Source organism: Bacteroides sp. An269 (genome assembly GCF_002159755.1).
Taxonomy (GTDB): Bacteria; Bacteroidota; Bacteroidia; order Bacteroidales; family Bacteroidaceae; genus Phocaeicola; species Phocaeicola intestinalis.
On record NZ_NFJG01000002.1, the window covers coordinates 1 to 57671 of the forward strand.

46 protein-coding genes, 3 tRNA genes and 3 pseudogenes are annotated in these 57671 nt (G+C 44.8%); 19 read left to right on the forward strand and 33 right to left on the reverse strand.

What is annotated here, in order from left to right; genetic code table 11:
• Positions 1 to 214: pseudogene (locus tag B5F71_RS01040) on the forward strand (hypothetical protein); the annotation flags it as partial.
• 4 nt (positions 215 to 218) lie between these two features.
• Here B5F71_RS01040 and B5F71_RS01045 read toward each other — a convergent pair.
• The 8 genes from B5F71_RS01045 to B5F71_RS01080 form a co-directional block, all read right to left on the reverse strand.
• Positions 219 to 845, reverse strand: a complete 627-nt coding sequence (locus B5F71_RS01045) for a DsbA family protein (RefSeq protein WP_087207166.1) — start codon at positions 843 to 845, stop codon at positions 219 to 221.
• A gap of 1007 nt (positions 846 to 1852) precedes the next feature.
• Positions 1853 to 2050 (reverse strand): hypothetical protein, encoded by a 198-nt coding sequence (locus B5F71_RS01050; protein WP_022041244.1) that lies wholly within the window; start codon positions 2048 to 2050, stop codon positions 1853 to 1855.
• A 9-nt stretch (positions 2051 to 2059) separates the two neighbouring features.
• The gene (locus B5F71_RS01055; protein WP_087207168.1) at positions 2060 to 3436 is read right to left on the reverse strand and encodes an ATP-binding protein; all 1377 of its coding nucleotides are present in this window, start codon (positions 3434 to 3436) and stop codon (positions 2060 to 2062) included.
• A 9-nt stretch (positions 3437 to 3445) separates the two neighbouring features.
• Entirely contained in the window at positions 3446 to 4237 is a 792-nt protein-coding gene (locus tag B5F71_RS01060) for a hypothetical protein (RefSeq protein ID WP_087207170.1), read from the reverse strand.
• On the reverse strand, positions 4234 to 5220 hold the full coding sequence (locus B5F71_RS01065; protein ID WP_087207171.1) for a hypothetical protein: 987 nt from the start codon (positions 5218 to 5220) through the stop codon (positions 4234 to 4236). The genes B5F71_RS01060 and B5F71_RS01065 overlap by 4 nt, the downstream gene beginning before the upstream one ends.
• Positions 5221 to 5229: 9 nt before the next feature.
• The gene (locus B5F71_RS01070; protein WP_087207173.1) at positions 5230 to 6339 is read right to left on the reverse strand and encodes a DUF262 domain-containing protein; all 1110 of its coding nucleotides are present in this window, start codon (positions 6337 to 6339) and stop codon (positions 5230 to 5232) included.
• A 5-nt stretch (positions 6340 to 6344) separates the two neighbouring features.
• Positions 6345 to 7394 carry an adenine-specific methyltransferase EcoRI family protein gene (locus tag B5F71_RS01075; RefSeq protein WP_087207175.1) on the reverse strand — a complete coding sequence of 350 codons (1050 nt, stop codon included), beginning with the start codon at positions 7392 to 7394 and terminating at the stop codon, positions 6345 to 6347.
• A gap of 5 nt (positions 7395 to 7399) precedes the next feature.
• Complete coding sequence (locus B5F71_RS01080) at positions 7400 to 7612, reverse strand: helix-turn-helix transcriptional regulator (RefSeq protein WP_022041250.1); 213 nt, start codon at positions 7610 to 7612, stop codon at positions 7400 to 7402.
• A 395-nt stretch (positions 7613 to 8007) separates the two neighbouring features.
• Between B5F71_RS01080 and B5F71_RS01085 the strand changes: the two genes are divergently transcribed.
• Positions 8008 to 9102, forward strand: coding sequence for a DUF1848 domain-containing protein (locus B5F71_RS01085; protein WP_241148526.1), 1095 nt, complete (start codon positions 8008 to 8010; stop codon positions 9100 to 9102).
• Between the two features lie 153 nt (positions 9103 to 9255).
• Here B5F71_RS01085 and B5F71_RS01090 read toward each other — a convergent pair whose 3' ends face one another.
• Positions 9256 to 11379, reverse strand: a complete 2124-nt coding sequence (locus B5F71_RS01090) for a DNA topoisomerase 3 (protein WP_087207177.1) — start codon at positions 11377 to 11379, stop codon at positions 9256 to 9258.
• Positions 11380 to 11531: 152 nt separating this feature from the next.
• Between B5F71_RS01090 and B5F71_RS01095 the strand changes: the two genes are divergently transcribed.
• Complete coding sequence (locus B5F71_RS01095; RefSeq protein WP_087207263.1) at positions 11532 to 13790, forward strand: cation:proton antiporter; 2259 nt, start codon at positions 11532 to 11534, stop codon at positions 13788 to 13790.
• A gap of 37 nt (positions 13791 to 13827) precedes the next feature.
• On the forward strand, positions 13828 to 14253 hold the full coding sequence (locus tag B5F71_RS01100) for an HIT family protein (RefSeq protein WP_087207179.1): 426 nt from the start codon (positions 13828 to 13830) through the stop codon (positions 14251 to 14253).
• 61 nt (positions 14254 to 14314) lie between these two features.
• Here the strand turns inward: B5F71_RS01100 and B5F71_RS01105 are convergent, their stop codons facing one another.
• From B5F71_RS01105 to B5F71_RS01120, 4 genes are all read right to left on the reverse strand, one after another.
• Complete coding sequence (locus B5F71_RS01105; RefSeq protein ID WP_022041255.1) at positions 14315 to 14746, reverse strand: RNA-binding S4 domain-containing protein; 432 nt, start codon at positions 14744 to 14746, stop codon at positions 14315 to 14317.
• A gap of 79 nt (positions 14747 to 14825) precedes the next feature.
• The gene (gene pth / locus B5F71_RS01110) at positions 14826 to 15389 is read right to left on the reverse strand and encodes an aminoacyl-tRNA hydrolase (RefSeq protein ID WP_022041256.1); all 564 of its coding nucleotides are present in this window, start codon (positions 15387 to 15389) and stop codon (positions 14826 to 14828) included.
• A gap of 35 nt (positions 15390 to 15424) precedes the next feature.
• The gene (locus tag B5F71_RS01115; RefSeq protein ID WP_022041257.1) at positions 15425 to 16021 is read right to left on the reverse strand and encodes a 50S ribosomal protein L25/general stress protein Ctc; all 597 of its coding nucleotides are present in this window, start codon (positions 16019 to 16021) and stop codon (positions 15425 to 15427) included.
• A 286-nt stretch (positions 16022 to 16307) separates the two neighbouring features.
• Positions 16308 to 16697 (reverse strand): DUF3276 family protein, encoded by a 390-nt coding sequence (locus tag B5F71_RS01120; protein WP_087207181.1) that lies wholly within the window; start codon positions 16695 to 16697, stop codon positions 16308 to 16310.
• Positions 16698 to 16879: 182 nt separating this feature from the next.
• Here B5F71_RS01120 and nusB point away from each other — a divergent pair, with 182 nt between their 5' ends.
• The 5 genes from nusB to B5F71_RS01145 all read left to right on the forward strand — a co-directional run bounded on the left by nusB (position 16880) and on the right by B5F71_RS01145 (position 20293).
• Positions 16880 to 17806, forward strand: a complete 927-nt coding sequence (gene nusB, locus B5F71_RS01125) for a transcription antitermination factor NusB (RefSeq protein WP_022041259.1) — start codon at positions 16880 to 16882, stop codon at positions 17804 to 17806.
• A gap of 43 nt (positions 17807 to 17849) precedes the next feature.
• Entirely contained in the window at positions 17850 to 18158 is a 309-nt protein-coding gene (yajC, locus tag B5F71_RS01130) for a preprotein translocase subunit YajC (protein ID WP_022041260.1), read from the forward strand.
• 11 nt (positions 18159 to 18169) lie between these two features.
• A complete protein-coding gene (locus B5F71_RS01135; RefSeq protein WP_022041261.1) occupies positions 18170 to 19189 on the forward strand; it encodes a YbbR-like domain-containing protein in 1020 nt (339 codons plus the stop codon).
• Positions 19183 to 19788, forward strand: a complete 606-nt coding sequence (gene coaE, locus B5F71_RS01140) for a dephospho-CoA kinase (protein WP_087207184.1) — start codon at positions 19183 to 19185, stop codon at positions 19786 to 19788. Before B5F71_RS01135 ends, coaE begins: the two co-directional genes overlap by 7 nt.
• A 73-nt stretch (positions 19789 to 19861) precedes the next feature.
• Positions 19862 to 20293 carry a DUF5606 domain-containing protein gene (locus B5F71_RS01145; protein WP_022041263.1) on the forward strand — a complete coding sequence of 144 codons (432 nt, stop codon included), beginning with the start codon at positions 19862 to 19864 and terminating at the stop codon, positions 20291 to 20293.
• A 306-nt stretch (positions 20294 to 20599) separates the two neighbouring features.
• Here B5F71_RS01145 and B5F71_RS01150 read toward each other — a convergent pair whose 3' ends face one another.
• The 4 genes from B5F71_RS01150 to B5F71_RS01170 all read right to left on the reverse strand — a co-directional run bounded on the left by B5F71_RS01150 (position 20600) and on the right by B5F71_RS01170 (position 27223).
• Positions 20600 to 23668 (reverse strand): BACON domain-containing carbohydrate-binding protein, encoded by a 3069-nt coding sequence (locus tag B5F71_RS01150; RefSeq protein WP_158098016.1) that lies wholly within the window; start codon positions 23666 to 23668, stop codon positions 20600 to 20602.
• A gap of 857 nt (positions 23669 to 24525) precedes the next feature.
• Positions 24526 to 25254: a hypothetical protein gene (locus B5F71_RS01160; protein ID WP_087207189.1), complete on the reverse strand. Its 729-nt coding sequence runs from the start codon at positions 25252 to 25254 to the stop codon at positions 24526 to 24528.
• Between the two features lie 13 nt (positions 25255 to 25267).
• Complete coding sequence (locus tag B5F71_RS01165) at positions 25268 to 26125, reverse strand: hypothetical protein (RefSeq protein WP_241148527.1); 858 nt, start codon at positions 26123 to 26125, stop codon at positions 25268 to 25270.
• Positions 26126 to 26161: 36 nt separating this feature from the next.
• Positions 26162 to 27223: a hypothetical protein gene (locus B5F71_RS01170; protein ID WP_140400124.1), complete on the reverse strand. Its 1062-nt coding sequence runs from the start codon at positions 27221 to 27223 to the stop codon at positions 26162 to 26164.
• 509 nt (positions 27224 to 27732) lie between these two features.
• On the opposite strand from B5F71_RS01170, the gene B5F71_RS01175 reads away from it, so the two are divergent.
• Both B5F71_RS01175 and B5F71_RS01180 read left to right on the forward strand, forming a co-directional pair.
• Positions 27733 to 29634, forward strand: coding sequence for an ATP-binding protein (locus tag B5F71_RS01175; RefSeq protein ID WP_087207193.1), 1902 nt, complete (start codon positions 27733 to 27735; stop codon positions 29632 to 29634).
• Positions 29615 to 30256, forward strand: coding sequence for a response regulator transcription factor (locus B5F71_RS01180; RefSeq protein WP_087207195.1), 642 nt, complete (start codon positions 29615 to 29617; stop codon positions 30254 to 30256). Before B5F71_RS01175 ends, B5F71_RS01180 begins: the two co-directional genes overlap by 20 nt.
• 164 nt (positions 30257 to 30420) lie before the next feature.
• On the opposite strand, the gene B5F71_RS01185 is transcribed toward B5F71_RS01180, so the two are convergent.
• Positions 30421 to 30657 (reverse strand): nucleotidyltransferase domain-containing protein, encoded by a 237-nt coding sequence (locus tag B5F71_RS01185; protein WP_087207197.1) that lies wholly within the window; start codon positions 30655 to 30657, stop codon positions 30421 to 30423.
• A 115-nt stretch (positions 30658 to 30772) separates the two neighbouring features.
• Positions 30773 to 30845 (reverse strand) — tRNA-Phe (locus B5F71_RS01190).
• A gap of 194 nt (positions 30846 to 31039) precedes the next feature.
• On the opposite strand from B5F71_RS01190, the gene B5F71_RS01195 reads away from it, so the two are divergent.
• Complete coding sequence (locus B5F71_RS01195; RefSeq protein WP_087207199.1) at positions 31040 to 32557, forward strand: DUF3843 family protein; 1518 nt, start codon at positions 31040 to 31042, stop codon at positions 32555 to 32557.
• 107 nt (positions 32558 to 32664) lie between these two features.
• Here B5F71_RS01195 and thiL read toward each other — a convergent pair whose 3' ends face one another.
• The 5 genes from thiL to sppA all read right to left on the reverse strand — a co-directional run bounded on the left by thiL (position 32665) and on the right by sppA (position 37733).
• The gene (gene thiL / locus B5F71_RS01200; RefSeq protein WP_087207201.1) at positions 32665 to 33699 is read right to left on the reverse strand and encodes a thiamine-phosphate kinase; all 1035 of its coding nucleotides are present in this window, start codon (positions 33697 to 33699) and stop codon (positions 32665 to 32667) included.
• A gap of 3 nt (positions 33700 to 33702) precedes the next feature.
• Positions 33703 to 34512: a purine-nucleoside phosphorylase gene (locus tag B5F71_RS01205; protein WP_087207203.1), complete on the reverse strand. Its 810-nt coding sequence runs from the start codon at positions 34510 to 34512 to the stop codon at positions 33703 to 33705.
• Positions 34469 to 35584, reverse strand: coding sequence for a tetraacyldisaccharide 4'-kinase (lpxK, locus tag B5F71_RS01210; RefSeq protein ID WP_087207204.1), 1116 nt, complete (start codon positions 35582 to 35584; stop codon positions 34469 to 34471). Before lpxK ends, B5F71_RS01205 begins: the two co-directional genes overlap by 44 nt.
• A 22-nt stretch (positions 35585 to 35606) precedes the next feature.
• Positions 35607 to 35783 carry a hypothetical protein gene (locus tag B5F71_RS20070; protein ID WP_158098017.1) on the reverse strand — a complete coding sequence of 59 codons (177 nt, stop codon included), beginning with the start codon at positions 35781 to 35783 and terminating at the stop codon, positions 35607 to 35609.
• A 186-nt stretch (positions 35784 to 35969) separates the two neighbouring features.
• A complete protein-coding gene (sppA, locus tag B5F71_RS01215; protein ID WP_087207206.1) occupies positions 35970 to 37733 on the reverse strand; it encodes a signal peptide peptidase SppA in 1764 nt (587 codons plus the stop codon).
• Between the two features lie 845 nt (positions 37734 to 38578).
• Between sppA and B5F71_RS01225 the strand changes: the two genes are divergently transcribed.
• Both B5F71_RS01225 and B5F71_RS01230 read left to right on the forward strand, forming a co-directional pair.
• Positions 38579 to 39565 carry a DUF3592 domain-containing protein gene (locus tag B5F71_RS01225; RefSeq protein ID WP_087207208.1) on the forward strand — a complete coding sequence of 329 codons (987 nt, stop codon included), beginning with the start codon at positions 38579 to 38581 and terminating at the stop codon, positions 39563 to 39565.
• A 37-nt stretch (positions 39566 to 39602) separates the two neighbouring features.
• The gene (locus B5F71_RS01230; RefSeq protein WP_087207210.1) at positions 39603 to 40316 is read left to right on the forward strand and encodes a DUF3592 domain-containing protein; all 714 of its coding nucleotides are present in this window, start codon (positions 39603 to 39605) and stop codon (positions 40314 to 40316) included.
• Here B5F71_RS01230 and B5F71_RS01235 read toward each other — a convergent pair.
• Positions 40317 to 40592: pseudogene (locus tag B5F71_RS01235) on the reverse strand (tyrosine-type recombinase/integrase); the annotation flags it as partial.
• Here B5F71_RS01235 and B5F71_RS21200 point away from each other — a divergent pair.
• A pseudogene (locus B5F71_RS21200) lies at positions 40587 to 40997 on the forward strand (aldo/keto reductase); the annotation flags it as partial. The pseudogenes B5F71_RS01235 and B5F71_RS21200 sit on opposite strands and share 6 nt — an antisense overlap.
• Positions 40977 to 41441, forward strand: a complete 465-nt coding sequence (locus B5F71_RS21205) for a DUF2271 domain-containing protein (RefSeq protein WP_204502723.1) — start codon at positions 40977 to 40979, stop codon at positions 41439 to 41441. The pseudogene B5F71_RS21200 and the gene B5F71_RS21205, both read left to right, overlap by 21 nt.
• Before the next feature lie 343 nt (positions 41442 to 41784).
• Here B5F71_RS21205 and B5F71_RS01245 read toward each other — a convergent pair whose 3' ends face one another.
• The 6 genes from B5F71_RS01245 to B5F71_RS01270 form a co-directional block, all read right to left on the reverse strand.
• The gene (locus B5F71_RS01245; RefSeq protein ID WP_087207214.1) at positions 41785 to 44130 is read right to left on the reverse strand and encodes an ABC transporter permease; all 2346 of its coding nucleotides are present in this window, start codon (positions 44128 to 44130) and stop codon (positions 41785 to 41787) included.
• Between the two features lie 118 nt (positions 44131 to 44248).
• The gene (locus tag B5F71_RS01250; protein WP_087207216.1) at positions 44249 to 46606 is read right to left on the reverse strand and encodes an FtsX-like permease family protein; all 2358 of its coding nucleotides are present in this window, start codon (positions 46604 to 46606) and stop codon (positions 44249 to 44251) included.
• 143 nt (positions 46607 to 46749) lie between these two features.
• Positions 46750 to 49107, reverse strand: coding sequence for an FtsX-like permease family protein (locus tag B5F71_RS01255; protein WP_087207219.1), 2358 nt, complete (start codon positions 49105 to 49107; stop codon positions 46750 to 46752).
• 138 nt (positions 49108 to 49245) lie between these two features.
• The gene (locus B5F71_RS01260; RefSeq protein WP_087207222.1) at positions 49246 to 49854 is read right to left on the reverse strand and encodes a DUF2807 domain-containing protein; all 609 of its coding nucleotides are present in this window, start codon (positions 49852 to 49854) and stop codon (positions 49246 to 49248) included.
• 147 nt (positions 49855 to 50001) lie between these two features.
• Complete coding sequence (locus B5F71_RS01265; protein WP_087207224.1) at positions 50002 to 51252, reverse strand: efflux RND transporter periplasmic adaptor subunit; 1251 nt, start codon at positions 51250 to 51252, stop codon at positions 50002 to 50004.
• A 138-nt stretch (positions 51253 to 51390) separates the two neighbouring features.
• Entirely contained in the window at positions 51391 to 52785 is a 1395-nt protein-coding gene (locus B5F71_RS01270; RefSeq protein ID WP_241148529.1) for a TolC family protein, read from the reverse strand.
• 276 nt (positions 52786 to 53061) lie between these two features.
• On the opposite strand from B5F71_RS01270, the gene B5F71_RS01275 reads away from it, so the two are divergent.
• From B5F71_RS01275 to B5F71_RS01285, 3 genes are read left to right on the forward strand one after another with little or no spacing between them, the layout of a single operon-like run.
• Positions 53062 to 54438 (forward strand): sigma-54 dependent transcriptional regulator, encoded by a 1377-nt coding sequence (locus B5F71_RS01275; RefSeq protein WP_087207226.1) that lies wholly within the window; start codon positions 53062 to 53064, stop codon positions 54436 to 54438.
• Positions 54428 to 55732: an ATP-binding protein gene (locus B5F71_RS01280; protein WP_087207229.1), complete on the forward strand. Its 1305-nt coding sequence runs from the start codon at positions 54428 to 54430 to the stop codon at positions 55730 to 55732. The genes B5F71_RS01275 and B5F71_RS01280 overlap by 11 nt, the downstream gene beginning before the upstream one ends.
• Before the next feature lie 40 nt (positions 55733 to 55772).
• Positions 55773 to 56975: a DUF1810 family protein gene (locus B5F71_RS01285; RefSeq protein ID WP_087207231.1), complete on the forward strand. Its 1203-nt coding sequence runs from the start codon at positions 55773 to 55775 to the stop codon at positions 56973 to 56975.
• Between the two features lie 364 nt (positions 56976 to 57339).
• Here the strand turns inward: B5F71_RS01285 and B5F71_RS01290 are convergent.
• Positions 57340 to 57410, reverse strand: a tRNA-Gln gene (locus tag B5F71_RS01290).
• Positions 57411 to 57458: 48 nt separating this feature from the next.
• Positions 57459 to 57529: transfer RNA gene (locus B5F71_RS01295), tRNA-Gln, on the reverse strand.
• Positions 57530 to 57671 lie beyond the last annotated feature (142 nt).

Genomic DNA, 57671 nt, shown 5'->3' on the forward strand with positions numbered 1-57671 from the left:
GGATGAGTTTTTGAGGCATTTTCGCTTCTGTGATGAGGAAGATAGCGGGCTATCTGACGAAGAACAGGAGCGAAAAGGACCAAAAAATCGCCCAAAGCACACACGAAAAACGGGATACATCAAGCTAAGAAAAACTTTTTGGAGAAATTCAAAACAGCTTCTGAATTTATCGTGTGCTGATTTTGTAGAATTTCAAAACAGTTTACTTTATTGAAAAATTAAAGCCTGTCATCCTGCCCCTTACGCTTCACATACACCCGGTGAGGAGCACGCCCCTTGATGTCGATAAGGTGCGCTTTCACCCATTTGTCCAAGTCCTGCCAAGCTTTGTATTTCAGCAGCCCCGTCAAAGCGCCATATTCCGCACGGGTGATATAGTCGTGGCTCTCCAGATACGATTGAAGCAAGGCGAGCCGCTCTTCCTCCGTATACGTGTACGAACTTTGCCGGAACTTCTTCCCCGAAGGGGCACGCAGTACCTTTCCGCTGCATTGCTTCGAGAACTGTTTCGATACGGTCACCTTCACCTTATCAAAACGGATGGATTGGGCGTGTATATCCCCTTTATCGTACACTTCCGCATCTGCCTTGAGCGAGGCAGAAACCGTGCCGATGTTCCCTATCTGCACGCGGTACCCCTCCGAAAGGAGCTGCTTGGTCCAGTTTTCTATCTCTTCCATCACGGCAAAGATATTCCCTTTGGTCAATCCGGAATGGGAGGCAATTTTTTCAGTAAGTTCATCGAAAGAAACAGTCTTGTAAGGACGCAGCTTAGGATAAAGGTGCGATCCGCTTTCATCGTTTCCTTTTGGCGGCACAGGCAAGAAATCATAAAGGGCACTCATGGCAATGTGTTTTTAAAAGGTTAATAATCGGTTTTCAGCTGTCTCCTTTTTACGGTTTCCATATCGAAACCGTACGTTCTTGATATGGAAACCGTACGTTCTCCAATTGGAAACCGTACGTTCTTGATATCAAAACCGTAAAAGGAAGCTATCTGCAAAGATAATATAGCCCAGAAGCGAAGTCAAGAGTTTGGGGGATTTATTTGAAAAAGATTCGGATATAAATTCTTTACCCATCAAATATAAAAGAATATCGTTTGATTTGTTCGTAAGGATTGCTTACTTTTGTGGCAGTGAGCAGGCAGAAGCGTCTGCGGCTCACTATTTTGTGGGAAAAATATTTGTGAGAAGCGTCATGCTTCATTCTTCATTCTTGTTCTTGAAACCCTAGGAAACTTTCAAGAGTTACACAGGAATGGACGTTGGCGGTTCCCACGCTGTATAGCGTGGGGCTGCTGTCTATTCACCATTGTGTGTTGGGTTTTCCTAGGACCTTCAGAGATGTGGAAATGGCACACAGTTCCATGCTTGGGCCGGATTATATTCTATATCTTTCTGATTATCAAATTTTATACATGACAATTTCTATAATTTGATACCACAAAGTTCCCGAATAAATAGTTCGTATCATTATATTACCAGCAATGTGAAAAAAGCTCGGAGTGCATATGTCTTTGCTGAAAAATAACTGTTGCATGATATAACTTAGCAGAAAGTTATTAGATATTCAAGAAGCAAGTTATCGTGAATCATCATAGCCAGCCGAAATTTTATTGCGACAAAAAGAGCCTCTCACCAACACATATTGAGCCGCAGAAAAACATTATTCTGCGGCTTTTCGTTTAACTTTGCCTCCGAAAAAAGAAACATAACTTGTTAAAGCGATATAGCAATGAAACAGATTGATTTTAACGACGGGAACATGGTATTCCCATTAGGAATCGAACTATTGATTCAAGAAGCTGAATATCTTTGATTTATCTTTCTGTAAGTAGCGTAATCTCCCACTATTGCTCCACCGGATTGTTGCAGCGTTCTGCACCAAGTTGCGTGGAGGTTTCCTGCTGTAAGGATAAGCTTTTATCCTCAAAGTCGTGCAAATCATCGTAGGTATTTTCTCCCTTGATTCTTTCAAGCTCGTCTTGAAAGCGTTGCCATGCCATCAAATCCTTGTGCCTGCTTTCAAATTCTTCCAAATCGTCCATAATCCTCCTTTATTCTATAATTTGCCAATATCCTTGCTTCCTGCCTCCTATACGTTTCAGCAAGCCAAGCTCTTGAAGGCGGGAAAGATTATATTTTACACCATCCTCTGTAATATTAGAAAGGCCTTCGCTTATCTCTTTTCGGGTCGCTTCCGGATGTCCTTTTAAGAATGAGAGTATAGCTTGCTGTTGTTCCGTCAGATTTTGTATGGCCTTTTGGGTAGTCTTTTGGGTAGTCTTTTGGGTAGTTTTCTGGTCGCTTTGGGTAGTAGCTCTTTCTGGGTACTCGAACTTAAATGTAGTCCAAATACCCGAAGCATCATAGCGGAACTCCGGCGTGGAGAAACCGTCATTCTTACAAGCCGTGATGATACGCTCAATGCCGCGTCCCCATGCCTCAATCTCACCGGCACGAAAGAACGTATTGGCAATATCCGGGTTGTAAGGCATACTCCGATGAGAAGACAATAATGTTTCCACAGTCCACCCTTCAGGCAACATCCCACCGTTTATTATCTCCAACTTATTTTCATACACGCGGATTTGAATGGGAGAAGGTTCTGCATAGTCTTTGTTGATGCAAGCATTTAATAATGCCTCACGCAGAGCCTCACGGGGCATAGGCAATGTTTCTATCCGTTGGATGCCCTCGTAAGTAATGATGGCTTTCATATATTTGGTACACAGCAAGTCCATCAGCTTCACAATTTGTTGGAACAGGTTACCATGCACTTCATTCTGATATACCAAATCCATACCTTCACGGAAGAAGCCGACCTTTACAAATGCTCCAGTCACATATTGTTCCGGGTCAGGATGGAACAACAAAGCGGCAGCACGTTTCAGATAACTGCCCTCATAAAGCCGAAGCTTCTCCAATAATCCGTGATTGTCGTCCATTAAGTCCGCTTCCTCCATACGTCCGCTCCGTTTGGCATACTTGCGGAATAAATCGAATGTGGCGTTATCCAAGTCTTCCGCTTTCAGATAAGGTACTGGCACACCATCCCATGTTTTACCCTGCTTGCGGAGCATAAAACGATCGAGTGCAGCCCCTTTCAGTTCTTGATTGGTAGCCCCACTCCGCTGGTAATACTTTCCACGGAAACTAACGGGATAAGGATAAGCCTCCGTTACAATCTCCAGATATTGCTTTTCGTCCTTTTCCCTCAAATTGACTTCTACCAAGATACCCATCATATCGCGCACCTTGTTCGGAATATCCTCCATCAGCTTCTTGGCATCCTGCACACCGCACACTTCGCCATTGTCCTTTATACCCACATAAAGGATACCGCCTTGTGCATTGGCAAAACCGCATATCCATTTCTGGTATTCGTCGCGCCAAGATTCTTTGAACTCTATGTTTTGAGATTCAGTAATCATATCATAATCTTATGTTGTGAAAAAGTTCCAAATAATAACTCCTGCTATCAATCCAATAACAACTGCAATTATTCCTTTTATAGTAGAAATGTTAAGACCGTATTCACGTTTAAATGTTTCAGAAATATTTTCTTCATTATAAATCTGAATGCCTGGTCTCCTTTTAAGGAAATCCAATCTAATATATTGATACATATGACATATAGCATAAAAACAAATGATGAAAAAATCTATTAAAAAATAGACAATACAAAATCTTATCAGAAGTATTAGTGTTAAATTTAAGGCTGTAAAAATATTATTCTTATTCCATTGGTTATAAGGCACAATATAGTATTGTGACAAATCTACTTTAATGTCAAAAATTAGAGTGATAAGTATTAATATGATAACAAAAATAGACAATAAAATTGCATAAGACGTCAAAGCATTAAATTGATAGAAAAAATTCCACAGATGCAAATCCGTAACAGACACCTCTGATTCCTCAGATGAAACATCCTCGCCACTTTTCGATTTTATAATCCTTTTTTGTTTGGACTTGTCAAAAACGACAATGATTAAACTTAGAAACAATGCAACCATAATAGATAAACAAGTTAAAATATGGTCTGTAGCATCAGTTGTTAATCCTTGAGGAACAGAAATGCAAAATAATATACTGATACATAGTGCAATAATCTGCAAAGATGAGAAATATAACTTGGATTGTTTGCCTTTCCCATTTAGATTTTTATATTGCCACTCATGACCATCTTTGATAAGCTTAAATAGATAATATATAAGAAGATTGCTATTCATCTATGTTCAAAACCGTATATTTCTAATTTTATTTTATCTAACAAATTGTCACATAGTGATTTCAAATCTTCTCTTTTAAAATCACCATTTTCATCGGCAGAGATATATTCGTCTATATGTATGATAGGATGTATTTCATCTTCTTTGTCGATTACAAAGGGGAGCGATTTTTTTAAATCGTCATTTCTCATTACTCCTTTCTTCTTAGTGAAAGAAGAAAGTGAAAATGTGTCTGTTCCTATTTTTATGCCAAAAAGACTCCCGATTTTGTTTATTATAGTACTGGAATTTGATATAGTTTCAGTATCTGTTTTTGGAACAATAGTCACCTTAACATCAAAATCTTCTGATTTTATTAAAGTCTCTTCTTCTGTCTGGATTTGCGTAACAAATTCTTGTTCATATGTCAGGCTACACAAGTTTGCACCATCAATAAAATGTTCTTTTAACCATTTAGGATAGTATATATTAACCCTACATCCTTTTGTCGCATCAGTTTTAAACAATCTTTCTATAAAAGGTTTTATAGCTCTGCGAATTGATGAATTTTCTTTGGATTGAACCATTAATATACCTATTTTCGAGTCCCATGGGAAGTATAAATAGAAATAATATCTATCTGTTACAATATCATTTTTATTAATTGTACGTCTTTTTGATAAATCTGATAATTTTGCAAGCTTACGAATAGAATTATAGGGACCTGCATCTATAAATCCCTCGATGACAAAAGAAGAATGTGATGTTAAAATATTATTTATTCTTTCACCTTTCCCCTTAAATATAGTTAATCCCATTTTCTTTGCATCAATGCAAAAGACATTGCCTCCTATCAATTCTAACAAATTTCGATAAAAAGAGTTGAATATCTTCGTTCTTGTTATTGGGGAATCTGTAATATTGTTTTTCTTGATTACAACATCTTTGAGTGTCCCAGAGCGTTTTGAGAGACAAATCTGATATACATCGAGTTTACTGCACATAATTAATACTTATTTTCCTCCTTTAATTCTATTACAATTCTTACAAAGCATTTGACAATTCTCTGCCACCGTTGTACCGCCTTCTTTCCACGGCGTGATGTGGTCGGCCTCCATTTCCTCCAACTCGAAATGCTTGCCGCAATGAACGCAGATACCCTGTTGTCGCTCGTAGGCTTCGCGTTTCTGCTTTTTGTCGAAAGTGCGGAAACTAAGGTCGCGTAGGTCTTCGCTTAATACATAACGGTAGATACCGGACTTTTTCATAATTTCGTCATCCTCCATCAAATCGTGTATCTGCTTTTCGAGGGCGACCGTATCATACACGTTTTCACCAAACTCATCGTACATGGCTCCCCAATCCAAACCTTTCATTTCACGGCGGTATTTGGTAAATGTTGAACGTATCCACGTGATGATTGATACGAAGTAAGCCCAAAGTTTATTAGCATTTGGGTCAAACTGATGCAATGCCATGTATTTGTCCACGCTTTCTACACCGTCATGACGAGCCGCCCATTTCAAGATAGTTGCCAAATACGCCTGCTCTATGGCATTACCGCTCAAAAAATCGGCTCCCATCTTATAAGCAGGACATCCGTTCTTTGAGAAATGCCTGCGGGCATCTGTTACGAAAGGTCCGGCATAGACGGCATTCAGCAATTCCTGGTCGAGAAGTTTCTCTCCTGCAATGTTGATTACCCGGAACCAGTCTAACTTTTCTTTGTCTGTACCCTCGCAAAAATACACCGTTAATTCATAATTGAGGAACTTGGCTTTCTCTTCCTCTGTGAGTGTAGAAAAATAGAGTGTACCCCGGTCGGGATCAACGATATGGAAATCGTGCGTATAGAACCCACAGATCGAGAGGGTACGCTGTTGCCCGTCAATCATTTCAAAATTGCCGTTCTCATCCACGCTCCAATACATGATGTTAAGGGGAAAACCTTTGAGAATGGTTTCCACAACGGCTTGTTGCTGCTTTTCGTCATAACGGAACTCACGCTGATAGGGCGGACGTATGTCCAACTTGCCATGATAGCCTTTTACACCGGTATCGGGATCGTTGATATATCCGTCAATCAAGTCTTGGATTTTTATGGATTTCAATTCTATCTGCATATCGGTTATTTTTTGATTTTACGAATTATGATTCGTGCATAAGGTAAAGATACAAGACCATTTCTCAATATGTACGGAGAATTCATATTGGCCGTGACATGAGCCTTATTTCCTTGTTTCCTTAAATTATCAATTGTTGCTTGTCCCATCGGCTTAAAACCGGCAGACCTTATCCAATCTGTATCACAAGTATTTCCTATTATCTCAAACTGTTCTGGATTGTATTTATCCATAAATGTAATAGGAACTCCCATTAAGCCATCGTAATCTAAAGGAATATATTCTGTTTTTGACACATCTATAGCATCATAGTTTTCATAAGTTGGATATTCTTCCGGCGTATAGTGCTTGTATAGAATAATATCTTCATGCCGTTTCTTTATTTCCAGATTGGTAAACCAAGTAACGCCGGATACCCGAATCATTCCTTCACGATGGTCACCAGCGGTAGCCTTGTCCTCATAATGAGAGATAAAATGCCCTGCTCCGCCCTTAAAACCATATCCTAACCATAATTTGTTTTCTTTTATAAGAGGAAATATTTCTTTGTATTTAATAGCATTCTGATGCCCTATAATCAAGAACTTCTTTTCATACGTCATCAATTGCGCCACGTATTCTCGAAACAAGGAAAACGGTGGATTGGTTACCACAATATCCGCTTCTTTGAGCAGTTCGATGCATTCCTTGCTGCGGAAATCCCCGTCACCTTTCAACGGTTTTACGCCTATCTCTTCGGCATTGGGTATATGGTCGCCGTTCTTGTCGCCTTCGTAAACTAAATAAACGGCTTGCTCGCTCTTGTTCTGGCTAAACAAGTCAATGTTCTGATTTTTATAACAAGTGGTAATCAGTTTCTTCAATCCAAGGAACTCAAAGTTATAAGCAAAATAGGTGAAGAAATTGCTCACACGTGGGTCATCGCAATTACACAATACAGTTTTACCGCGAAAATGTTCCCGGTAATGCCGCAGCTCGTTGTTAATATCTTCCAATTGCGTATAGAATTCGTCTTTCTTGGCTTCTTTTGCCTTGTTCAGATTCTTATTAGCCATATCATTTAATCGAATTTTCCCTTGTTAATCAAATCCTTTGCATTCACTTCCAAAATTTCCGCTATCTTCATCAGCATTTCCAATGAAGGCTGGGTAGCATTGGAACACCACCGTGAAATGGTTGCCTCGTTCTTTCCCAACTGTTCAGCTAACCATTTCCCGGTTTTCCCTTGTTCTACCAATACTATTTTTAGTCTGTTTATTTTTTCTGTTCCCATATTAAAACGTATTGCATACGTGCAATAATAATTGACAATATTTGCAAAGATAGTGATTACTCACCAAAATCATTTAAGCTTTGACAAGAAAATGTGTTTATAATTGAAGTTTTTGAGTATTGCGAACCGGAACAATCCAAAGGTCTAAAAGGAAACCAAAGCATGTTTGACAAATTGTTCAAACCGATACTAAATGATGAGGTTATTAGTGATTTGGAAAAGCTGTATGATATGTAAATAAAGCACTGCGACATGGTCAAGACATTAAAGGAACAGCAACGCTTTATCATAGAAGGCTGAATAATATTTAAAAAGGTATTTAGATATTTATCATCTCATTGATAAAACATTGGCTTCCAATTATATTTTGTATCTTCGCGAGATGCTCAGTTATTATGGAAACGGATAAAATAACTCGTGAAGAGATACATGTTAAGTTCCGGGTAGCGAAGGAAAAGATAACCACCGATTCTGGCAAACAAATAGAAGCGACCGCTCCGGTAATCATTTCCGCCAGCCGCTCTACGGATATACCTGCCTTTTATGCCAAATGGTTCTTTAACCGCTTGGCTAAAGGGTATTGTGTATGGTATAATCCGTTCAACCGGAAGCCGATGTATGTCTCTTTCAGGCATTGTAAAGTAGTGGTGTTCTGGACGAAGAATCCGGAACCTATCTTACCTTATTTATATAAGTTAGACGAACAAAGCATCCATTACTATTTTCAGGTGACGTTGAACGACTATGTACGCGAAGGTTTCGAACCGAATGTGCCCAGTGTGGAGAAACGGATTGAAACGTTCTGCAAATTGTCGGAGCAGATTGGACATGAGCGAGTGATATGGCGGTTTGACCCGTTGGTTATCACGCCTGACATAACCCCACGTATATTGCTGAATCGGATATGGAAGATAGGCAATCGGTTGAAAGGGTACACGGACAAGCTGGTATTCAGCTTTGTGGATGTAAAAGCCTATCGGAAAGTGCAAAACAATCTGATAAAGGAAACGCATTGCTTTACGAAAGAGAATGTAGAAACCGCAGAACTGAATGAGGCGCAACGGTTGGAAATAGTGGAAGGTCTGGCAAAATTGCGCGATGTATGGAAAGCCGAAGGCTGGAACCTGACGCTTGCCACGTGTGCCGAAGAGATAGACTTGGAAGATTATGGCATTGAGCATAACCGTTGCATAGACGGGGAGTTAATGGAACGTGTGTTCGGCGAAGATAAGGAGTTGGTTTACTATCTGCATACCGGCAAGTTGCCCGAACCGGATTTATTCGGAGAGATTCCTCCTATTCCTATTGAACGGAAAAATCTGAAAGACAAGGGGCAACGTAAAATATGCGGATGCATGGTGAGCAAAGACATCGGGATGTATGATACGTGCCGTCATTTTTGTGTATATTGCTATGCCAACACAAGCCGTGAATGTGTGTTGCGAAATAAAGCAAGGCATTCGGACAATAATGAAAGCTTGATAGAATAAAAACGGAGTAACTGAAAATCAACTTTTTCATTAAAGTTGTTGAAATCCAGCTACTTGACCTGTTGTGTTATGCTAAACCTTACCAATGAACTCGTTTGTTTTCAACGGGTTAGTTATAAATTTAACGATACGAGTCTGTGGTAAGAAAAACTTTCAGAAAGGTTTGCGGAACGTACATCCGTTTTTCCATTCCGAACAGCCGTATGCGGTTTTCCCTTTCAGTATTGTACCTTTTCCACATAAGGGGCATTTTGTTCCTACGATAGCATCTTCTTGCGGTAGTGTATCGGTGGCGGTATTGGGAGAAGAAACAACTTTCTTGCTTCGTTTGGTGGAAGTTGTTTTCTTCTTTTGGGGCATGTTTTTGGTAACGGTTTTGTGTATAGGTTCTTCTGCTGTTATGGTGATGCGTCGGTTTGTATTGTCACTTAACACGCTGTTGACTATTTCACTAACCATTTGTTTTAATTCGTTCAAGAACTGTTTGGCATCATAGCTGCGCCGTTCTATTTCACGCAGTTTCTTTTCCCAAATGCCGGTCAGTTCGGCAGATTTCAGTAATTCTTCGTGTATTAGTCCGATTAATTCTACACCTGTGGGAGTAGCTGTCAGGCTTTTGCGTTCCTTGCGGATGTAATGCCGTTTGAATAATGTTTCGATGATGGCTGCGCGGGTGGAAGGACGTCCTATTCCGTTCTCTTTCAGGGCGTCGCGCAACTCTTCGTTATCCACTAACTTGCCTGCTGTTTCCATAGCCCGCAGCAAGGTGGCTTCGGTATAGGGTTTGGGCGGTTGTGTCCATTTTTCATTCAGCATAGGTGTATGTGGTCCGCTTTCTCCTTTGGTGAAAGCAGGCAATACGCTTTCTTCTTCCCCTTCTTTCGTATCGTCTTTCGGTTCTTTGGCAAAGATGATTCTCCAGCCTGGGTCGATGATCTGCTTGCCGCTAACCTTGAATTCAATGCCATCAGCTTCTCCTGTGACTGTGGTAGTGGAAAATTTGCAATCCGGATAAAATATGGCAATAAAGCGTCTTGCTATCAAGTCGAACACTTGTTTTTCCATATCAGTCAATCCTTTAGGTTGTACGCCTGTAGGAATGATGGCATGGTGGTCGGTCACTTTCGAATTGTCGAATACTTTTTTCGATTTAATCAGGGCCTTTCCGGATAGAGGAGCCGTGAAAGAGGTATAATCTTTTAATCCTTCTAGTATCTTGGGACATTTGGGGTAAATATCATCACTTAAGAAAGTGGTATCTACACGGGGATAGGTTGCCACTTTCTTTTCATAAAGCGATTGGATGAGCTGTAGGGTCATATCGGCAGAATAAGAAAACTTCTTGTTGCATTCTACCTGTAGTGAGGTCAAGTCGAACAGACGAGGAGGTGCTTCTATTCCTTTTTTAAGAGCCGTGTCAGTAATTGTAAAAGGTACATTGCTGATACGTTCAAGTAGCAGTTTTCCTGTTGTTTCATCGGTGATGGGTGGAATGCCGCGATTTGTTTCTTCTTTATTGATGGTTTTTTTAGATGCTTGTGAAGTTTGGGATGCTTCTTCCGCAAGCTCTTCGTCACTTTTGCGCACGATGGCACTGAAAGTGGTATCTCGGTATACAGTCTTCAGCTCCCAGTATTGTTTCGGTACGAAGTGTTCTATCTCTTGTTGCCGGTTGACTATAAGGGCAAGGGTAGGAGTCTGTACTCTCCCGATGGAGAGCACTTGGCGGTTTTGTCCATATTTCAGTGTATACAGTCGGGTGGCATTCATTCCCAGCAGCCAGTCACCGATGGCACGGCTCAGTCCTGCTTCGTAAAGCGGCTGGAATTCAATTTGGTCTTTCAGTTTGGAAAAACCTTCACGAATGGCTTCTTCAGTGAGTGAAGAAATCCACAAGCGTTTCACCGGACAGTGTGCACCGGCTTTTTGCATCACCCAGCGCTGTATGAGTTCCCCCTCTTGTCCGGCATCACCACAGTTGATAATTTCATCGGCAGCCTGCATCAGGTGTTCAATGATTTTAAATTGTTTGTGTATGCCTGGGTCTTCAATTAGTTTGATGCCGAACCGTGGTGGTATCATAGGCAGGCTGGAGAGCGACCATGATTTCCACGAAGGTGTATATTCGTGCGGTTCTTTCAGTGTACAAAGGTGACCGAATGTCCAAGTCACTTGGTATCCGTTTCCTTCGATGTATCCATCTTTGCGTTCTCTGGCTCCAAGTACATCGGCGATGTCGCGTGCTACACTTGGTTTTTCGGCTATGCAAACTATCATATATAAATTTATTTGATTGTTCTGCAAAGGTAGTCAAAAAATAGCTTTTGCGTGTCCGTGCACTGATTTTTCTTGAATCTGTTCTGTATGTATTCGTATCTATCGGATTTTTTGTTACATTTGTATGGAAATATACATACAACTTGAACAATATGTCTCAATTAGCCCCTCTTATTAGTGACCTGGCATTGATTTTGATATGTGCCGGAGTGATGACGCTTGTATTTAAAAAACTGAAGCAGCCTTTAGTATTAGGTTATATAGTTGCCGGTTTTTTATGCAGCCCGCATTTTCAGTTCACTCCTTCCGTAACCGATGAGGCAAATATACATTTATGGTCAGAGATAGGTGTGATTTTCCTGTTGTTTGCTTTGGGGCTTGAATTCAGTATGAAAAAACTGTTGAAAGTAGGAAGTTCGGCAGTTATTTCAGCCTGTACCATTATTTTGTGTATGATCGTGGTCGGTATATCAGTGGGATGGATGTTTGGATGGAAACAAATGGACTGTATCTATTTGGGAGGAATGATAGCCATGTCTTCTACTACGATTGTCTATAAGGCTTTTGATGATATGGGTTTGCGTCAGCAGCATTTTGCCGGTGTTGTATTGGGGATTCTGATTATCGAAGATATTCTTGCCATTGTATTGATGGTTATGCTTTCTACAATGGCGGTCAGTACACATTTTGAGGGAGTCGAAATGGTGTACAGTCTTGCCAAACTGGTGTTCTTTTTAGTGTTGTGGCTGGTGGTGGGACTTTATCTGATTCCATTGCTGTTGAAGCGATTGCGTAAATTGATGAGTGATGAAACGTTGCTTATTGTATCGCTTGCTTTATGTTTCGGAATGGTTTATTTTGCAGCTGCTGTAGGTTTTTCTCCGGCATTTGGTGCCTTTATTATGGGGTCAATCCTTTCGGAAACAATTGAGTCGGAGCATATCGGGCGATTGGTGGCTCCGGTTAAGGATTTGTTTGGTGCCATTTTTTTTGTATCGGTAGGCATGATGGTTAATCCTCATATGATTGTTGAATACAAATATCCGATTCTAGCCATTGTAGCAGCTGTACTGTTGGGGCAGACTCTGTTTGGAACGGCAGGTGTCTTGTTGTCGGGACAACCGTTGAAAACTGCGATACAATGTGGCTTCAGCCTGACTCAAATCGGAGAGTTTGCCTTTATCATTGCAGCCTTGGGAGTCAGTTTGGGAGTGACCGGTAATTTCCTTTATCCGATTGTGGTTGCGGTATCGGTGATTACTACTTTCCTTACTCCTTATATGATTCGGCTTGCTCTTCCTGCTTATAATCTGGTTAACAGCCACTTGCCTAAGCGTTGGAGCCTGTTGCTTGAGCGGTATTCGGCGGGAGCATCTACGGTGAATCATAAGACTAATTGGCAGAAACTGATGACGGCAGTGCTTCGGATTGTGGTTGTTTATTCTGTCCTTTCAGTTGGTGTCATTATGGTGTGTCTGCATTTGGTAGAGCCTTTTGCTACGAATATGTTGGGCGACTTATGGGGCCGGGTGTTGACAGCTGTTGTCACGATAGCAGTGCTGGCTCCATTCTTACGTGCGATGATTATGAAGAAAAACCATTCGGAAGAATTTCGTACTTTATGGGCAGACAATCGTTTCAATCATGCCTTGTTGATTTCTTTAGTTGTCTTCAGGGTTATTATAGCTGCAGGATTTATCGTGTCTGTAATCGAACGCTTGTTTCACACATCGGTGGCGTTGATGATGGGGATAGCTATCTTGCTGGTATGTGCTATGGTCTTTTCGCGTTTCCTTAAAAAGCAGTCTATTGTGCTGGAGCGTACGTTTGTGATGAATTTGCGTTCGAAAGAGATGCAGCAGGAATATTTGGGCGGCAAGCGTCCGTCGTATGCCGGCAAGTTGCTTGACAGGGATTTACACTTGAGTGATTTTGTGGTGTCTCCTGATTCGGAATGGGTCGGACACACGCTGAAAGAACTGGATTTAGGGAAAAAATACGGTGTGCATGTGGCATCTATCATACGAGGCAACCGACGGTTGAATATCCCTGATGGCGCATCGCGTATTTTTCCAGAAGATACGTTACAGATTATTGGTACCGATGAACAGTTGTCGTTTTTCTCTTCAATGGCAATGAAGGCGATGCGTACCTCTGATGACGGGGAGTTTGAAAGGCATGAAATGTTGTTGAAGCAGTTTATTGTGGATAAAGATTCTCCCTTTGTCGGGAAAAATATTATTGAATGTGGTGTGCGGTCGAAATATCATTGTCTGGTAGTAGGGGTAGAGTCGTCTGGGGAGAATGTGCTTCGTGCTCCTGACGTACATTTACCTTTAAGTGAAAATGATATTGTCTGGGTGGTAGGTGAAGAAGCGAATTTGAAACGATTGTTTGCGGCAGAAGGATAAAACCATTATTTTATAATTATTAAATATAAAAAGAAGTATGAAAAGTGATCCGAAAGATTGTCTCTATTGTCAGGACAATGAGACGTTGCACAATTTGATGATTGAAATTGCTCCGCTGAGTGTTTCGCGTGTTTTCTTGTTTAAAGAACAAACTTATCGCGGACGTTGTCTGGTGGCATATAAAGATCATGTAAATGACTTGAATGAGTTGAGCGATGAAGACCGTAATGCATTTATGGCAGACGTGGTACGTGTGACCCGTGCCATGCAAAAGGCATTCCATCCTGAGAAAATCAATTATGGAGCATACAGCGACAAGTTGTCGCATTTGCATTTTCATTTGGCACCCAAATATGTAGATGGTCCGGATTATGGAGGAACTTTCCAGATGAATCCGGGAAAGGTTTACTTGTCGGATGCCGAGTATCAGGAATTGATTGAAGCCATCAAGGCAAATCTGTAACAGGCAATAGAGGCATAAAGTTTAGAGTCTTACGTGCTCTGTGCTTTATGCCTCTATGTTTTTATTCCTCATCGTCCGAATCTTCGTCATCGAAATCAAAGTCGAAGTCATCATTATATTCGGGCATAAAGAAGTCGTCCAATTCACGACGGTCTTTTTTGGTTGGTCTTCCTGTACCTTTAGCACGATTGACGAACCCGCTTATCTTACTCATTTCCAGTAATTCATATTGGTCAGGTGTCGTGACATTTTCCATAATTTCGGGAACCAGTTTGGCTCCTACGCGTTTCTCTATCGCCTGCAATACTTTGAAAGAATAGGTAACGGGCGGTTTTTTTACTTGAATGACATCTCCCGGCTTGACCATACGGGAAGGTTTTGCTTGTGCCCCGTTGATGTGTATTCTTCCTTTTTTACAAGCCTCGGCGGCGATGGTGCGGGTCTTGAATATGCGGGCAGCCCACATCCATTTGTCTATTCTTGCTTCAGGCATAGGTTGTTCTGTTTTAGTATTAAAGTATTAAAGAAGTCAGAGGGGTAAGTATAAACGGATGCTCTGCCTCCTTTTATACTTATTTATTATTAAATTGATTCATGGTGATGTTCAATCCGGCAAGACAGAAACTTTTGATGATTTCTTCCGCTGTACTGATCCGTTCGGGAAGAATTTTCCGTTCTTCTTCATCGAAATGTCCCAATACATAATCTATCTGTCCTCCTTTCGGGAAGTTATTGCCGATACCGAACCGTAGTCTTGCATAGTTTTGTGTGCCTAGTATGGCGGCTATGTGTTTCAGTCCGTTATGGCCGGCATCACTTCCTTTGCCTTTCAGGCGTAAGCTTCCTAATGGGAGTGCCAGATCATCTACTACGATGAGGACGTTTTCTAATGGAATTTTTTCTTGTTGCATCCAGTATCGGACTGCATTTCCACTCAGGTTCATGTAAGTGGATGGTTTCAGCAGAATAAGTTGCCTGCCTTTCAGCGATAGTGATGCCGTAGCTCCGTAACGTCCGTCCTTGAAAACAATATTGGACGCTTTAGCTAAAGCGTCCAATACCATAAATCCTATGTTGTGTCGGGTCTCGTGATATTCGTCACCGATATTTCCCAGACCTACAATCAAATATTTCATTGAAAGTGGATTTGTACTTTTAGTGGTTTACAGGATTATTTTGCAGCGGCAGCCTGAGCACCACGTGCGGCACGGGTCAATTTGACAGCACATACCACAGCTTCTTTGGCATTGAGGATTTCCATATTGTCGTAGTGCAATTCACCGACTTTGATGGTTTTGCCCAGTCCTAAGTTGGTAACATTGATAACCACACGTTCGGGCATATTGTTGTACAAAGCTTTCACTTTCAACTTGCGGATTTGCAGTACCAGTTTACCACCGGCTCTCACACCTTCAGCCAGACCATCCAATTGAACCGGAACTTCCATTACAATCGGATTTTCTTCGTTGATTTGATAGAAGTCAACGTGCAGGATAGCGTCAGTTACGGGGTGGAACTGGATATCTTTCATGATTGCATTGTAAACCTGTCCATCGATGTTCAAGTTTACTACATAGATATGCGGAGTGTAAACCAGTTTGCGCAAACCTTCTACCGTAACAGTGAAAGGAGTGGCAACGGGCAGACCGTTTTCGTCTTTCTTCATGCCGTACAATACGCATGGAACTTGACTGTTCTTACGCAAAGCGTGGGTAGCCTTCTTGCCTGTTTCTGTTCTTAAAGAACCTGTAATGTCAATTGATTTCATGTTTGATAAATTTTGTGTTACTCTAAATTAAGTGATATCTTTGCTTAATTCACCATCACACGATGCGTCAATGTCACAACGATGAAATTGAAAAAGCGGTGCAAAGGTAGTGATATTCTTTGATATTGCAAGCGTATGGACTATTTTTCTTGAACGAAATGTTTTCGTCTTTTATTGAAGATATACTTCAATGGGTCAAGAATATATCTTCACCTGCCCGGGTAGATATTTTCATTGGCTGGTGAATATATATCCGTTGACCAAAAAGCGGGTGTACCTCTGGTTATTAAAAATCGATGTCGATTTTAATGTCTTCTGTCTTTAGCGGCTCATTCAGGATTGTGTTGCCTCTGAGGTCGGTGTTTTCAGCGATGTGGCTTTCTCCTACAATCGGTCCCTGCTCACGCTCGATGTACCGGATTACTTCATGAAGCCCATCCATGAATTTTTCAATATCTTCTTTATAAAGGAATATCTTATGCTTCTCAAAGCTGACCTGCGACATTTCCCTTTCACCTGTTACGACTTTCTTGCTTTCCGTGATGGCGAGAAACATTTCACCTCTTCTGCTTTTCTTCACATCCAAATAATAGATTCTTTTCCCGGCTTTGATAGCTTTCGTAAAAACGATTTCTTTGTCTATTTCAGTCATCGTATTCTTCTTAACTTCTTCCATTGTCTGTAAAATCTAAAATTCCGATGCCAAAATTGCTGAATTTTCTGCAAAAAGCCAAGGAACTATGTCTTAAAATATCTATAAACAGAAAAAAACAGTAAAAATGCGTACTTTATTTGGAACGTATGGATGAAAATCATTATTTTTGCACCTCATAATGTGACATAGTTATAATAATTAGTATGATTAACAGAGTTCTTATTCGTTTGAAGGTGGTTCAGATAATCTACGCTTATTATCAGAATGGCGGGAAAAATTTGGATACTGCAGAAAAGGAGTTGTTCTTCAGTTTGTCCAAGGCGTATGATCTGTACAACTATCTTTTGCTTTTGATGGTAGAAGTGACGCGGTATGCCAGCAGGCGGCTGGATGCTGCCAGGCACAAGCTTGCTCCCACGCCGGAAGACTTGAATCCTAACACAAAATTTGTAGACAACCGATTTATCGCGCAACTGGAAGTGAACAGGCAGCTGAATGAATTTGTCAATTCTCAGAAGAAAACATGGGAGAACGAGGGCGAGTTCATCAAGAGTTTGTGCGAGCAGATTATGCAAAGTGATATATATAAGGAATACATGGCAAGCGAAGTTTCTTCGTATGAAGATGACCGTGAAGTATGGCGGAAGCTGTATAAGAAGGTAATTTTCAACAATCAGGCATTGGATGAAGTGCTGGAAGACCAGAGCTTGTATTGGAACGATGACAAGGAGATTGTCGATACATTCGTGCTCAAGACCATCAAACGTTTTGCCCCCGAAAACGGGGACAAGCAGGAACTGTTGCCCGAATTCAAAGACGATGAAGACAAAGACTATGCGCGCCGTCTTTTCCGTCGTACCATTTTGAATGCCGATTATTACCGTCACCTGATTAGTGAACATTCGAAAAATTGGGACCTGAAACGGGTTGCCGCAATGGATGTGGTGATTATGCAGGTTGCACTAGCCGAGATACTGACTTTCCCCAATATTCCGGTCAATGTATCGCTGAATGAATATGTGGAGATAGCCAAATTGTATAGCACTCCCAAAAGTGGCGGATTTATTAATGGCACACTGGATGGAATTGTTAATCAATTGAAAAAGGAAAACAAGCTGACAAAAAATTGATATATTTGTCTGCTGATATTTTATTAACCAAGAAAAGATAATTATGAATTTGTTAACTGTATTTATGGCAGCACAAGGAGGAGGTGACTACTCTTTCCTGATTATGATGGTAGCAATTTTTGCTATTATGTATTTCTTTATGATTCGTCCCCAAAACAAGAAGCAGAAGGAAATAGCAAACTTCCGCAAAAACCTGGAGGTAGGACAGTCGGTCGTTACAGCCGGAGGTATTTATGGGAAGATTAAAGAAATAGAAGACAATGCTGTTATTGTAGAAGTGGCTCCGAGTGTAAAACTGAAAGTAGACAAGAACTCTATTTACGCTGATACACAGGCTGCAAACAATAAATAAGAGACGGATCTATGTTCGATGTAAAGAACATACAGCAATATTATAGACTGGGAATACGGAAGATCAGAAAATTCTTGCTTAGCGATAAGTGCAAGGAGAGTCTGGTCTTCTTGTTTTTTGTCTTGGTCTCTTTCGCTTTTTGGATGTTGCAGACACTGGATGATGTCTATCAGACAGAATTTAAGGTGCCTTTACGCTTGAAAAACGTCCCGAAAGAAGCCGTGTTGACATCCGAACTGCCAGGCGATGTGCGGGTAAGGGTGGAAGACCGGGGGACAGTCTTGCTGAACTATATGCTGGGAAGAACCTTTTTTCCTATTTCGTTTGACTTTAACGACTATAAGGACCGGGGGGCGCATGTGCATATTTCTTCGGCAGACCTGTTGAAGAAGATTTCGGCACAATTGAACGTCTCTACCCATCTGCTTTCGGTACGTCCGGATACGCTTGATTTTATTTACACGATGGGCAAGGCGAAGAAAGTTCCTGTCAGGCTGGCAGGTGAAGTAAGTGCCGGCTTGCAGTATTATATTTCCCACATAGGTTTTTCTCCCGATTCGGTCATCGCATATGCCCCCGAAGAAGTGCTCGATACATTGACGGCTGCTTATACCGAGAAAGTGCATCTGCAAAATGTAACGGATACTTTGAACCAGCGGGTAATGTTGCAGAAGATTAAAGGAGTGAAGTTTGTTCCGGCATACGATGACCTGCTGGTGTATGTCGATATGTATTCCGAAAAAACCGTAGAGGTGCCGATTGTGGGCATTAATTTCCCTGCCGATAAGGTGCTGCGTACTTTCCCTTCGAAAGTGCAGGTGACGTTTCAAGTAGGTTTGGCGCATTTCAAGGATGCCACATCAGACGACTTTTTTATTGGTGTTACTTATGAGGATATCATTCGGGCCAAGAGTGACAAACTTCCGCTGACTCTAAAGACTTCTCCCGATTATGTCAGTCATGTTCGTATTACGCCAGCTTCGGTCGATTATTTAATAGAACAGACATCGGGGGAGGAAACCGAATGGTGAAGATAGGTATTACCGGAGGAATTGGGAGCGGAAAATCGTATGTTTCCCGCTTGTTGACAGAACACTATGGAATTCCGGTCTATAATACCGATTCGGAAGCAAAACGTCTGATGCTTTCTGATGAAGGGATTCGCCGGAGGCTGACAGCATTGCTTGGAAAAGAGGTTTACAAGAGTGACGGCACACTTAATAAACCTTTGCTGGCAAATTACCTGTTTGCCGATTCTTGTCATGCCGGGCAAATTAATGCCATTGTCCATCCGCAGGTAAAGGCTGACTTTCTGAAATGGGCGGATTTGCAAACCGGATGTGAGATTGTGGCATTAGAGTCGGCTATCCTTTTTGAGTCGGGCTTCGACAACATTGTAGATAAGGTTGTCATGGTGTATGCTCCGGTAGAACTTCGGATTCGTCGGGTCATGTTGCGTGACGGTACTACCGAAGAGAAAATACGTCAGCGGATAGTAGCTCAGATGGATGATAAAGCCAAGCAGGACCGCTCAGACTTTATCATATTCAATGACGGGAGTCGTCCGTTAAATCTTCAATTAGACGATTTGCAGGAAACTTTAGAAAAAATGATAAAAGGTAACGGATAAAGTTTGTGTATGTCGGTCGTGTATTGTATTTTTGTCCTATTAAAATAAATTATTAAACTAATTAGAAACTCGTATGTTGAAAACTATTTTGGCAATCTCGGGAAAACCGGGACTGTATAAGCTGATTTCTCAGGCTAAAAATATGTTGATTGTTGAAAATATCGCAGATAAGAAAAGAATGCCGGTCTATGCCAGTGATAAAGTGATTTCGTTGGGCGATATTGCTATGTACACCGATGCAGAAGAAGTGCCATTGGCTACTGTGCTCGAATCGGTAAAGAAAAAAGAAAATGGTGCTGAAGTGCAGTTCAATTATAAGAAAGCATCCAGTGACGAGCTGCACGGGTTTATGGCGGCAGTATTACCCAATTATGACCGTGACCGTGTTCATACCAGTGATATCAAAAAGCTGATTCAATGGTACAATCTGCTGGTATCAAGCGGTGAAACTGATTTTGTAGAAGGTGTTCAGATGGAAACCGTAGAGACTGCTGTCGAAGAATAAACAGAGACTATTTATGCACATTTGAAGCCATAAATTGAATGAATTAAACGACAATTCCTATTTGGGGATATTCAGTAAATGTCCCTAAAACATAAAATGGCATATGGAGATGACAGACGATAATCACTCTATGTGCCATTTTTATTGTAATTTTTCTGTGTTTCCTCACATAATAACTGTGTCTCCTGACATTACCGATATCTTCGCTTCTCAGATACAAACTTACGGCAGGCATATAAAAAACAACGGCCGGAATCTCTCACGGACTCCGACCGCAAATTATGTCTCTTCAATTTTATGCTACTATTATCTGTAAGGCACCACGATGTGATTCTTTTTAGCGTCGCGCCAAGTGCCTTTCACCCGTACAGGTGGGCGGTGGGTCTTCTTCCACTTTTCTACCTGTGTGGCAGAAGGCTGTTGCCGCAAACTACGTGAAGCCGCTGCATTTCGGCTAACGGCATCAAACCGCACAAATTCTTCGTAGTCGTAAGTCCACGAACTGCCTTCAGAAAGTTGCATAACAGTCTTGTAGATTTGTTCGCGGCTGGGGGCATTCAAATAACTCGTGGACTCTCCGCCTCCGTTCATAGTGCTATATTCAGAGGGACGGTAACATCCATACTCCCAAGTGTCGGCTCCTTCGAATACGCCTAAGTTTTCGTCTTTATAACGTTCGTCTTTCAAAAAGCGAGCCCATTTCACGGTTTCAGGGTCACTGCGCCAATCCACATTAGCCCACCACCCTTTGGTAGTCCAAGCATAATCATATATTTCTTTGTTTTCTTCTGGCATGGTATCACTCCCCTCTATAATATATTCGTCTGCTAATTTGGCAATTCCATGTCCTCCAGCTTCATGTAAGACATCATAGAACCCTATAGTTGAGCTTAGAATGTAAGCAACGAATGATCCATCTTCATAGAGGCTTGCATAAGAAGTCGTAGCCAATTTTTTAGGATTAGCAGACATGATGATGTTCAACCGTTCTGTATTTATGCCGGGAACCTTCAGGGCATATTCAAAACAATCATCATCTCCTTCTATGGCACGTTTTGCTTCATCCGTATATTCACCATTGGGAGAAACGGCTTTGACCATATAAACATTGAACCGTTCCTTTAACGATTTATATGGTTCTACAGAGAAGAGTTCTTCCATAGCTACTTTCATGGTACTTTCGTAAGGACCTCCCTCCTCCATGTCTTTATCCACAAATGCATCCCCCATCAGCACAAGGTCTATGCCTTTCCCTACTGTTGCTTTTTGCAAGACTGTCACTTCTCCGTCTTTACTGTAATCTGTAGAGGTGTACATGCCGGGAACATATTCCGGATGTTCTTCCGGTTCACCAAGATAGGTAGAAATAATTCTTTTAACTTCTCCAAAGAAGGCTTCTGAATCTGCTGGCGGAATGTAATTATCATAATTAACAAGATTTACAAGATTCCCTTCCTTGTCAAAAATGTAAGCCATTCTTGACTGGAGATAACTATTGTCCGTGTGTAAAAAATAATTGTCTGTTCCTATCACATAATCGAGATTTGTGGTTACTGTATTATCAATAATGTCTTCCCATTCATATTCTTTAAGTTCATTAGGCGTATTGCAATCCGTGAAACATAATAATGTTCCTAATCCTTTGTTTTGATAATCAAGTTGTAGGTTTATCAGTAATTCTGTAATATCCGGAATCATGGTTTTCCTTTTCTCTGCCGTCAACACTACGTTAATATCATTTCTTCGACACCATTCCAAACTATTCAGGCGAGACCCATCCAACAAGGTAAGGTTTGCATCGGTGATTTTCAAGTTGATACCCGTAAAATCAAAGTTTATTGGCTTTGAATCCCCATAATAGGGCTTGCACTGAATAATGATATCCCATGCAAATTCACTCCACCTGGGGTGCATTGTGATAGATGAAGGGATTGTCCCATGCATATTGTTGCCATTTAGCATAATCCATTCGCAATGGTCAAGAAATATAGAGAATGATTCAGGCAAAGTTCCTGTTAATCCATTCCCTGATAATACTATTCCTCTCACTTCACCATTTTCTGTAACACTTATTCCAAGCCACTCGCTAACAGGCTTGTCACTACACCAATTGGTATTATCACCCCAGTTATCTCCGCCGGTTGTTTTGTAAAGCTCTATCAATGCTTCACGTTCTATATCTTTTAGATTCACCTTCCCCGTTTGCTCCACGGTAATCTCTTGTCGGTTGTTGTTGGCATCGGCAATGGTAATGATGCCGGTGCGAGAATTATCATTGTCATTGGGGCTGATGGTGAAACTCAAAGGGTATTCCGTCAAGCCACGGGTATTGTTCTGTGTAATCCAATCCACGTTGGTACTGACCGTAAAGTCCACGTTAGTTTGGATAGAGAAGTTCAACGTTTCTCCTGCGCCTGATACTTCATACTTGTTTTTTGCCAAGATGATGGCATCCTTCTGCACTTGTACAATGTTTACGCTGTCTTTCAGCTCATTCTCCTCGTCCACGAACCGAATCACCGCGCTACGCGCGTCGTATGTTTCATTCGGGTCTACTATAAAATAATGTGTATAGGTGGAAAGGCTTCGGGAGGAATTTTCCCTTAACCAATCTACACCGGGCATTTCGATTTCGTATGCCGTATTGCTTCGTAATTCCACCTGAATGGTCTCTCCGGCACTGCTTACGATATATTCGGATTGGCTCAAGAGCAATGTAGGACCGGTTCCCATCTGATAGACCGTAACTTCTTCGGTCAAGCCGTTTCCTCCAGCTAACTTGATGACAGCCTGACGGGCTTCCGCCTCCTCATTAGCTTCTGCATGGAAGGCCAAGAATGAGGAAGTTAGTCCACGAGAACGGGCAACGGGAGTCAACCACGTTTGTGCACCGGATTCAATCTCATAAGTCACTTCAACATTCGCCTGCAGCTCTATCGAGAAATCGCCTCCTTCTGCTTCCAGCTCCACTTTGTTGGAAGTCAGAATCAACGCATCCTTTTGCTTCTGTGTCACGGTAATGGTTTTCTTTACGCTTCCCGATGTGATTGTGACCGAAGCATTACGTTCATCATAGCTATCATTTGCCGTAGTGACAAGGCTCAACGTATGAGTGCCCGCTTCACCGCTTGCAGGCGAAACACTAAGCCAACCCGAGGCAGCACCGTCAACAGAAGCCGTCCAATCGGAAGTAGTTGTAAAAGTCAAGGCGAGCGTACCGCCAGCAGTATCAAACACAGGAATATCTTCTTCCGATTCAACCGTTATAGACGGAGACTCAGGAGCAGGAGGATTCTCTTCTTTATCCTCCGAACATCCCTGGCAAAGCATCAGCAGCAAGCCAAGGACAGGCAAAACAAACAAATTCTGTTTCATCTTCATACTATCTAAATTACAGTCAAAACTATTAAAGAGTTATCATTTATCTGTGGTATAATACGGTCAAGAATAAGCCGCACTATCATATCGTTCTCTTTTCGCCAACGAGCGGGCAATACTCCGAAATATGACCATAATGGCTGCAAAGCGTACAAGCCTTTTCCTTGGAAACTAACATCGCGTTCTTATTACCCTTTTGTGCGGCTTGATATACCTTATTTAAATCTCTTTCCCAAGGCGAACACGAAGACAGCCCCCAACACAAAAGCATTCCCAATAAGACCAATCTGGAATGCATAAAAGATTTCCATGTCAACATTGATTTTACAGCCATATCTATTATTATTGTTTTTTCATAGTATAAATTCCGCAATTTGCCAATCCGTCTGTGTGAAAAACGCAGTAGTACTTACTTTGCCTCTGAAGTATATATCCGTAGGCGGATGAAGTATATATTCAACCGCACATGCAGTATATATTCAACCGCACATGCAGTATATATTCATCTGTCCATGCAGTATATATCCGTTTTTAAAGGGTATGTATTGGCTGGATACGGATATTCAATTTTCATAATATGCCATACAATTACTAAGCATACACTTTTTGCAAATTACAGCATTTTTTTTCAATTAGCTTGTCACCTAAAACAGTGATATTTGAAGCATATTGAACTTTTATGACCGCCCAACCACACATGTCCCGTAAGCCTTATCTTTGCTTTTGTATAGGAACATTCTATAAAAAGCGGTCGGAGTTCCTCCCAGAATTCCGACCGTAACAACTATTCAATAATATGCTGTTATTTTATCATATAACAGATAAAGCCGATTGAGACAAATGGAATAAGAAAATCACTTATCATCTTCTTTTTTAATTCCGTATTTGGCTTCTAACTCTTCATTCCATTTCTTAGCTTGTTCACGCAATGCATCCCGTTGCGAATAATAGGTATATTCTGTGACAAATTTTAACATGTTGCAGGCTTTTGCATATTTTGCAGGGACATCCGGAGCGGTAATTTTATCCTTAACATGTATTGTATCGCCTACAGCATGTTTCCCTAATCCTGAGCAAGATCCATAACCGATAGGTGTATCATCATCCATAATCAAATAATACAACCTGATATATTCTTCTGAATTTTGAGTCATTACGATGTCAAAGTTCACATGAAGCCGTGTAGTCTGCTCACCACCCCCGAATAATGCATATTCAGGAAGAGAAACTTTTTTCACCTCAATGTCCGACACAAGTTGATAAGACAGGCTATCCGACAATTCATATGCTACTTTTTCCCCTACCAGTTTGTCTGCCAACGGTTGGGCTTCTTTTCCTGCTTCTTCATACATCACCTGCATCTTGGCAACCAGCCCAAGAGCTTCACCCATACTCGCCTCCTTGCCTTGCATGGATGCGGCTTCTTTCAACAAGTCTACCGCCTTTTCTTCATACAATTCCGGTATATCGCCGAATAAACTTTTCTTGGCTACACCCGATGAGGATGTTCCATTACCTCCACAAGAGGCGAATGCCAATGCTGCTATCGCAACAAGGGCAAAAACTGATTGTTTTGTTTTCATAGATTCTGTTATATTAATTATATTGTTCCAATCCTACTAGCACCATGGTCCAGCCTTTGAACACCAGCCACAAAGCAGCCAGCGAAATAAGTCCTACGACCATCCCTGTCAACGGGAATAAGTCGATAATAGCTGCTATCAGCAAAATAATCATGCTGATGCGTAACTTGCCTGCACCTGCTTGCCCTTCGGTGCCTAAAGATGCCGACTGCATCATCGAGCCATACCCTAAGAACTCAATGATAAATCCAATAATCAGCAAGATGCCTGCCACGATGCCACCCAACAAGGGAATCCAGCCGAACACAACTGCCACGATACCCAAAATAACGGCTATCTTCAGACGCGACACGCCCTGTGCACCTTTCTGGTCAACACTTTGCTTGAGTTTGCCTAATCCCACAAAGAAAAGCACCAGGCCTATCAGTGCTGCAATGCCTGTCATTGTAGAATCGCCGATGCTATCGTATACATGTAGCAACAGAGCCATCAATACCAGGTAAGCTCCCTGGCTTCCACTATTTTTCCAACGGATGCCCAAAGCCCCTGCACTCATAAACAAAGCGACAAGCAAGGCTATCAGACCCACATAGTCCAACCAAGCCGGCATATCGGGAATAAGCGAAAGCAACCCTATCACGATTCCGCCACCTGCCAAGCACAAGAAAGGTACGGGCATAGGCCCGATTTTGTAGAAAGCGTATAAGGCCCATCCGGCTCCGATCACACCTACCAACTGGCTGCAAAACACCGAAACGCTGAAATCGGGTAACCCCAACAAAGAACCCAAATCGGGTAACAAGGTACACACCAGCAACAGCATACAGAACTGAAGCTGCAAAAACTTCTGTTTTCTTACTTTTTCGTCCATAAACGTATCATTTTAAATGAAAATATATACCTAACTTCAACTATAAAAAGGACAAGAATATGCCTTCCCGTCATATTTATCCTCTGGCAGATATTTCTCACAAGAACCATATTCATAAAATTGACAGAATTGGCAAGTCTTTTCTCCGAATACAGGTTTGCCTACAACTTTCTTCTCTTTACCATCATCAATTTTAAAGGCTTCAGCAAACATACTTGGGACAGACCTCACAATTGCAAAAGCAAACAACAAGAGAGGTATCAATACTATTGTTGTCAAAGTAGACAAAACGACTGGAAGCAAACATATCCAAAAATAAAAGAAGATGTAAAACATTTCAAACACATTTGCTTTAACTTTCATATTCACAATGAACAAAGCAATCAAATGCAACGCCACAATGCCATACAGTGCCCAAAGAAAATAGTCGTTAAGGGTATTGGAACTAAACAGATAAACCACTGCCCATACCACCACTGCAAGAAAAGCATATCCCGTACAGGAATTACGCCCTGACCATACTTCCGAAAGCATAATGACAGCTTTATAAGCAAACAAATTCACTCCAATCAGCACAAAGCAAGCAATCCAATAAAGAATAGTATGTCCCCAACCGTATACGCTCGGTGAAAACAGATATTCATAATACCCCCATGTATCACAGGAGGAATAAATAAAAAAGAGGACATTGGTAAACAAAGAGACCAATGACAACAAGGAATAATAAACGCCGATCATTGTCCGGTTTATATTCTCCCTTAAAAGAAGGAAGAATCCAACAACACACAAAACCAACAAGACTATAGCACCTATAATCATGTAGCGTTCATACGTCTTTAATGTCTCTTCAGGAATCTTAAGCGTAGGTATTCTCTCTTCCCACAGATTACCACGGTCCTTTGTCTGCAAATCTTCATACATCGACTTGCCGGTATCCAAATTGAACAACAGCTTCGAATCTACAATATGCCAAGCACCAGTCCGAGCATTCTTGACACAAATATCTGAACCTATCTCAAAAACTTTCTTTATGGTCAATTTATCCCCGACTTTTATTGTGTCTCGACCCGGTCCTAACAATCGCTTTGTTTTAGTCACAATTTCGTCTTTAACTCCATATTCCTGAGTCGGATAACATGAAGTTAAACCCAAAAGACTTAACACTAATATAATAAATGATAATATTCTCATTTTGCCTCTAAAATATATATCCACAGGCGGATGAAGTATATATCTGTTTTCAAAAGGTATATATTGGCAGGATGCGGACATTCAATTTTCATCATATGCCACACAATCTACTGAGCATACACTTTTTGCAAATTACAGCATTTTTCTCCAATTAGCTTGTCACCTAAAACAGTGATTTTTCAAAGGAGAATAAACTTTATTGAATGTTCGCATGAAGAGCCTTTGCAAACATAAGTGATGTGGCTGGCTCACTTATGTGAAACGTCCGACTCACTTATGTTAAACAGGCAACTTACTTATGTTTATCAAAATGCCTGTTTATCAAAATGCATCCTTGAATGAAAAAAATCCAACCACCCGGCATGTGGTTTCAAATAAATTACTATTTTTGCATCGGTTAACTATTATAAACAATTATGCGCACGTATTGCCTGCATCTTATCCTGCTGATTTCCGCTTTCGTGATACCTTTATCCGAAAGCAAAGGAAAAGAATTGCCTACCGATACCCTTCTGGCGCATCTCTATGACCAGGCAGTCTCGCTTATGGGAGAAGGCGAATACGACTCGGCTCAGGCTTGTTTCGACAAGGCTTTTGCTATGGAAGGCGTAACCGGCTCACCCCTTTATCCGATTCTGCTCAACGAGCAAGCCACCTTGCTCTTCTACGAAGGCGAACTCGCCCGCTCGCTGGAGATGAAGAAAAGCGTATTGCCCTACTTGCCCGAAGTGGAGGACTTGGAAAAGCACGTCAGCGTGTACAACGACCTGGGTGTGCTTTATCACCGGTTCAACCGGCAAGATTCTTCCCTTTATTTCTATAACAAGGCACTGGATGCCGCCCGGCAATACGGAGACAAGAGCTGGATAGGAAACCTCAACCTGAACCTGGCAGTATTCTACTTCAACCTGCGGAACTATGAAGACGCGGAAAGGCACATCGACGATGCGTTGAGGTATGTGCTCCAAACCGACGACCTTCCCACCACATTCGCTGCCTGGCAAGTGCGGTCCGCCATCAAGGCGCAAATCGGAAAGACTGAAGAAGCGGGGGCTTCCATCCAACAAGCGTGGCAAATCGCATGCGGTCCCGAAGGCAATGCGGAATGGAAGGTGCGCTGCATCCCCGGCATGTACCGGTACTTCCAGCGCAAAGGGATGACCGACTCTATTCGTTATTACATCGGCATAGGGAACAAACTTTTGGGAAAGCTCCCACCCCATAACATCTCCGCCGTAGGATTCATCCAGACACGAGGCTTGGCGAACTACGAACAAAAGCGGTATGCCGAAGCCCTGAAAGACTTTATTTACCTGAATACCCATCCGACGGGAAGCGAAAAGAAATCGCTTTTCGAAAAAATGGCAGTCTGCTATCATCATTTGGGAAATCCGCAAAAAGCCTTCGCCTATATGGACAGCGCACGGATGTGGGCGGACTCGCTCGCCAAGCAAGAAGTCACCTCGCAAATGGCGGAAGTGAAGGTGAAATACGAGACACAAGAGAAAGAACTGGAAATCACCCGGCTCCGCGAGAAAGTCTTGAAGCAAGAAGCCGACTCGCTGAAGATAGCCCTCGCCCTGATAGCCGGACTGGCATGTCTGGTTATCATCCTGCTCCAGCAACGCCACAAGCGGAGGAACGCCGAACGGGAACTGCTCCGGATGAGGCAAGAAAAAGAACTGGAATCGGCACGAAGCTACATCGAAGGACTGGAAGAAGAATGCAGGCATTTCGCCAAAGAGCTTCACGACGGTACCGCCAACGACCTGCTTGCCCTCGAAATGAAAGCCCGCACGGAAAAACAGGCGTCAATGGCTGAGGCTATCAAACAGGTAAGGGAAAACGTAAGAACCATCTCGCACGAACTGATGCCGCCCGAATTCGAAAGCCTCAGCCTGAATGAGATACTGAGCCAATATGCCCGAAGCCTCACGGAAAACACGGGCGTCCGCGTCAGCTATAACGAAAGCTCATCTTCGCCAACGCCACCCGACGCGTTGCCCCAAAGGACCGCCCGCGAAGTGTACCGCATCGTGCAGGAAATCACCATGAACGTCATCAAGCATACCGACGCTTCAAGCATCGGCATCCGCCTCACCCGCCATACAGACGGAAATATCTTCTTACAGATTACAGATAACGGTCATCCCATATACCCGAACCGTCCCCAAACGGAAGAAAAAGGCATCGGGCTACGTACCATAAGCGACCGTGCCAAAGCCATCCGGGCTACAATCGAAAACCAGACCGGCGAAAAAGAGAACCGCTTTATAATGACTTTCAAAATCGAATCCAATGAACGAGAATTTGTATAACATCCTTATGATAGATGATCATCCCATCGTGACCGACGGCTTGGAAAAGTTACTTAGTACGCATATCCAAGCACATTGCATGAAAGCCAACGACTTGAACACGTTAAAGCAAGTCCTTACGGGAACGGATTTCAACCTGTGCATCACCGATTTGGAATTTCCGGGCACAGACGGTTTCAACCTCATCCGAATGATACACGAACATCTGCCGCAATGCCCCATTCTGGTATATACTATGCATGAGGAGCCTTGGATAGCTACCAAGCTATACGAATCGGACATCCGCAATTTCATTAGCGGAGCTGTATCCAAACACGCTGACCTTAATGAAATTCCCATGGCAGTAAATACCATACGGAACGGTCAGGAATACTTCAGCCAGTCATTCAGTCTATTGTACGGTAAACGGAGCAGAACCGAGAACAGGTCACCTTACCGTACCTTGTCCGAGCGGGAAAAAGAAGTGTTGACATACCTCATGCAAGGGCTGAGTACGCGAGAGATAGCCCGGCGCATGTATCTCAGCATAAACACGATACAAACCTACCGCAAACGCCTGCTTGAGAAAATGAATGCGAAAAATGTAGCCGAATTGGTCAGCAAATGCAAAGGATTATTTTGATGGAAACCAAAACTTTTATTGGCATCAAGCTTATGCAGGTTGTGCATACTGGAGGAAAACTCACCGTAGTTTACACCTCGGCTTACACATAATTATTAACAATTGTATTACTTATCTCATATAAATATAGTGGTCCTATATTGGATAGGTCTCTATATTTCTGTTTATATCAGTATTCCCGTTTTGAGAATATCTGCATAGAGAGGATTGTTTGTATCTTCTGTAAGTAGAACTGGCTCTATAAGATTGCTTATCTTACGTTTCAGTTTCCACAATAAAGGAGTATCTTCAAAATAATCATCACTCATTCGTTCTACCACAACGGCAATGTCAATGTCGCTGTCCTCTGTGTGGTTGCCTTTGCTGTATGAGCCATAAAGGTAAAGATCCTTTAAGGGCAAATATAGCTAATTCTTTTTAGAAACAATCATTTGATGTTGAAAAACCTTTTTATTTCGGACTCCCAATAAAGCAATAAAAAAGAGAGCTACATCGCTGTAACTCTCTGACTCTTTGTGGTGCCAACGGGAATCGAACCAGTGACACAAGGATTTTCAGTCCTTTGCTCTACCAACTGAGCTATGGCACCAACTTTACAATCATTGTTTCTTGATTGCGAGTGCAAAGGTAGGCAATTTTTTTGAATCTGCAAACTATTTTGAAACTTTTTTATCAAAAGTGCAGAAATAACCGGGAAAGCAACAGGACAAACGTTTTTTTATGTACTTTCGGTCAAAATTGACAAGAAAGAACAACGATGTGTGCAACTAAAATCAATAAACAATGAAGAAAATATATCCGAAAGAATGGTTAAAATTGCATCCTTATCAAATTGTGGACGAAGTAGACCGCTATTACACCGATGTAGCCAATCAGATTTACCAAGTACTGAACACGCCTTTAGCAGACGGAATGTTTGAGGAGAAGGATGCCCGCTATTTTAGCCTTTGCCTGACAGCCTGGTTTGAGGATGTCATCAGCCAAGTAGGAATTTGGACTACTTTTACAGCAGCGTGTAAGAAACGTTACGGGAACTGGCTTCCCTTTTATCCGCTGGATGATAATTATTACCCCGATGAAATTAATGTAGAAGACATACGCTTTCTGTTATGGCATCATATACAGTTCTCTTCCCGAGATGAAGGACGTATTATTAATCCCGAAAATCCAGTGATAGAACTTTTCGCGAATGAACTTTACTGCATATTGGATGAGATTTATGAAACGGCACCCGAAAATGAACGGCTTTGGCAATTTATGCATCCCAAGGGAAAAGGAGGATTGAACAGTTTCGAGAAGTATCGTTTAGTATTGCAATGGTTTCATTATGACTCTTATTTCAATATCGAAAACCAAAAGCAATATGAGGATGAATTAGAAGAAACAACAAGCGATTTAAGCGAGGATTGGCAAGGGAAGAAGAACTTGCTCGTATATAACACCTATACAGCCTTGATGTTGCAAGGGCGCAGAGACCTTTTATCCTTGACATCTTGCGAATGGCTGGCATTGTGGGCTGAACAGAACAACGGTCCGCAAGAATGGCGTTCGACAAAGGAGTATATAGAAAGTTTCTTCTTGCTTACAGGGGAAGATGACGGTTTCTTGTATTTACAGGACTTATGCGGTAAGGATGAAGTGTATCGAGTTACTAAGGATTCTTTCGACTTGAGTTCTATCAAAGACAGGCAAGTGGGTGAATCAGTTGCTCTCTGCACCTTGCTGCATTATGGAAAAGTGTGGAATCAAATAGGTATAATGAGTCTGTTGCCGTCATTGAATAATGACATAAAGCAAGCTGTAGAAAGCCTGCGTGACAAAAAAGAACATCGGAACGAAAAGGCTGTGTATGAAGACTTCATACGGGCAACCGGCGGAAAGCCTTTTTATTTCTGCAAATCCCGGCAGGAAATGATTGACTTTCTGACTCATGAGATGAAATACCGTACGGCTGAAGGATTGAAGTTGCCTTCAATAAGAGCAAAGCATGGATTGATCTTGATGGCAAGTCCTCGAACCGGACTGTACATACAAACCCAGTTATGCGAATGTGTCAAGTCGCCCGACAATCCGTTTTACGATGCAAAAGCCGCTGCTCAAAAAGCGCTTTCTTTCTTACTTAGCCCGGACGTGATTCCATACGACTTGAGTTGCATGTTGCAAGACAGGGGCATGCTACCGGATGCGATGCTGAACAGTTTAAAAGGGGAAGAGTACGGACGGAAATTCTTACAACAAAACGCGCACTTTCTGACAGATTATTTCTTCCACCGTTGTCGGGAGAAAGATTATGATGCATAATTTAAGCATTCTATTCACCACAGAGGACGCAGAGGCACACAGAGTTATTTAAATTTTTCTCTGTGGTACTCTGTGTCCTCTGTGGTGAATAATGCTATTTCTATATCTTACTTCAACGGATTCCAGCCTTGGGCTTTCAGTTCCAGTTCGGTTCCGTCGCGCGTAAGCAAGGCACAGCCTAAATCGGGTTTGGTGATGTAGCCGATGACTTTCACATCCTTTATCTGTTCCACTTGTTCGTGCGCCGTGAGGGGAACGGTGAAGAGCAGTTCGTAATCTTCGCCTCCGTTCAATGCACAGGTCGAAAGGTTCATGTTGAATTCTTCCGCCATGACAGCGGTCTGGTAATCTATCGGAATACGTTCTTCGTACACCCGGCATCCCACCTTGCTTTGCGTACAGATATGCAACAATTCAGAAGAAAGTCCGTCGGAAATGTCCATCATTGCCGTGGGCTTGATTCCGGCTTTTGCCAGGCTTTCGATAATGTCGCGGCGTGCTTCCGGTTTCAGGAAACGTTCCAACAGGTATTCTTTTCCTGCAAAGTCGGGTTGCACATCCTTTTCTCCTTGGAACACGGCTTTCTCACGTTCCATCAGCTGGAGGCCCATGTAGGCAGCTCCCAAGTCGCCTGTCACGCAAATCAAGTCGGTTTCTTTCGCACCGTTGCGGTACACAACCTGGTCTTTTGCCGCCTCGCCGATGCAGGTGATAGAAATGGCAAGGCCTGTGACCGAAGAAGTGGTATCACCTCCTACGATGTCCACATGGTGTTGGCGGCACGCCAGCTTCACCCCGTCGTAGAAGTCTTCGAGATCCTCTATGCAGAAGCGTTTCGATACGGCAAGCGATACGGTAATCTGCTTCGGCATGCCGTTCATGGCATAGATATCCGAGAAGTTCACCATTGCCGATTTGTATCCCAAATGCTTTAGCGGAGTATATACCAGGTCGAAATGTACGCCTTCCATCAGCAGGTCGGTAGTAACCAATACCTGTTTATCCGGATAGGAGAGTACGGCGGCGTCATCGCCTACGCCGTACTCCGACTCCTTGTTCTCCAATTTAATATCTTCCGTCAGACGCTTGATTAAGCCAAATTCGCCTAGCGTCGCTATTTCGGTTCTGTTTCCTTCGTGCATGGCTTACGCTCTGTTTATCAGTTCTCTCATAATAGTGGTCATGCGCGGCTGGGCGGCATCTGCCGCCTTTTGCACTTCTTCGTGGGATACTTCCACGATTTTACCTTCTACGCCTAAGTCGGTGATGACCGATACGCCGAATACCTTGATGCCGCAATGGTTTGCCACGATAACTTCGGGCACGGTCGACATACCTACCGCATCACCGCCCAAGATATGAAACATCTTGTATTCCGCCGGCGTTTCGAATGTCGGGCCTTGTGTGCCTACGTATACGCCTTGCTGTACCTTGATGCCTTTTTCCTTGGCGATTTCCAATGCCTTGGCGATTAATTCCTTCGAATATGCCTCGCTCATGTCCGGGAAGCGGGGACCGTAATCGATGTTCTTTCCACGCAACGGATGTTCGGGGAAAAGGTTGATGTGGTCGGTGATAATCATCAGGTCGCCTATCTCGAAATCAGGGTTCATGCCTCCGGCAGCATTCGACACAAAAAGCGTCTTAATGCCCAATTCACGCATTACCCGCACCGGGAAGGTCACTTGTTGCATCGAATAGCCTTCGTAGAAGTGGAAACGCCCTTGCATCGCCAGGATGTCTTTCCCACCCAACTTGCCGAATATCAGCTTACCGCTATGTCCTTCTACGGTTGAAAGGGGAAAGTTGGGGATATCTTTGTAACTTATTTCATATTTATCGGTTATCTCATGTACTAAACTTCCCAAACCGGTTCCCAATATAATGGCGGTTTCAGGATGAGTCTGCATTTTAGCCTTCAGAAAGTCGGCTGTTTCTTGTATTTTCTCTAACATAATCTATGATGTTTTGGTTGAACATTTCTTTTTCTTCTTCATCGAGGAACTCTACCGTAATAGGCAGCACATATATATAAGGTATCAGGTCCTTGTCCATATCAGGGTGTCCGATGAGCCTGGCTGCATCTTTTTCGGTCGTGACGATGAACCGCTTTTTTTCCGGCAATTTCCCGAATCTGTCTTTGATGCATTGTATATCGGAAGCATCGAAGGCGTGATGGTCGGGAAAAGTAAGCGGAACGATATGCGGACTGTATTCCGACAGTTTTTTTATGAGAGGGGCAGGCGAAGCGATACCCGTAAGGAGCAAGATGTACTCATCCGTCCGGACGCTTTCAAGGTTACGTTCGGGTGCCTCTACAAACAAAGGCTGGAGTTTCCCGTATGCCAAGGTCGTGAAAAACAACTCTTGTCGGGGGAGTGGCGCCAGTTCTTTCCGTATGGCATTCCGGATATCTGTATCCAGACCGGGCGGACACTTGGTGACTATCAGAATGTCTGCCCGTACTTTCCCGCTTACCGGTTCGCGCAAACGCCCGGCAGGGAGTAAAGCATCGCGCGTAATCAGGCGATGATAATCGATAAGCAGAATGGTGACGCCTGCATTCACATACCGATGCTGGAAAGCATCATCCAAGAGGATAACCCGTGTACCGGGTGTCGTATGTCCATCAGTCAGCAGGCGGATACCATGACACCGGTCGCGGTCTACCGCTACGTAGATGTCCGGAAACTTGTGCAACATCTGGTAAGGTTCATCACCTATCTCCTCAATGGGCGTTTCCGGATTCCCTAACACAAATCCTTTCGATTTCCGTTTGTATCCCCGGCTCAATACAGCTACTTGCCATTCCCTGTGTAACAAGCGTATCAGGTATTCAGTGTGTGGGGTTTTGCCTGTGCCTCCCACCGTGAGGTTCCCGATGCAGATAACCGGTACGGAAAACGTGTGCGAATGCAGCACGCCTCTATTGAATAAGGAGTTGCGCAAACGCACTCCCACTCCGTATAGCCAAGCTAGGGGCAGCAGGCTGCGGTATATCTGTATGTCGTTCGGCTTGTTATGCATATTTTTAGTTGACTAATGTGAATCAGGAGTTAGAAGCTGTTTTGAATTTCTCCAAAAAGTTTTTCTTGGCTTGATGTATCCGTTTTCGTGTGTGCTTTGGGCGATTTTTTGGTCCTTTTCGCTCCTGTTCTTCGTCAGATAGCCCGCTATCTTCCTCATCACAGAAGCAAAAATGCCTCAAAAACTCATCCCAAATCATCGCACGATAAATTCAAAACAGCTTCTTAAACGTAGTTATGTTTCACAGGAGTTATCACTTCGTTCAGGAGTTAAAAGCAATAGCCTTGCTTCTGAAAGTGGTGCAAAAGGTATGGGTTTCTAACTCCCAGCCTGCCAAGCGGGCGATAACTACCTATAATTCCCTTTTAACTCCTGATTGGCATGACTAATTAATTGTCAATATAAAAGGCATGCGTGCCTGGATGTGGTCTGCATTCTTGAGGTTCTTCACGATGCGGAACGGTTCGTACCATTCGCCCAATTGCTCTTTCAGCCCGGCGGACAGATAGTGGTCTGTTGTCGAATTGAGCAGGCTAAGGAAGAATTCCTCTTGTTTGGGATAGTCCATTACGGTGTATTCCGTTATCTCTGCACGCTCGGCGGCAATGGCTATGGCACGGTCAATACCGCCCAGTTCGTCTACCAGCTTCAAGTCTTTTGCCATTTCGCCTGTCCATACACGGCCTTCGGCTATTTTCTTGATGTCTTCTACCGGCATCTTGCGTCCGTCGGCGCATCGTTTGGTAAAGAGCTCATAGCCTTTGTTCACCATTCCCTGTACCAGATTTTTTTCTTCTTCGGTAAACGGACGGCTGATATCGCCCAAGTCGGCAAGCCGGTTGGATTTCACTACATCAAAATGGATGCCCAACTTGTCGTTCAGCAACTTCTGCGCATTCGGTATCATACCGAAGATACCGATAGAGCCGGTCAGTGTAGTAGGTTGGGCTACAATCCAGTCGGCTGCACACGAGATGTAATAACCGCCCGAAGCCGCATAGTCGCCCATTGACACAATGACCGGTTTCTTTTCTTTCAGCAAGGTCACCTCACGCCATATCTGTTCCGAACCGTATGCGCTTCCGCCCGGTGAATTGACACGCAATACTACGGCTTTCACGTTTTCGTCTTCGCGCAGTCGGCGCAGATCGTTTATCATCTGTTCCGAGTTGATACCTTCGTCCGAAGCCAGTGCGCCGTCACCTATCTCGCCGGCAGCATAATATACCGCCAGAATGTTTCCACTCTTGTCTTTCGGTATGTTGCGCTGTACATTCACCATATCTTCTACGTAAAGGGTGTTCAGGTTGTCGTCCTCATCAGTCCCGGTCAGTTGTTTCAGATAGGCAAGCATTCCGTCTTTGTACAGCAGTGTGTCTGCCAGTCCTGTCTGGATGTACGCTTCGGCAGGCTGGAAATCCATGTTTCGGTCGGCAAGTGCATTGAGTGTATCGGCAGGGATGCCGCGCGATTCGGATACATTTTTCACCATCTGTCCCCAGATAGAGTTGACGAATGCCTGTGTCTGCTCGCGGTTTGCCGGACTCATTTCGGTGGATGTGTAAGGTTCTACCGCCGATTTGTAAGTTCCTACACGAAAGATTTGCATCTCTACGCCCACTTTGTCAAGCAAGTCTTTCAGGAACATTGATTGTGCAGCCAGTCCGTGCCAGGCAAGGCTGCCTTGCGGATTTACAGCCACTTTGTCTGCTACGCTTGCCAGGTAATATGTGCTTTGGCTGTAGTTGCCTCCGTATGCCACAACAAATTTTCCGCTTTCCTTAAAGTCGAGCAGGGCATTACGTATTTCCTGAAGCGAGGCACTTGGGCAGACAAAGGCTTCGGCATTGAGGCAGATACCTTTTATCTTTTCGTGTTCTTTTGCTTTGCGGATGGAATTGAGAATGTCGTTCAGTCCATAGGTCGTAAACTTGTCACCTAAGAGCTGGTTCATAGGATTCGATTGGCTGCGTTCGGCCACATTTCCACTGAGGTTGATTACGAATACCGAATTGTCTTTCACCGTGGTTTCTGTTCCCGATGATGCCACCATGCCGGCAATGCTTGCAATGCCGATAATGGTAAAGATGGCTCCCACGATACACAGACCGATAACGGTAGCCAGCAAGTACTTTAAGAAATCTTTCATTGTCGTAATGTATTTGGTTTTGTTTCTTTTGCACAAAGATAACGATTTCTGGATATTTTGCAAACCGATTTTGTCCTGTATATACTTTGCACGGAATAAAATTGTGCATTTAGTGTAACGTAACTATTTTACCACAGCGGACACAGGGTATCACAGGGAAAAATTTAAAAGCCTCTGTGTCTGCTGTGGTGAAAAAAATGCACAAACTTGTACCGCGCATGACATACATTACAGGCAAGAATACGACAGAAGAAAACATCGGCACCGCATGGCGTTTGCAGCAAACGACAAGTCTCGTGTGCGTGAAACAATTCCCTGCATAATTTTCCCTAAAAGAAGCGTTATGCACATCTTGTAAATCGAAAACCTAGGAAATTTTCAGATGAACACAAGAAGAAGGCATAGTGGTTCTCACGCTATAGCGTGGGCTGCTATCACTCCACTCTTGTGTTAAGGTTTTCCTAGGACCTTCGATTTACAGTGGACATTGCAGTTCCACGCTTGAACCAAATGTTGCAATTTAATCACCTGAGTATCAAATATTAGTATAGGGAATTATATAGTTATGATACCATATAGTTCCCTATAATTGTAAGTATTAACCTATTTTTTCTGTGCGACTTCAATTGCATCGTGTTTTAATTCGTTTTCATCCTCTACCGCATCTAATACTTTGTCTGCTAATGTGTTTGTGCAACAAATCCGCAGTGGTTGTGCAACGCCGCAGTAGAAAAGTACCGTCCCGGATTGTTTTTTTGCGCCTTTTATCGGAATTCACGGCATTGTAACCGGAATGAAATGACCGGACGCTATTTTTGTTATCAAATTCATAAATTGTCCGTGTTATGAAAGAAGAAGACTTGCGCCAAGAAGCCTATAAAGAATGCAAGAAAAGCCAACGAAAGGAAACGATTATTGTCTTTGCGATAATAGCCGTGGCAGGTACTCTTTCCGGGTGCGCATTTATTCCGGTTTATTTTTGGTTGGGCTGTGGATTAGGTCTTTTCCTCATCGCGCTGGCTTGCTCCTTTGCCCATGCCACCTGGAAGAGGCATCAAACTGAGCTTCATGCGGTTGCACAAGGTGTCTTGGCGGAAGCTGAAGTGGTGGAACTGAAGGAAGAGAAGGATTCCGACGGCAAACAGACGACAATGGCCGTCTATGAATTTGCCTTGCCCGGAGGCTCGAAGCACCGCTTCAAGGAATCCGTTTCCTCCTCGATGGCGGGGATTTTGGGGCTGGTACGGGTAGGTACCAGGCTTCCCCTATTTGTTGACCGGAATAATCCGGACATTTTCTATAAGATGAAACACCGCCTCACGGAACAATCCGTTCCGGATATGGACGATGCCGTCATCAGCCAATACCTCGGAAAGTATGGGAATAGTTTGGACGGGCTGAAGCCCGAACAGGTAGTCCGGGGTTATAAGCAATCCAAGTGGATATTGGGAGCATTCTTAGGACTCATCATCGCCGGTGCATTGGGAGTAATCGGTTTCGCGGTGTACACTAATTGGCAGAATATGCGCCATGACAAGATTGAGCTTCCTATCGGTGTGTTTATTTCCCTCTTAGGCCCGACGGAAGTCTACCAGTATTTTCCCGAAACCGATGAATGGAGCTACTATGCGGATGATTTTGGCGTAAGGCGGACAGCCCGTTGGCGTTATGACAGCAAATGCCGCAAGCCAATACAGATAGGCTACACTTCCATCTCTTTTACACCCCAAGAGGCGGGCGACTGGCCGGAACTGCTTATTCCCGAAAGTTACCGAAGCCGGTTGGACGAGTTTGCCGCTGACAAGACGGACAACAACTTGACTCCTCCATGATTTATCACTTATCCTATTCACTAAAAAAACATATTCAATGTATCCCGACAGAGAGAAGGCATTGGCCAAAGGCAGACGGAAAGACAAAACATTTATCCGCGTATTCTGCGGCATATTTATTCTTCTTGGCATTATCTTGTTCACTGCAGGTATTGCCGTTGGCGTCAGCAGTCATACATTCCGGCAAAAGGCGGAACCGGTGAATGCCGTCATCCTGGCCATGCGCGGAGCGACCAGCGAATCATTGGGCACTCCCGTCGTGGAATATGCCGTAGACGGAAAATCCTATACAGCCACACTCAACATGGCATCCTCGTCCATGTACCCGGGCAAGCGGATAACCGTATATTATCAGAAAAACAATCCCCGGGAAGTGCGCTATCTGGACGATAACGGCTGGCTGGTTGCCCTCTTCGTGTTCATGGGAACCGTGTTTGCCGGGATGGGTGCGGCATTCTGGCTGGTGAAGCGCAGCCATGAGCGGAAAGCCCGCCGGTTGCTGGCCACTGGAAAAGTGGTGGAAGCGGAAATCACAGGCATCCGCGAGGATACAAACAACTCGATGAACGGACGTCATCCCATCGTGGTCAGTTGCCGCTACACCGCACCGGATGGACGGGTGTACTTCTTCCGCAGCGGTTCCTTCTGGTACGAAAGCTACGAGATAGGCCCGAAGAAGAAGGTGCGCGTGTATGTGGACCGCAACAATCCGGCGGATTATTATGTAGATGTGGACAGTGCCATAGGGTAATTAAACGTGCCGGGTTTCCTGTTTGCAAACAGACCGGATGACCTTGCTGTTTGCCCTGTCCACCACGGAAGTGTCCAACAGGGCAAGGTAAATGCGTGTGGTGTTTTCCGAGTCGTGCCCCAATGCCTCGCTGATGACCGGCAAGGGGATGCGCTGGCTTTGGGCGATGCTGGCCCAACCGTGCCTGCTCACATAGAACGTGAGCTTGACGGGACATCCTGCCATCCTGCCGATTTCCTTCAGCTTGCGGTTCATTCGGTGCGAGGCGTTCAGGTATATTACTCGCTGCTGAACCGTGATTTTGAATGGGAACTGATGCCGCTCGGCATAGACCAGCAGGTAGACAGCATCATCTGGAGTCCGTTGGCTGCCGGACGTCTGGGAGGGTGCTACCGCCGGAACAACTCCATGCCGCAAGACGGAAGAGTGGCACGCGGAGGCGCACCCGTAAGGGATAACGTAGTGGCTTACGAGCGTCTGTATAATATAATAGATGTGTTGGATGAAGTGGCTGCGGAAACGGGAAAGGCTGTGGCACAAGTGGCATTAAACTGGTTGTTGCAACGTCCTACGGTGTGCAGCCTTGTCATCGGAGCCAGTTCAGAAGAACAACTCCGGCAGAACCTGGGGGCGGTAGACTGGAAGCTTACGGCAGAACAGATGCAACGCCTCGATGCCGCCCTGGTTGCGGTCGGCATCTGCCTGCAAGGTTGCACCACTTCGTATGCGAAAGACAGAGAAGATGCGAAAGAAACTCCCGCAGGAGAACGGTTGGAGATTTCTTTCCGCTTCCAGCGTGGCGGCATTGCTTCCAGCCAATATGCCATTTGGATAGAAGACGAAACGGGCAAGTTGGTACGTACCTTGTATGTTACGTCTTTTACAGCAAAAGGAGGATATGAATACCGGAAAGATGCCGTTCCCACATGGGTTGCCAAAGCTGATCCGAAAAATAGGATATCCGGCAATATTGATGCTTTCACTGGTGCCACTCCTCGGAACGGGACGTTACATTATGTGTGGGATGGTAAAAACAATGAAGGTATGCCTGTATCCAAAGGGACGTATATGGTTTTTATAGAAGGCACGCTGTATTGGGAGAGCAGGGTTGTTTTTCTCCGCTAAATTGCATTGGGGAAGTTGCGAAGAGGAATCAGTTCTTGTATCTTCCCGATATTATGGAGCTCCTTCAGTGAATAAAGATATGATAACAGATTTGAAAGTCTTTCATATGGCAAAGTGAATTTTGTGTCTGTTGTTCATGCAGTTGGAAAGACATCGGAAACAGGAGAAAAACAAATCCGCCGGCTTCCTTGCTCACGCAAGCTTGCCGGCGGCATTTGAAATCTAAGAGAGTTTATAGATCAATGCTGTATTTAGTTGACTAGGTAACTAGGTACTAGTTGACTAGGTTTGTAGATACTAAGGTGTTTAGTTCCTAGTACCTAGTCACCTAGTGCCTATGAATTTATTCCGTCTTCAGGTTTTCCACCGGATTCTCTCGTGTGGCTTTCAGGCTGATGAGGTATACCGAAACCAGCGAGATGAGGGCTACCACGGTGATGGAAGCTATCGGAACCCACCACGGGAAGGTGCTGTCGAAGGTCACAATCTTGTCTATCTGGTGTACGCCGAATATCATCAGCGGGACGGCTATTGCTAAGCTGATACCCAAGGAACCGAGCGAGAACTTCATCAGCCTCTCCTGCTCGCTTAGCGAACTGGAGCCGAATACCTTGCGTATCGCCATGTCGCGCTTGCGCTGGGCGATGAAGTAAAGGCTCATGGCGGTTAGTCCTAAGAGGGAGATAAGCAGGGCGGCACCGGTAAAGATAAGCATCAGGCGGTTCATGCGGCTGAAGTCGGCGTAGAGGTCACGAAGCTGGTCGCCGTACCATGCCGACTCGAAGGAGAAATCCTTGGCGGCTATCTTGAAAAGCTGGTCCAGCTGTTTCTTGTAAGCGTTCAGGTCGCCGTCCTGCACTTCCACCGAAATGTTCCATGGATAGATGCTGTCGGGATGCTCTATCTGTATCTGGAGCGGATGGATATCGTGGTCTATCAGGCTTCGGCTGATGACAAAATCCTTGAACACGCCGGCTATCTGGGTGCGTCCGTAATTGTTGCTCGTGAAATAATCTTTGGTCCCGACAGGTTCCAACATCTTCATCGCCCGTTCGCTTAGAAAGAAATTGTTGCCTCCTATCGGCGTATGACGGTCTTCGGTTATCTGTATGTGGTAGATGTCGAGGAACGCCGAATCAACGATAAAGGTCTGGAAACTCATCTCCAAGGTGCTGTCCGCCGAAGGAATATAGGTGGTATTGTTGTTCCCTCCGTCCAAGGGTACGCCGCATGAGAAAGAAACATGCTTCACGAAGGGCAGCTTCTTTGCTTCGGTGCGGAAGAGTTGCAGGTTCTTTTGAGAGCCGTAGGACGGATAAGTCAGCACGTTGCCGTATTCGTAACCCAACGGTGCGTGTACGATGCGGTATATCTGCACGGAGAGATAGGCGGAACAAGTGAGCAGGGCAATAGTCAGTCCACACTGCACGATGTTGAGCACTCGCAGGTAGACGGCTTTCGTCTTGCGTCGGAAAGTCCCTTTTACTACGTCCATAGGGTTGTAGTTGGAAAGTATCGTAGCCGGGATAAAGCCCGAAAGCAAGGTCAGTGCTGCGATGAATACGATATAGATAAGGAGGGTCGCGGCATTGAGGTCGCCCGTGATGTCAAGCTTGGCGTGAAGCAAGTCGATAGCCACAGGTTCGGCGGCTTTGGCAAGGAGGAAGCCTATGATAAACGAAACCAATGTGAGCAGTGCTGATTCGGCTATCATGCGCCAGAAAATGTCGGGGCGTGACGAACCGAGCAGGCGGCGTGTAGCCATTTCCTTGGCACGGTAGCTGGTCTGCGCCACGCTCATGCTGATGTAGTTCAGTACCGCCATCAAGAGGATAAGCACGCCGATGGTGATGAAAATCACTACCAGCTTGAAGTCGTACTGGTTGAGGTAGACAGTGGCAGGAGTTTCGGAAAAGTAGAAATCATGCCATGGGATGAATTGGACTTTCTTGAAGCTGTCACTGTCTCTGAACAACCAGTAAAACTCTCTCAGGAATGCCACTACATCATCGGCTTTCCGGTTCAAGTCAGTTCCCGGAGCGGTGCGGAAGAAGAGGGTGCTCCCCGCTGCATCGTTCATTTCGGTGCATTCCATCGAACAACTCCATTGGATGTATTTCATGTTCTCGAACGGGATGAAGATGTCGATGTCCGAAGGGATAATAGAATTGTTGATGTCCTCAACGATACCCGTCACGGTAAATATCCCGTTATTACAAGGGATGATTTTTAGGGTCTTGCCTACGGCGTGCTCGGTGCCGAACAGACGAAGGGCGGCGGAGCGGGTAAGCACGACACTGTTGTCATCGGTAAGCAGTTGTTCGCGGTTCCCTTCCAGCAAAGGGAAGCGGAAGAACTCGAAGAAGTTCTTCTTCACGCTGGCACCTAATACCTGCACCGGCTTGTCGTCCGGTTGCACATACGGGTTTGATACTTTGATGGCGCACCAGTCTTCTATCTCCGGATAGCGGCTTTTCAGGCGGTCGCCCAGATTGTAATGTCCTCCTGCCCAGTGTTCGTTGGCAAACACATAGATGCGGTCGGCATCGGGCAGGTCTTTGTCCACAGTGAGCTGCCGTGTCACCATGTTGGCGATAAGGAGCACGAACATCAGCGAGATGCTCAGCCCCGCCACGTTGACGAATGTAAAGAGCTTGTTGCGCTCCAAGAAGGTGAAGTAAGTCTTCATTTCAATTAATAATTAACAATTAATAATTAATAGTTAATAGTTGGTTGGTGTCTTTTTCACCACAGATTACACGGATTTTTAAATTTATTAATCTGTGTAATCTGTGTTGAACTTTATTTCATTCTGTCTTGATGCTGTTCGCCGGATTCTCGTTGGCGTTCTTCCAACTTTGTACGGTGACCGTTATCATGGTGATGGCGGTTACGAGGAGGAAAGAGATGAGGAATATCCAGGCACGGATGGGAGTGCGCTCGGCGAATCCTTCCAGCCAGTGCTGTCCTATCCACCAGCCGAAGGGGGCGGCAACGATGAAGCATCCTATCAGTATATATAGGTACCGCTTGTTGAACATGCGGAGGATTTCGCCCGTGGTGCTTCCGAATATTTTCCGGATGCCGATTTCCTTGCGGCGGTATTCGCTCTCGAACATGGTCAAGCCGAATACGCCGATGATGCTGATGACAATAGCAAGCAGGGAGAAGAGCAGGATTTGCTTGGTGAATCGCAATTCATTGCGGTACGCATTGTCGAGCACTTGGTCCATAAAGCGGAAATGGAAGTCGTGTCCCGGCGTGAACTTCTCCATTGCCTTTTGCAGCGAACGTATGATTTCCACTTTGTCTGTTCCGGCGGAGACGCGGACATTGACGGTGTTTTCCCAACCTTCCCAACCTAAATCTTTGGTAGAGAAGAATGCCATGGGGCGTTCATCGTTATCGTTGCGGAACGAGGTAAACTTGATATTCTCGCAGAAACCTATGACAGGGAAAGCCATGCTCTTTTGGAATGGAGGCTGGTTCAGTGTGAGCCATGGGTATTTCTTTCTTGCGGCTTCGTTGAAAATGAATCCGCTGCCGTCTGTAGATTTAAAATTACGTCCTTCGGTCAAGCGGATGCCCATTACATCCAAGTAACGGTAGTCTACTGGCATCACCTCATAGTTCATTGTCCGTTCTCCTTCGGAGATGCCCCAGCTCATATAAGTGTCGGATGAACTGAGAACGAATTGCGAGAACGCCACGCCTTCCACACCCGAAATGCGTGACAGTTCGTCTACGACGGCATTCATTTGTTGCTTGACTTCTTTGGTTGTTTCGCCCACAATGATGGCATCTTTGTCATAACCGTATTCCGAAGTGCGGATGTATCGGCTTTGAGCATACATGATACCGATAGCGATAATCAGCATAAAGGAGATGAAGAACTGGAAACAAACCAGTGTTGTGCGCAACTTCCGTCCCTTGGGTGATAAGCCGAACGAGCCTTTCAGTACGAGGGCAGGAGGGAAAGAGGTAACGTAGAACGATGGATATAGCCCTGCCAGTATGCCTATTAATACACTGATGCCGAAGGTGGCGATTAAGAGAATCACATGTTTGCCTAAACTCAAGTCGGCACTGACCAAATCTTCTACGCCCGAATCGCGCAAAGCCAGTATCAAAACAAGGCTGAGGGCAAAGGCAAGGATGCTGACGAGCACCGATTCCATAATCAGGCTGGTGCGGAGCGAGCCGGTAGTTGCCCCTAACACTTTTTGCGTATTGATGCTTTTGATACGCATCGGCGTTTCGGCAAGCGAGAAATTCATAAAGTTGATAGCGGCGATGATGACGATGAGAAACGACACGCAGATAAGCAGATAGACCGTAGTACGGCTGCTGGCACTCTTATTCCCTATTTTCGAGAAATGGACTTCCGATAAGGGAGTAAGGCGGAAGAAAGGAGTGCCTTCCTTCAGTTCGATTCCTCCCGTGAAAGGTTTCATTTCTAACAGTTTTTGGCTGACTATTTTCTCGATGCTTTCCGCTTGCGTGGCATCGCTTAGGCGTACATAGCAGATATAGTTGAAATTGTTCCAGTTGTCTTTGTTCTCGTTCTTGTCGAGCGGTTTGAGGAGCATGTTTCCTAACTGTGTGTTTTCGGGGAAATCCTTATATACTCCACCTATGGTCAGCGGTTTGTTGTCCGCTTGTTTGCCTTCGAAGATGGTTTTACCTACGGCGTCTGTGCTTCCGAAAAAGCGTATCGCCATCGATTGGGGAATCAGGATATTCCCTTCTTGGTTGAGCGCATCGGCAGAACCGGCAATCATTTCGGGTTGGAAAGTCTTTATAAAGTTGCCGAAGCCGGTTTGTGTGGTTTCGTTGAACAGATGTCCGTTCACTTCATAATCGTAACCACTGTTCCAAATCATTGCGTTAAAAACAGCTTCAACGTAGGGAGAACTGTTCTCGATTATTTCTCCAAACGGACGGGATAACCATGTTTGCCAGTCTCTGTCTTCCCCTCCTTTAAATTCGGCGCGGAATATCTTTTCATAATCCTTATACCCTTTATTGAAATTCAAATCATAGTCTACCTGCGTCATGATGACGAAGAAGGAGGCGAAGGCGATTGCCAGCCCGATGATGTTCAGGACGCTTGCCGTGAGGAAGCGCCGGAAGGTATGCGAGAAGTTGCGTGCTAAGGTGTTCATGTGGTTATTTACGATTTAGCGATTTACTATTTACGATTTCTTTTCACCACAGATTACACAGATTTTTTAATTGATATTTCTGTGTATCCTGTGGTCCTGTGTTTTAAATTTATTAATCTGTGTAATCTGTGGTGAACTTTATTTCATTCTGTCTTGATACTGTTCGCCGGATTCTCGTTGGCATTCTTCCAGCTTTGCACCGTAACCGTTATCATGGTGATGGCGGAAACGAGGAGGAAGGAGGCGAGGAATATCCAGGCACGGATAGGTGTGCGTTCGGCGAATCCTTCCAGCCAGTGCTGTCCTATCCACCAGCCGAAGGGAGCGGCAACGATGAAGCATCCTATCAGTATATACAGGTAACGGCGGTTGAACATGCGCAGGATTTCGCCCGTGGTGCTGCCGAATATCTTGCGGATGCCTATCTCCTTGCGGCGGTACTCGCTCTCGAACATGGTGAGCCCGAACACGCCTATCATGCTGATGACGATGGCGAGCAGGGAGAATAGCAATATCTGGCGGGTGAAGCGCAGTTCGTTGCGGTAGGCATTGTCGAGCACCTGGTCCATGAACCGGAAGTTGAAGTCATGCCCCGGCGTGAACTTTTCCATTGCCTTTTGCAGGGAGCGGATAACGGCTACCTTGTCCGTTCCGGCGGAGATGCGGACGTTGACGATGTTTTCATAACTCCAGAGTTTGGCTTTGCTGACATAAATGAATGCCATAGGCTCGGCAATGTCATTGTTTCGGAACGTACTGAACCGGATGTTTTCGCAGAAACCCACTACGTTCCAGTCGCCGGGAGTGGCTGGCATATCTACCGCCATCCACGGGTATTTTTTGCGTGCGGCTTCATTAAAGATATATACACCGTTGTCGCTGGGTTTGAAGTTGCGCCCTTCGGTGATGCGGATGCCCATTACGTCCAAGTAATGTTCGTCTACAGGGAAGCAGGCGAAATTGATGTTCTTGTCTCCTTCGCCTCGTCCCCAGCTCATATAAGTATCTTGCGAATTGAGTACGAATTGCGAGAATGCCACGCCTTCCACGCCCGATATGCGCGACAATTCGCTTACTACGGCATCTTTTTGGTTGCGTGCGTCTTGGGTTACATCGCCTACGACAATGTCGTCTTTATCGTAGCCGTACTCTGAGGTGCGGATGTAGCGGCTCTGTGTGTACATGATGCCAATGGCGATAATCAGCATGAACGCCACGAAGAACTGGAAGCATACCAACGCCGTGCGCAGCTTCCGCCCTTTAGGCGAGAGGCCGAACGAACCTTTCAGCACCAGTGCGGGAGGGAAAGACGTAACGTAGAATGAGGGGTACAGCCCTGCCAGCACGCCAATCAGAATGCTGATGCCGAACGTAGCCGCCAGTAAAGGCAAATGCTTGCCGAGGCTGAGGTCGGCTGTCACCAAATCCTGTATGCCTGAATTGCGTACGGCGAGCAGCAGCACCAGCGATACGGCAAAAGCGATGAGGCTGATAAGCACCGATTCCGCAATAAGTCCGCCGCGCAGGGAAGAAGTCTTTGCTCCCAGCACCTTCTGCGTGTTGATGCTCTTGAGGCGCATCGGCGTTTCCGCTAGCGAGAAGTTCATGAAGTTGATAGCGGCAACAATGACGATGAGGAACGACACACAGATGAGCAGGTAGACCGTGGTGCGGCTGCTGGCACTTTTGTTGCCTATCTTCGAGAAATGCACTTCCGATAAAGGGATTAAATGAAAGAAATCAGCGTTGTCTTTTTCTTCTTGTAACCCTTCTTGCAGTTCTTCAGGTGCTATTTTCATCAGTTTTTGGAATGCCAGCTTCTCCACTTCGGAAACGTTTGCCGGATTGTCCAGACGGTAATAGCAGGTGTAGTTCCAGTTGCCCCAGTTGTTTTTGTCTATGTCCGGGTCAAAAGGCATAAAGATATAGTTGCCTATCTGCGAGTTCTCGGGGAAATCCTTGTAGACACCGCCTATGGTCACAGGCTTGTTATCCGACTGTTTGCCTCGGAACAGCATTTTGCCGACGACGTCCGTGCTTCCGAACATGCGCATAGCCATTGAGACGGGAATCAATACGTTGTCTTTCTTTTCCAAGGCATCGGTAGAGCCTGTTACCATTTCGGGCTGGAACACGTTCATAAAGTCGCCGAAGCCGGTCATCATAGGTTCGTTGAAAAGATTTCCATTCACTTCATAATCGTTATCATTTACCCACCCGGTAATGGCGGATGCCTGGATATGTGGCGAGGCGGTGCCAATCAGTTCGGCAATGGGGCGAGGTGTCCAAAGCTGCCAGCCCCATTCCTCGTTGGGCTTGATTTCCAGCCGATAGATGTTCTGGTAGTCCTTATACCCTTTGTTGAAATTCAAATCATAGTCTACCTGCGTCATGATGACGAAGAAGGAGGCGAAGGCAATCGCCAGCCCGATGATGTTGAGGACGCTTGCCGTGAGGAAACGCCGGAAGGTATGCGAGAAGTTGCGTGCTAAGGTGTTCATGTGGTTATTTACGATTTTGCGATTTACTATTTACGATTTCTTTTCACCACAGATTACACAGATTTTTTAATTGATTTCTTCTGTGTATCCTGTGGCTCTGCATTTTAAATTTATTAATCTGTGTAATCTGTGGTGAACTTATTCCTCAACTTTCAGCCGGCTGTCATTGATTTTGCTTAAGAAGCCGTCTTTGATGTCTGCCGAATGCGCCTTGCCGCTCAGCTTGAGCGAACTGACTCCATCGGCACGAGCTTTCAGCTTATCGCAATACACGTTGACATTGCCTTTGCCCACACCGTCGATATCTATCTGTACTGTCTGACAATGCAGGTCGGCGATTTTTATAGTGCCGACGCCGTCTATTTCGAAACGGATGTCTTCGGCTTTTAGTGGTTCTTCGCATTCGAATGTGCCTACGCCATCTATTTCCACTTCATCGAGCGTGGGGGCGGAGAGATAGAGGGTTGTACCTTGAATGTTCTGCTCCCGTTTGCCCTCTTTCCGTTGGTCGATGATTAGTGTGCCGTTTTTTACTGTGGTGGTGAGTCGGTCCAATTCTTCGGCTTTGCCTTCTATACGGCACGACCAAGTGTCGCTTTGCGCGAAGCGGACGGTTGCCACGCCGTCGATACGGATGGAAGTGTAGCCGCTGATGTTGCGTGTTTCGCTGGTCTGGTTGTCTTTTGCCATGCAGGCGTTGAGGCTTGCGCCGAGAAGTACGATGAGTGAAAGGATAATCTGTTTCATAAATTTTATGTTTTTAATGGTTGTTGTATCGTTCGAGGGGTCGAATCAGGCTTTTTTCACCACAGATTACACAGATTTATCAAATTATTATTCCTCATTCTTAATTCTTCATTTAATAAATCTGTGTAATCTGTGGTGAAAAATCCGTCATTTCAGGATGAGCACTTCGTTGTCCTTGTAGCTTTCGTAGCCCGAGACGATGACCCGTTCGCCTTGCTCTAGGCCTTCCAGCACCTCGTAGTATTGGGGGTTCTGGCGTCCGATGCGTATCTGGCGGCGGTATGCTTTCTTGCCGTCCTTGTCGAGGACGAAAATCCAGTTGCCGCCCGTTACTTGGAAGAATGTGCCTTTCGGGATGAGGACGCTTTGGGTCGGTTCGCCCAATTGCAAATCGATGTAATACGTCTGTCCGCTGCGGATATTTTCGGGGCGGTTGCCTTCGAAGACAAGGTCGGTGCGGAAACGTCCTTCGCGCACTTCGGGGTAGACTTTGCGCACCTTGAGGCTGAACGTTGCTCCCTGCCGTTCGAAGGTGGCTGGCAGCCCGTTGGTGACGCGGTCGATGTAGTGCTCGTCTATCATCGCTTCAATCTTGAAGTCGGAAAGGTCGTTGATTTGGCCTACCATCTGTCCGGCAGTGATGTTCTGTCCCAGTTCCACATCCAGCAGTCCCAGTTCTCCGTCTATCGGGGCACGCACTTCCAGCTTGTCCTTGCGCTCGCGGATGAGGAGGACGTTCTGGCGCATGTTGTGCAGGTTGTCTTCCATCTGGTCCATTTGGATGGTGCGGTAAATGGAGTCTTGCACAAGGCGTTCGGTGATGAGCTGGTGCTGTTTCTGCGCCACCTGGTAGTCTTCCTGCGCTTGCAAATATTCTTCGCGGCTGATGAGCCGTTCGTTGTAGAGCCGTTCGTATTGTTGGAAGGTGCGGAGCTTGCGGCGTGTGTCTACATCGAGCTGTACTTTTTCGGTCTCATTGTTCAGCTTGTCTTGCTGCATGGTCACTTGGGTGTTTCGCAGCAGGTTTTGTTTTTCGGCAAGTTCCGATTCGGCGTTCAAAATCTGAAGGTCGAGGTTGGAGTTGCTCAGGCGGAGGATGACGTCGCCTTTCTTCACGTGCGCGCCTTCCTCGACTACTTTTTCCTGCACGATGCCGCCTTCTTCGGGGCTGAGCTGCACGATAGAAATGGGTTGCACTTGTCCGTTGAGGCGGATGTAGTCGTTGAACTCTCCGTAGGTGACGTCGGCGATGTTGAGTGCGTCGCCGTCGATGCGCAAGGTGGATGCGTGGTTGCCGAAGATAATCCATACCAGCAGGGCGAGGATGACCGCGCCGCCTGCGATGTAGGGGATGTGTTTCTTCTGAATGCCTTTTTTCTTTTCGAGTTGAATATCCATAATTTTAAAATTTACGATTTTGCGATTTACTGTTTACTATTTACGATTTACGATTCTTCATTCCTTATTCTTTTTTGAAACGCAGATTCACGCAGATTTTCACAGATTATAAATTTTAATGATTAAGCCCAATCTGTGTTAATCTGCGATAATCTGCGTTTCTTTAGTAGCATTTCTCTCTTCATTCCGAATGATTTCCTCTCCTTTATAATAATCTACCAGGCGGCACTTCATTACGTAGGTGAGTTTGCTTTGCAGCAGTCCGGTCTGGCTTTCGAGGAGGGTGGATGCATTGTTCTGCACGTCGAGCGAGGTCATCAGTCCTTCTTCGAACTTGCGGCGTGTGACGCGGTAGGCGATGGAGTCGGAGGTGACTTTCTTTTCCATCTGCAGGCTTTCCTTGAGGAATCCTTCGCGGTCTTGCACGGCTTGCAGCACCAGTTTCTGCAGGGCTTCTTTCTGTGCCTCGTATTGCTGGGTGGCGATGAGGTAGTTGTTTTTTGCCTGCTTCACACCAATGGAACCGGACATGCGGTTGAAGATGGGGATGCTCATCGAGATGCCGAAGTAGGAACCGAAGTTGTTCTTCATCTGGTCGGCGAAGTTGTCGTAGCCGCTTTGGTGTAACTCTTTATAATAAGAAGAAGAGATGCCACCGAAGATGCTGATGGTAGGGAAGAGCGAGCCCCACGATATCTTGCGGTTCATCCGCGCCACTTGCTTGTTCATTTCCGACTGGCGCAGGGTGGGGTTGCAGTTGAGGGCGATGCGGAACACGTCATCGGCGTTGTCTGCCGAGAGCCGCACCTGTTCGATGACGGGTGTGTCTATCAGCCGGGTGTCGAGCACGAGGGTATCCGCTACGGGATAGTTCATCGTCTGCTTCAGGGTGAGCATTGCCGTCTCATAGAGGTTGCGCTGATGGGTCAGGTTGTAGGCATCGGTGGCTTGCTGGGCTTCCATTTGTGCCACGTCCGCCATGCCTTTCAGTCCCAACGCTTCTTGGCGGCGGGTCTTGTAAACTAATGAGTCGCTTTCTACCAGCTTCTGTTCTGCCAGGCGGGTTGTTCCGTAGTAATAAAGAGCGTCGATGTATGCCTGGAAGGTTTCGAGTGCGGTATTGTCTTTCGCTTCCTGCAGGGCGGCTTTGCCTAACAGTTCGTTCGCTCTTGCCCGCCGCACTTGGTTGATAAGGCTTCCTCCCTGAAAGATAGGCATCGAGCCTTCCATGGCATAGCCGTTGTTGAACGTAGATTGTGAGATGTAGGTGTTGGTTCCGGGGTCTACCGAACGTCCGTAACTGTACTGTGCACTCACGCTTCCGCTTACTCCGGGCAGGAATTGCCCGATGGCTTCTATCTTATCCAGCCGGTAGTTGTCGGATTCCAGTTTTCGCTGCTTCACGGTACGGTTGTGTTCTACAGCGTATGCCATGCAGCGGTCGATGTCCCATGCTTCTTGGGCAGTTGCTGACAGGCTGCACAGGCAGAGCAGCATGCCCATTGATTTTCGTATGTTCATATTCTTTTTCATATTTTGTCTTTGTTTCTGTCAAATCAATAACAAATATCGTGCCAGAAAATTAAATAGTTGGTTTCCTGCTTGTTATAAAAAAGCTCATTGGGTGGAGTGTCAAAAAATTAGACACTTGGTGTCAAAAAATTAGACACTTCCTATGAAAGGGCGTATTGTTTCTTTGTGTATCTTTGCAGACAGAAAGATGAAACGCAGATTAACGTAGATTTTCGCGGATTAATAAAAATCAGCGTTAATCCGCGTTAATCTGCGTTGAAAAAATCAGAAACAACAATGGCAAAACAAGGAACTTTATTGGTGGTGGATGATAACCGCAACATCTTGACTTCTTTGCAATATTTGCTGGTAGATTATTTCGGGCAGATTCTGACACTTGACTCTCCCGTAACGATACCGACTGTACTGGCTCAAAACGGTGTAGATATAGTATTGCTGGATATGAACTTTTCTTCGGGCATCAACAACGGGAACGAGGGACTTTACTGGCTGAAGGAAATCCGTCGATTGCGTCCGCAGGCGGCAGTGGTGCTGTTTACGGCATACGCCGATATCGACCTTGCGGTAAGAGGGATTAAGGACGGTGCTGCCGACTTTATCGTGAAGCCGTGGAACAATGACAAGTTGATTCAGACTTTACTGGATGTATATCGTAAAGTATGCAATGGACGAAAGGAGAAAAAACGTGCAATGTTGGTCTCGGAAGGGAATGATACGACAATGTATTGGGGCAATTCGCCCGCTATCCGTCCTTTGCGTGCATTGGTGGAAAAAGTCAGCACTACGGACGCTAATATCCTGATTACCGGCGAGAACGGAACCGGAAAGGATATGCTGGCACGTGAGATACACCGCCTTTCGAACCGGAAAGACGGACCGATGGTCGTGGTGGATATGGGTGCCATTACCGAATCGCTGTTCGAAAGTGAATTGTTCGGTCATGTAAAAGGTTCGTTCACCGATGCCCATGCCGACCGTATCGGACGCTTTGAGGCTGCCGATGGCGGAACCTTGTTTTTGGACGAGATAGCCAATCTGCCTTATTACCTGCAGGCAAAACTGCTGACCGCCATTCAGAAGCGGAGTTTCATCAAGGTAGGAAGCAACCTGCCGCAACCTACCAATATCCGCCTGATATGCGCCACCAACCGCGACTTGGATGAAATGGTACGCAAGGGGGAGTTCCGTGAAGACTTGCTTTACCGCATTAACACCATTCACTTGCACATCCCTTCGCTCCGCGAGCGGAAAGAAGATATTCTTCCGTTGGCGCGGATGTTTCTGGAACGCTATGCCAAGCAATACGGAAGGACCAGCGGCACATTTGCTCCGGACGCGGCAGCCCGGCTATTGGCATATCCGTGGTACGGGAATATCCGTGAATTGCAGCATACGATTGAGAAAGCTGTGATTTTGGCGGATGACGGTGAGTTGCGTGCCGAATCGTTGCAGTTGGCTGATATGGCAGAAAGAGAAAACGCATCGGGGACTGAAGAAAAAACAGAAATGGCATTTCACACCTTGGATGAAATGGAGCGTACGATGATTCAGCAAGCTATCGGACAGTGTGACGGCAACTTGTCACAAGCAGCCGCCAAGTTGGGAGTAACCCGGCAAACGCTTTATAATAAGATGAAACGGTATGGCTTATAAGTGGTTTTATGCAACGTTTGTCCGTCTGGTAGCTTTGATGGGTGGAATAGCATTGCTTACGGCCGGTATCTTGGAAAAGGTTTGGTGGGCAGGCATTGCAGGAGGAGGATTATGCGTTATAGTCGCATGGATATCCTATCAGATGCAACAACAATTGCGTGAGAAAAGCTGGCTGATGCTGGAAGCCATCCGTAACCGTGACTATTCGTTCCGCTTGCCTCTTTATGGCTTTTCGGGTGGAGAACGTGTGTTGCAGGAAACATTGAACCAGTTCGGTAGCCTGATGGGTGAACAGAAGCAACTGATGGAACAGCGGGAACGGTTCTACGAACAAATATTGTCGAGTGTAAGTTCAGGGGTAATCGTACTGGATGAAAATCACGTTGTCGTACAAACCAATCCGGCAGCTGCGCGGCTGTTGGGAATACCGATACTTAGCACGCTACGTCAGCTGGAACGTTTCGGTACCGAAGTTCCATACTTGTTGCGTACACTGAAAGCCGGAGAACGGTGCAATCTTCAGTACACAACAGGAAAAGGTGATGTGCAATTGTCGGTGCGGGCAACCGAGATGCAGCTGGGCGGGAAGAATGTGCGTATCCTTACTTTGAACGATATCCGCAATGAACTGGACGCAAAGGAATTGGATTCGTGGATTAAGCTGACTCGTGTGCTGACCCACGAAATTATGAACTCCATCGCTCCCATTTCTTCGCTGAGCGAAACATTCCTGAAACGGAAAGATGTCGTAAACGGTCCATTGTACGACGGTATCCGTGCCATTCACGAGACATCGACAGGGTTGATTTCGTTTGTAGACAGTTACCGCAAATTTTCAGCCTTACAGAAACCTTCTCCCGAACCTTTCTACCTGATGGACCTTTTGAAGCAGATACAAGGACTGAATCTTGTGCCCGAGACAGTGGCACTTACTTTGCAGATAGAACCGGTAGAGCTGATGCTGTATGCTGACCCGAACCTGATTCGGCAAGTTTTGATAAACATTTTGAAAAATGCGGTACAGTCTATCGGTGGGAACAAGGGGCGCATCCACATACGTGCCTACAGTGCAGCTGATGAGCATGTTTTTATTTATATCAGTAATGACGGTCCGGTAATTCCGGAAGAGGAAGCCGAACAGATTTTTGTTCCTTTCTTTACCACTCGTATCAATGGAAGTGGCATCGGTCTTTCGCTTTCCCGTCAGATTATGAAGCTTTCGGGAGGGAGCATCAGCTTGTTGCGTGCCGGTACTAACGGATGGAACACCACGTTTGTCTTGGAGTTTGAATAACGTATTACTGGAGATTGTATCACATTAATATTCTATTACTATGCAAATAGACCGATTCTTGACCGCACAACAAAACACGTATGCAGAAGCTCTTGCCGAGGTAAAGGCTGGACGGAAAACCAATCATTGGATTTGGTGGATATTCCCACAACTGAGAGGGTTGGGTATAAGTGAAACTTCTGATTATTATGGTATAGCAGACCTGAAAGAAGCACAGGATTACCTGAAGCATCCTGTATTGGGAAATCGCTTGCGCGAAATCACCCTTGTTTTCCTGAATACGGATAAAAGTGCTGAAAGCGTATTTGGTACGCTGGACGCAATGAAAGTACGCTCGTGTATGACTCTGTTCAACCAAGTAGCTACAGACGACCTGTTTCGGCGTGTGTTGTGCAAGCATTTCGGTGGAGAACAGGACGCGCTTACGCTCCGCTTGCTTCGTTCTTCTTCGAAAAACTTTCTGGCAGGAGCTGCGGCAGGCGATATCATCGGTTCGGTTTATGAATGGCGTGGATGTAAAACCCCAGACTTTCCTTTGTTTGGCAAAGATTCGACATTTACCGACGATACCGTAATGACCGTAGCTAATGTTCGCTGGTTGCTGGAGAAAGGAAGCCTGACGGACATTATGCAGGACCTTGGACGCAGGTATCCCCATGCCGGGTATGGAGGTATGTTTAAGAAATGGTTGAAAGAGGAGTATCCTCAGCCTTATAATAGTTTTGGAAACGGAGCTGCCATGCGGGTCAGCCCTGTGGGATGGGTATTCGGTACACTTGAGGAAACCTTAGATGCGGCTCGGGAAAGTGCATCGGTTACTCATAATCATCCTGAAGGTATCAAAGGTGCACAAGCTACTGCTGCCTGCATTTTCCTGGCACGCAAGAATCATCCGAAAGAAGCTATTAAGGCATACATCGAGGAAACTTTCCATTACAATTTGGACCGTACATGCGATGAGATACGCCCCGCTTATCGTTTCGATTCCCGATGTCAAGGCTCTGTTCCCGAATCTATTATCGCATTTTTGGAAAGTGCTGATTACGAAAGTGCTGTCCGACTGGCTGTCTCGTTAGGTGGCGATACTGATACGATGGGTGCCATTGCCGGAAGCATTGCCGAGGCCTATTATGGAGGTGTTCCCGAAACTATTCGGGAAGAAGTCTTGAAAAGATTGCCGGAGGAATTTGCAGACTTGTTACACAGGTTTTACGCAGAATATATGGAATTGGAAATGGATTAGGCTGCATGAGCGATTTACTGCATCGTTGGTAAGATTATTAATCTTACAGCGTGAAGATTAATAATCTTTCGGCGTGAAGATTAATAATCTTACAAGCAAGGCAGTCATGTTTCTTACCACAGACACAGAGGTGCACAGTGTTTTTTTAATTTTTCCTCTGTGGTACTTTGTGTCCTCTGTGGTGAGAAAATGCACAATTTCATACCGCGCAAAATATAATGTTCTGGTTTGGCTTGGAAAAGAATCCGATGGACATAATGTGTACGGGCGCAAAATCCGGCTTGACAAACTTTTTGTAGAAATTCAAAACAGTTTTTAAATAAAAAGACCGTCTCAAATCAAGTTTGAAACGGTCTTTTTTATGTTGGGCTACTCGGATTCGAACCAAGAAAAACAGGACCAGAATCTGTTGTGTTACCATTACACCATAGCCCAAACACATAATATAATTATCTCCTCCCTGGAGACAATCACTTATTGAAGTTGGGCTACTCGGATTCGAACCAAGAAAAACAGGACCAGAATCTGTTGTGTTACCATTACACCATAGCCCAAAATCATGTCATTAACCGATGTTACGATTTTGACGCTGCAAAGGTACAACTTTTCTCTAACATAGCAAGGATTTTGAAGTTTTTTTTCAAAAAAATACAAAAGAAAGAGAGAATTAAGTGTCAATCTTTCGTGATGTACAGA

What these genes read in the sequence shown, in the direction of transcription:
- B5F71_RS01045 (WP_087207166.1), bottom strand. Translation starts at nt 845, where the DNA reads ATGAGTGCCCTTTATGATTTCTTGCCTGTGCCGCCAAAAGGAAACGAT.
- B5F71_RS01050 (WP_022041244.1), bottom strand. Translation starts at nt 2,050, where the DNA reads ATGGACGATTTGGAAGAATTTGAAAGCAGGCACAAGGATTTGATGGCA.
- B5F71_RS01055 (WP_087207168.1), bottom strand. Translation starts at nt 3,436, where the DNA reads ATGATTACTGAATCTCAAAACATAGAGTTCAAAGAATCTTGGCGCGAC.
- B5F71_RS01060 (WP_087207170.1), bottom strand. Translation starts at nt 4,237, where the DNA reads ATGAATAGCAATCTTCTTATATATTATCTATTTAAGCTTATCAAAGAT.
- B5F71_RS01065 (WP_087207171.1), bottom strand. Translation starts at nt 5,220, where the DNA reads ATGTGCAGTAAACTCGATGTATATCAGATTTGTCTCTCAAAACGCTCT.
- B5F71_RS01070 (WP_087207173.1), bottom strand. Translation starts at nt 6,339, where the DNA reads ATGCAGATAGAATTGAAATCCATAAAAATCCAAGACTTGATTGACGGA.
- B5F71_RS01075 (WP_087207175.1), bottom strand. Translation starts at nt 7,394, where the DNA reads ATGGCTAATAAGAATCTGAACAAGGCAAAAGAAGCCAAGAAAGACGAA.
- B5F71_RS01080 (WP_022041250.1), bottom strand. Translation starts at nt 7,612, where the DNA reads ATGGGAACAGAAAAAATAAACAGACTAAAAATAGTATTGGTAGAACAA.
- B5F71_RS01085 (WP_241148526.1), top strand. Translation starts at nt 8,008, where the DNA reads ATGGAAACGGATAAAATAACTCGTGAAGAGATACATGTTAAGTTCCGG.
- B5F71_RS01090 (WP_087207177.1), bottom strand. Translation starts at nt 11,379, where the DNA reads ATGATAGTTTGCATAGCCGAAAAACCAAGTGTAGCACGCGACATCGCC.
- B5F71_RS01095 (WP_087207263.1), top strand. Translation starts at nt 11,532, where the DNA reads ATGTCTCAATTAGCCCCTCTTATTAGTGACCTGGCATTGATTTTGATA.
- B5F71_RS01100 (WP_087207179.1), top strand. Translation starts at nt 13,828, where the DNA reads ATGAAAAGTGATCCGAAAGATTGTCTCTATTGTCAGGACAATGAGACG.
- B5F71_RS01105 (WP_022041255.1), bottom strand. Translation starts at nt 14,746, where the DNA reads ATGCCTGAAGCAAGAATAGACAAATGGATGTGGGCTGCCCGCATATTC.
- pth (WP_022041256.1), bottom strand. Translation starts at nt 15,389, where the DNA reads ATGAAATATTTGATTGTAGGTCTGGGAAATATCGGTGACGAATATCAC.
- B5F71_RS01115 (WP_022041257.1), bottom strand. Translation starts at nt 16,021, where the DNA reads ATGAAATCAATTGACATTACAGGTTCTTTAAGAACAGAAACAGGCAAG.
- B5F71_RS01120 (WP_087207181.1), bottom strand. Translation starts at nt 16,697, where the DNA reads ATGGAAGAAGTTAAGAAGAATACGATGACTGAAATAGACAAAGAAATC.
- nusB (WP_022041259.1), top strand. Translation starts at nt 16,880, where the DNA reads ATGATTAACAGAGTTCTTATTCGTTTGAAGGTGGTTCAGATAATCTAC.
- yajC (WP_022041260.1), top strand. Translation starts at nt 17,850, where the DNA reads ATGAATTTGTTAACTGTATTTATGGCAGCACAAGGAGGAGGTGACTAC.
- B5F71_RS01135 (WP_022041261.1), top strand. Translation starts at nt 18,170, where the DNA reads ATGTTCGATGTAAAGAACATACAGCAATATTATAGACTGGGAATACGG.
- coaE (WP_087207184.1), top strand. Translation starts at nt 19,183, where the DNA reads ATGGTGAAGATAGGTATTACCGGAGGAATTGGGAGCGGAAAATCGTAT.
- B5F71_RS01145 (WP_022041263.1), top strand. Translation starts at nt 19,862, where the DNA reads ATGTTGAAAACTATTTTGGCAATCTCGGGAAAACCGGGACTGTATAAG.
- B5F71_RS01150 (WP_158098016.1), bottom strand. Translation starts at nt 23,668, where the DNA reads ATGAAACAGAATTTGTTTGTTTTGCCTGTCCTTGGCTTGCTGCTGATG.
- B5F71_RS01160 (WP_087207189.1), bottom strand. Translation starts at nt 25,254, where the DNA reads ATGAAAACAAAACAATCAGTTTTTGCCCTTGTTGCGATAGCAGCATTG.
- B5F71_RS01165 (WP_241148527.1), bottom strand. Translation starts at nt 26,125, where the DNA reads ATGGACGAAAAAGTAAGAAAACAGAAGTTTTTGCAGCTTCAGTTCTGT.
- B5F71_RS01175 (WP_087207193.1), top strand. Translation starts at nt 27,733, where the DNA reads ATGCGCACGTATTGCCTGCATCTTATCCTGCTGATTTCCGCTTTCGTG.
- B5F71_RS01180 (WP_087207195.1), top strand. Translation starts at nt 29,615, where the DNA reads ATGAACGAGAATTTGTATAACATCCTTATGATAGATGATCATCCCATC.
- B5F71_RS01195 (WP_087207199.1), top strand. Translation starts at nt 31,040, where the DNA reads ATGAAGAAAATATATCCGAAAGAATGGTTAAAATTGCATCCTTATCAA.
- thiL (WP_087207201.1), bottom strand. Translation starts at nt 33,699, where the DNA reads ATGCACGAAGGAAACAGAACCGAAATAGCGACGCTAGGCGAATTTGGC.
- B5F71_RS01205 (WP_087207203.1), bottom strand. Translation starts at nt 34,512, where the DNA reads ATGTTAGAGAAAATACAAGAAACAGCCGACTTTCTGAAGGCTAAAATG.
- lpxK (WP_087207204.1), bottom strand. Translation starts at nt 35,584, where the DNA reads ATGCATAACAAGCCGAACGACATACAGATATACCGCAGCCTGCTGCCC.
- B5F71_RS20070 (WP_158098017.1), bottom strand. Translation starts at nt 35,783, where the DNA reads ATGATTTGGGATGAGTTTTTGAGGCATTTTTGCTTCTGTGATGAGGAA.
- sppA (WP_087207206.1), bottom strand. Translation starts at nt 37,733, where the DNA reads ATGAAAGATTTCTTAAAGTACTTGCTGGCTACCGTTATCGGTCTGTGT.
- B5F71_RS01225 (WP_087207208.1), top strand. Translation starts at nt 38,579, where the DNA reads ATGAAAGAAGAAGACTTGCGCCAAGAAGCCTATAAAGAATGCAAGAAA.
- B5F71_RS01230 (WP_087207210.1), top strand. Translation starts at nt 39,603, where the DNA reads ATGTATCCCGACAGAGAGAAGGCATTGGCCAAAGGCAGACGGAAAGAC.
- B5F71_RS21205 (WP_204502723.1), top strand. Translation starts at nt 40,977, where the DNA reads ATGCAACGCCTCGATGCCGCCCTGGTTGCGGTCGGCATCTGCCTGCAA.
- B5F71_RS01245 (WP_087207214.1), bottom strand. Translation starts at nt 44,130, where the DNA reads ATGAAGACTTACTTCACCTTCTTGGAGCGCAACAAGCTCTTTACATTC.
- B5F71_RS01250 (WP_087207216.1), bottom strand. Translation starts at nt 46,606, where the DNA reads ATGAACACCTTAGCACGCAACTTCTCGCATACCTTCCGGCGCTTCCTC.
- B5F71_RS01255 (WP_087207219.1), bottom strand. Translation starts at nt 49,107, where the DNA reads ATGAACACCTTAGCACGCAACTTCTCGCATACCTTCCGGCGTTTCCTC.
- B5F71_RS01260 (WP_087207222.1), bottom strand. Translation starts at nt 49,854, where the DNA reads ATGAAACAGATTATCCTTTCACTCATCGTACTTCTCGGCGCAAGCCTC.
- B5F71_RS01265 (WP_087207224.1), bottom strand. Translation starts at nt 51,252, where the DNA reads ATGGATATTCAACTCGAAAAGAAAAAAGGCATTCAGAAGAAACACATC.
- B5F71_RS01270 (WP_241148529.1), bottom strand. Translation starts at nt 52,785, where the DNA reads ATGAAAAAGAATATGAACATACGAAAATCAATGGGCATGCTGCTCTGC.
- B5F71_RS01275 (WP_087207226.1), top strand. Translation starts at nt 53,062, where the DNA reads ATGGCAAAACAAGGAACTTTATTGGTGGTGGATGATAACCGCAACATC.
- B5F71_RS01280 (WP_087207229.1), top strand. Translation starts at nt 54,428, where the DNA reads ATGGCTTATAAGTGGTTTTATGCAACGTTTGTCCGTCTGGTAGCTTTG.
- B5F71_RS01285 (WP_087207231.1), top strand. Translation starts at nt 55,773, where the DNA reads ATGCAAATAGACCGATTCTTGACCGCACAACAAAACACGTATGCAGAA.